This is a genomic window from Salinisphaera sp. SWV1 (assembly GCF_052044155.1).
GTDB lineage: Bacteria > Pseudomonadota > Gammaproteobacteria > Nevskiales > Salinisphaeraceae > Salinisphaera.
The window spans coordinates 114,498-159,084 of the sequence record NZ_JBQDYE010000004.1; the positions used below are offsets into that span (position 1 = coordinate 114,498).

Sequence of the window (44,587 nt, forward strand, 5' to 3'; positions counted from 1 at the left end):
ACCGGCAGCGATCTGGTCGATGTCGGGCTCGACGCGTTCGCCGGCCGCGCCAGGATCTTCAATATCTTCCCGAGCCTGGACACGCCCACCTGTGCGCTGTCGGTCAAGCGGTTCAATGCCCGCGTCGAGGCCATGACCGGTGTGGTGCTGTTGCAGGTCTCGGCCGATCTGCCGTTCGCGCACAAGCGCTTCTGTGCCGCCGAAGGGTTGGAAAACGGCGTCACGCTGTCGATGATGCGCGACAAGACCTTCGCCGCCGACTACGGCGTGCTGATCGAGGACGGCGGCATGGCCGGGCTGTGCGCCCGCGCCGTGATCGTGGCCGATGCCGACGATCGCGTCGTCTACAGCGAACTCGTGCCCGAGATTTCCCAGGAACCGGACTACGACGCGGCCATCGCCGCGCTCGAATCGGCCTAACGTTATCGATTGCCATGACTGAACGACTGATCTTCGAACACAGCCGCCCCGGCCGCCGGGCCACCGCCCAGGCGCCGGCAAGCGCGCCCGCGGTGGACGATCTGCCGGCGAACCTCCGGCGCCGCAGCGCGCTTGGCCTGCCGGAAGTCTCCGAACTGGACGTGGTGCGGCACTACACCCGTCTGTCGCAGCTCAACTTCTCCATCGATACGCACTTCTACCCGCTGGGTTCGTGCACGATGAAGTACAACCCACGCGCCTGTAACACGCTGGCCTCGCTGCCCGGTTTTCTGAATCGGCATCCGCTGGCGCCGGCCAGCCACAGCCAGGGCATGATGGCCTGCTTTTTCGACCTGCAGGAAATGCTCAAGACGGTCACGGGCATGGCCGCGGTCTCGCTCACGCCGATGGCTGGCGCGCAGGGCGAATTCACCGGCGTGGCGATGATCAAGGCCTACCATGAGGCCCGCGGCGATACCGAGCGCGACGAAATCATCGTGCCGAGCGCCGCCCACGGCACCAATCCGGCCACGGCCGTGATGTGCGGCTGCACCGTGGTCGAGATTCCGACCGACGCCGATGGTGACGTCGATCTGGAGGCGCTGCGCTCGAAAGTGGGCCCGAAGACCGCCGGCATCATGCTGACCAACCCGTCCACACTGGGCGTGTTCGAACAGGACATCCTCGAGATCTCGAAGATGATCCACGAGGCCGGGGGCCTGCTGTATTACGACGGCGCCAACCTCAATGCCATTCTCGGCAAGGTGCGCCCGGGCGACATGGGCTTCGATGTCATCCACATGAACCTGCACAAGACCTTCTCCACGCCGCACGGCGGCGGCGGGCCGGGCTCCGGCGCGGTCGGTGTGTCGAAACGTCTGCGCGATTTCATGCCGATCCCCGCGGTCGGCCGCGAAGGCGAGGGCACAAACGTCAGCTATCGCTGGCTGACCGAAAAGGATGTGCCGCACACGATCGGCCGCCTTTCGACCTTCATGGGCAACGCCGGCGTGCTGCTGCGGGCCTATGTCTATGCGCGCCTGCTGGGGCGCGAAGGCATGACACGGGTCTCCGAATTCGCGACGCTCAACTCGAACTACCTGATGACGCGGCTCAAGCAGGCCGGCTTCGAGGTGGCGTTCCCGGACCGACGCGCCAGCCACGAGTTCATCGTCACGCTCAAGCGCCAGAAGCAGCAGTTGGACGTCACCGCGACCGACTTCGCCAAGCGGCTGCTCGACTACGGCTATCATGCGCCGACCATCTATTTCCCGCTGCTCGTGCCGGAGTGCTTTCTGATCGAGCCCACCGAGACCGAATCGCGCGAAACGCTCGACGGCTTCGTCGACGCCATGGTCGCGATCTGGAACGAAGCCAGAAACGATGCAACCACGTTAAAGAACGCCCCGGTGAGCCTGCCGGTGCGCCGGCTGGACGAAGTCGCGGCGGCCAAGTCGCTCGATTTGAAATACGAGCCCGAAACCGGCGGCGAGCGTTCGGCGGCCTGATGCAATGCTTACAGAGTGCGCCGGCGGATTGATACCGGCGGCGCCTCGGCGGGCGATGAAAGCGCGCCACCCGTTCACTTGACGAAAGGACAATCTATGTCTGCGCTGATCTGCGGTTCCTTTGCTTTCGATACCATCATGGTCTACTCCGGGCAGTTCAAGAACGAGATTCTGCCCGACCAGGTGCACATGCTGAACGTCTCCTTTCTGGTGCCGGAAATGCGTCGGGAGTTCGGTGGCTGTGCCGGTAACATTGCCTATTCGCTGGCGCTGCTGGGCGGCGAGGGCAAGGCCATGGGGACGGTCGGCAAGGATTTCGACGACTATGCCGACTGGATGGATCAGCACGGCATCAGCCGTGATCACATCTTGCGTATCGATGATGCCTACACCGCGCAGGCGTACATCACCACCGACATGGACGACAACCAGATCACGGCCTTCCATCCGGGCGCGATGAACCATGCCCACGAGCAGGCGGTGCCGGATAATGCCGGTATCACGCTGGGCATGGTGTCGCCGGATGGCAAGGACGGCATGGTTGCCCATGCGCAGCAGTTCGCCGATGCCGGGATCGATTTCATCTTCGATCCGGGGCAGGGCCTGCCGATGTTCAACGGCGCGGAGCTGAACACGATCATCGACCAGGCGGCGTATCTCGCGGTCAACGACTACGAGTCCAAGCTGGTGCGCGATCGTACGGGCATGAGCGAGGCCGAGATTGCATCCCGGCTCAAGGCGCTGATCGTGACCAAGGGCGCCAAGGGGTCGGTGATCTATGCCGACGGCAAGACCTACGAGATACCCACCGGCAGCCCCTCGGCATTGAGCGACCCGACAGGTTGCGGCGACGCGTTCCGGGCCGGGCTGATCTACGGCCTGCAGCAGGGTTACGACTGGGCCACCACAGGTCGCATCGCCTCGCTGATGGGCACGATCAAGATCGAGCGGCCCGGCACCCAGAACCACGCCTTCACGATGGACGAGTTCAAGGCGCGCTACGCCAAGGAATTCGGCCACGCGCTGGGCTGAAAATAGCCTGCGCGGCCTGAGGGGAGATCGCGTTCGATGATGACCGTCATGCCGCGCAGCGTCGATACCCGGCGGTTGCATCTGCGGCCGCCGGAGCCTACCGATGCCGGGGCCATCTTCGCCTACGCCAGCGATCCGGTGGCCACGCGTTACATGATCTGGCCGACCGCGGCGGACATCGATGACACCCACGACTTTCTCGACGATGTCGCGGCCGGCTGGGCTGCGGGCGACGATTTCTGCTACGCCGTGACCGACCGCGCCACCGGCGTGCTGCACGGAGCGGCCTCGTGCCAGTTCGATCAGCACGGCGCGGAGATCGGTTATATCCTCGCGCCCTCGGTCTGGGGGCGGGGGCTGGCCACGGAGGCGGCCGCGGCCATTGTCGAGGCCGCCTGGGGCAACGACGATCTGTATCGTGTCTGGGCGACCTGTGATGTCGAGAACACCGCCTCCGCGCGCGTGCTGGAAAAACTCGGCATGCGATACGAAGGGCGGCTCGCGCGCTGGGCGCCGTGCCCTAATCTCGGCCATGCGGCGGCGCCGCGCGATGCGCTGTGCTATGCGCTGACGCGCTGACCCCGCGGGCCAGGCGACACGCGCGATGTGTCCACCGACGGCCGGATGCGGTTTCAAGAATTCGTCATTGGTTTGATCGCCACGACAGGGCGGCGTGCTGCTAAACTCCGCGCCCATGTTCGTACGTCCCGATTTCGACCCGATCGCGTTTTCGATCGGCCCGTTGGCCGTGCACTGGTACGGCCTGATGTATTTGTTGTCCTTCCTCATCGGCTGGGGCATGGGCATTGTGCGCACGCGCCAGCCGCATGTGCACTGGCACAAGGAGGAAGTCGGCGACTTCCTGTTCTATGTCGTGCTCGGCGTGGTGTTCGGCGGACGGCTGGGCTATGTGCTGCTGTACCAGCCCGATCTGTTCTATCACCATCCGTTGCAGATCTTCGCGGTCTGGGACGGCGGCATGTCGTTCCACGGCGGTCTGATCGGTGTGTTGATCGCATCGATGTGGTTCGCGCGCAAGACACACCGCACCTTCTTCCAGATTACCGACTTCGTGGCGCCGATCGTGCCGATCGGGCTGTTCTTCGGGCGTATCGGGAATTTCATCAACGGCGAACTGGTGGGCCGGGTCACGGATGTGCCCTGGGCCATGATCTATCCGCATGTCGGCCCGCAGCCGCGGCATCCCTCGGAACTGTACGAGGCCTCGCTGGAAGGACTCGCCCTGTTCGCGATTCTCTGGATCTATGCGGCCAAGCCGCGCCCGCGCGCGGCGGTATCCGGTGTATTCCTGGTCGGCTATGGCTGCTTTCGTTTTTTCTGCGAGTTCTTCCGCCAGCCGGATCCGTTCGCCGGCTTCGTCGCCTTCGGCTGGATGACGCTGGGCCAGATCTATTCGGCGCCCATGATCGTCGGCGGCATCGCGCTTTTGATCTGGGCATATACCCGACGCGATCCGAATGAGGGCGGCGCCAGGTGAGTGCGGCGATCGAGCAACCCTATCTCGACCTGATGCGCGAGGTGCGCGATCACGGCGTGACCAAGGCCGATCGTACCGGCGTGGGCACGAAGTCGGTGTTCGGCCGCCAGATGCGGTTCGATCTGGCCCGCGGTTTCCCAGCCCTGACCACCAAGAAACTGCACCTGCGCTCGATCATCCACGAGCTGCTGTGGTTCATCGCCGGCGATACCAATATCGCCTACCTGCGCGAGCACAAAGTCCGGATCTGGGACGATTGGGCCGACGAGAACGGCGATCTCGGTCCGGTCTACGGCTACCAGTGGCGCAGCTGGCCGGCGCCGAACGGCGAGTCGATCGATCAGCTGGCACGCGTGATCGAGGGTATCCGGCGTAATCCCGATTCACGCCGGCATATCGTGACCGCGTGGAATCCGGCCCAGGTCGACGATATGGCGTTGCCGCCGTGTCATGCGATGTTTCAGTTTTATGTCGCCGGCGGGCGTTTGTCCTGCCAGCTCTATCAGCGCAGTGCCGATATTTTTCTGGGCGTGCCGTTCAATATTGCCTCTTATGCGATATTAACGCACATGATTGCCCAGGTATGCGATCTGGCCGTGGGCGACTTTGTGCATACGCTCGGCGACGCGCATATTTACTTGAATCACCTCGACCAAGTGGCCGCCCAGCTTGCGCGCGAGCCGCTCGCGCCACCGCGCCTGCATCTGAATCCGGCCATCGACGATATCTTCGATTTTCGTTTCGATGACATTGAATTGCTTGATTATAAAAGCCATCCGACCATCAAGGCCCCGATCGCGGTCTGAATGTCCGAGGCGGCTCGCGCCCGGCCAGTATTTTCAGCGCGCGGTCGGTGAGTTGAAGTAGAATGTCGATCATGACATTTGAATAAGAAAACTCACATTGGATCAGGGAACGGGCCCGATTCGGGTTCTCGTCGTTGAGGATAGCGAAGAGGATCGCGAACATCTGGCCAGTCTGTTGTCGGCGGCGCACGGCATGGGGTATGCCCTGACGTTCGCATCGGACCACGTCGAAGCCGAACGTGAGCTGGCGCGTGCTGCGCACGATATTTGCCTGCTCGATTATCAGCTGGGCGCGCGCACCGGCCTGGAAGTGCTGCGCAGCGCGGCGGCCCGACGCTTCGCGGGGCCGATCGTCGTGCTGACCGGTAACGACAATTATGAAATCGATCTGGCGGTCATGAAGGCCGGCGCGGTCGATTTTCTGTCCAAGGATTCCCTGACGGCGGTACTGATCGAACGGGTCATTCGCTACGCGATCCAGCAGTACGCCAACCAGGCGCAGTTCACTTATCTGGCCGAGCACGATCAGATTACCGGTCTGTTCAATCGCCGGGTGGTGCAGGAACGCATCGCCCGGAAGCTGGCCGAGCCGCCGGAGCGGCGCGCCCCCTTCGTGGTGATCTATTTCGATCTCGACGGCTTCAAGAGTATCAACGATTCGCTGGGCCATAACGTGGGCGACCGCGCCCTGGCCGTGGCCGCGGAGCGCCTCCAGGCCTGCTGTAGCGCGCAGGTGCTGTTGGGGCGCGTGGGTGGCGACGAATTCGTGGCGGTGGTCGACACGGACGACACCACCGAGGTCGATGCGATGCTGCGCGCGGTGCTGGATCGGTTCCGCCAGCCGGTGGTGGTGCGCGAGCACCGGCTCCGCGTGACCATATCGATCGGCGCGGCGCGCTATCCCGAGGACGGCGCCGATGGCATGACTCTGCTCACCCACGCCGATGCTGCGATGTACGCCGCCAAGCGGGCCGGACGCGATCGATTCCGCTGGTTTGCCGACGTCGATCAGGCGACCGAGGCCGAGCCGGCGGAGCTGGGCAACGAGCTGCGCCTGGCCCTGGAGCGCGACGAGTTGTATCTGGTGTACCAGCCCCAGTTCGAGCTCGAGACCGGCCGTATCGTCGCACTGGAAGCGTTGTCGCGCTGGCATCACAGCCGCCTCGGGCCGATCTCGCCGACGCGTTTCGTCGCGCTCGCGGAGACGAGTGGTTTTATCGACCGTCTCAGTGACTGGGTGCTGTCGTCGGCCTGTCGTCAGTATCTGGCCTGGCGCGACTACGGCCTGATTGATGCCGACGTGGTGCTTGCGGTCAATGTCTCGGCCGAACTGGTCAGTAACGCCGGCCTGCTGGCCAGCGTACGACGGCTGATCGACGAGCGCGGCATGCCGCCCGGCTGTCTCGAGCTGGAATTCAGCGAAAGCGCACTCATTCTGGACAACCGGATTTTCGATGATCTGCTCGTCGCCCTCAAGAATATGGGGGTACGGGTCGTTATAGATGATGTCGGGCGCGGTCGCTCGACGCTCCAGTCTCTAACGCGGCGGCCGGTGGACGTGCTCAAGATCGATCTCAACTGTCTGCGCGGTGTCGTGGACAATCCCAGCGACCAGGCCATGGCCCGGGCGATCATCGCCCTGGGGGCCAGCCTGGGCATGCGTGTAGTGGCCGAAGGGGTCGAGAACGATGGACAGCGGCGCTTTCTGGCCGACAACCACTGCGGCTTCGCGCAGGGTTTCTATTATGCGCCCGGCCTGACGACGCCGGACGTGACCGAACTCCTGGCCGGTTTGACCGCCCCGATTCACTGATCGGGTTGCGCGGCGACGTTTTCACGAACGAGCATGGAACGGTCATGATCGATTCCACGGCCCATGTTTCACGCCGGCTCGTCGATGACGACAACGGCGGCTTTGCCGAGCGCGCGCTCGAGTTGCTGCTCGCGCGGGATTCATCGCTCGCCGTGTGCGGGTTGACGCTCGATGGTCGTGTCCGCATCTGGCACGACAGCGCCGAGCGTTTGCTCGGGCATTTTGCGGTCGACGTCATGGGGCGCCGGCTCGATCATCTCGCGCCGGCGGAGAATCGTCATCAGGGATTGGTCACCCGAACGCTGTTCGGCGCCTCTGCAGCGGGGCAAGCGCAGCTCGATCTACCGCTACTGACGCGGGCCGGCGAGCGCAAGAATTGTCGACTGGAGATCCGGCCGCAGCTCGAAGCCGAGCCGGGTTTTGCGGTGCTCATCCAGGAGACCGGGCCGGCATACGATCTGCCGAGCCGGCGCCGGTCGCGGGGCGACTCGCGCGCCGCCCACCGCGCCAATCTCGCGCTGATCGCGGGCGAGCCCGGCTGGATCGGGCTGGGGCTCGAGGCCGAGATCAAATACGTCAGTCCGCAGGCCGCAGAGTGTCTGGAGGTTGTCGATCACACGTGGGTCGGGCGTCCGGTGATCGATGTGTTCCGGCCGGCGGACGAACAGGACTGGTACGTGCTGTTGCATCGCACGGTGGAGACCGGACGGCCGCAGCAGGCCGTGGTGGTCGGCACGGACGACGGGCCCGACGATGTCTGCTGGCCGGTCACGGTGGTCGCGCTGCACGACGAGGCCGACAATACCCTGCTGGGCTTCACCCTGGCACTCGGGGCGCCGGAGAAATCCAGTGATCGCCGGACCGCGCCAGCGGCCGGCGGCGATCAATCGGCTGAGCGTGCCTGGTTCAATGCGGTCGTGCACGACCTGCGCGAGCCGCTGCGGCGCGTGCGCGAGTATGTCCACGCAGCACGTGACGACGACGCGGTGGCCCCCGGCGCGGGTGCTGCGGACTATCTCGCCCGCATCGATGCGGCGGTCGCGCGGCTGCAGGACAATGTGGCGGGGATTCTTCGGCTGGCACGCATCGACAACGCGCCATTCGTGCCCCAGCGGATTGATCTCCGGGCGTTGATCGCGACGGTCGTCGATGATCTGGGCACGCTCAGGCGCGAGCACGACGCCGTCGTCGACGTGGGCAGTCTCGGGGTTGTGTCCGGCGACCCGGTACAGTTGCGGTTGCTGTTCCAGAATCTGATCGACAACAGCATTCGCTATCGTCGCCCCGAGGCGCCGCCGCGCATCGCGATCGCAGCCTTGGCGACGGCGCCGGACGAGGGCACGCTGCGGCTGCGCTACAGCGACAACGCGCGTGGCTTCGACAACCCGGAGGCCATGCTGGCCGGACAAGACCGCGAGGCCGTGGCCGGAACCGGTATCGGCCTCGATCTGTGCCGGCGCATTGCCCGGCGCCATCGGGGGGATCTCGAGATTGCCGAAACCCACAGTCAGGGAACGACCTTCATCATCACGCTGACCCGGCAGTTCGAGGCCAGGGCAGACGCAAGCCAGGAGACACGATGACGCAACCGCGTATCAGCCTGATCGCGGCCATGGATGTGAACGGCCTGATCGGCGCCCGGGGCGGTATGCCATGGCACCTGCCGGAGGATCTGCGCTGGTTCAAGCACAACACGCGCGGCAAGCCCATCGTGATGGGCCGGCGCACATTTGAATCGATTGGTCGGGCGTTGCCGCACCGGCGCAATCTGGTGTTGACGCGCCAGCCCGGCTTTCGGGCCGCGGGCGTGGTCGTGGTCGATCGTCTGGATGCCGCCTTGGCACAGGCGGCCGATGCGACGGAACTCATGGTCATCGGCGGGGCGCAGATCTATGCGCTCGCATTGCCGCAGGCCGACCGTCTGCTGATCACGCGTATCGAGGCCGAATACACCGGCGATACCTGGTTTCCGGCGGTGGACTGGGCCCGCTGGCGACTCGTGGCCGAGGAGCCCCGCGCGGCCACCGGCGATACGCCGGCGTATCGATTCATGACGTATGTGCGTATTGCTGGCTAGGGCCTGTTGCCGTTTCGTGCGAGCGCCGCGTTGGAGACCGCAAATCGTGTCCGGCAAGGCGTGAGTCGCCGCGTCGTGGCGTGCCACGACCCAGACTCGCAACGCCGCAGGGCGCGATTTGCGGCCCAACCCGAAGGGACAAGCGCTGTTTTGCGGCAATCCAGCGTTGTAGCTCTCTCGCGTAGAATGACTACGCCACATTCGCTACGCCTCGTCTTGCCGCAAAACAGCGCTTGGCGCGGACTCGCACGAAACGGCAACAGGCCCTAGACTCGGCGGACCGACGCGACGAAGGCCCATCGGGCCGAGGAGAATCCATGGCGGATCTGCAAGCTGAATTCGAACAGGCGCAGAAGGATGTCGAGACGCTGTCCACGCGTCCGAGCAACGCCGATCTGCTGGCGCTGTATGCCCACTACAAACAGGCCACCGTGGGCGATGTTTCCGGCAAGCGGCCGGGCATCACCGATTTCAAGGGCCGGGCCAAGTACGACGCGTGGGCCAAACTCAAGGGGATGGCGGCCGACAAGGCGAAGCATGGTTACGTGACCAAAGTGGGGGCGCTGCTGGACGCCGAGCGCGACTGATTGGCGCCGGGCTTGTATCTTGGGCCGGCGGCGCGGTCATTGCGCGCGAGGCCGTGGTATTCGAACATGACGGGGCCTGTCCTTGCCGCTACCCGGAGGCGTCGTGACTGAAATCGATGTGTTGACGGATCCGGCGGAGACCGCCCGGACGGCGCATGTCGAGCGATTGCGCGACTTCGTGTCGTGCCATCGCCGGCTGTTCGTCCTGACCGGCGCCGGCATGAGCACCGATTCGGGCATTCCGGACTATCGCGACCGCGACGGCGGCTGGAAGGGGGCACGCCCGATTCAGCATCAGGCGTTCATCGCTCAGCTTTCGAAGCGCCGTCGCTACTGGGCACGCAGCATGGCCGGCTGGCCGCCCGTGGCGCGGGCCCGGCCCAATCCCGGCCACCGCGCCCTGGCACGGCTGGGGGCGGCCGGGCGGCTGTCGCTGCTGGTGACGCAGAATGTCGATGGCCTGCATCAGGCCGCGGGCAGCCGTAGCGTGGTCGATCTGCACGGCCGGCTCGATCGTGTGGTGTGCCTGGATTGCGGGACCCGCCTGTCGCGCCACCGGGTGCAGGATATGCTGGTCGAGGCCAACCGCGGTTGGCTGCACGATGCCGACGCCATGCGCCCCGATGGCGACATCGAGCTTGGCGACATCGACTACCAGCGCTTCAATGTGCCGGATTGCCCCCTGTGCGGCGGGATACTCAAGCCGGACGTGGTGTTTTTCGGCGGCGCCGTACCCGGGCCGCGCGTCGAGCGGGCCTGGGCCGGGCTGGCCGGGGCCGAGGCCGTGCTGGTATCCGGCTCTTCGCTGATGGTGTGGTCCGGCTTTCGCTTCGTCCGCGAAGCCGCGGTGCGCGGGCTGCCGATCATGGCGATCAATCGGGGGCGTACCCGGGCCGACGATCTGATCACGCACAAGATCGACGACGACTGCGGCGCGCTGCTGGATGCAGCGATCGACTAGAACCGGGCGCGCCGATGGTGTCTGTATCCGCGCGGCCCCGGCTCCGGTCGGCGCCCCGGCCAGACCGCTGTATGGCGCATCGCAAGTCCTGCGGCGAGCGCCTACACTGACTGGGTAATGTCGACAACTCAAGCCGATGTGTCGTGATCAACTCCTGTGTGCTCGCCGTGGCGTGTTCGGGGCCCGCCCGTGAGCCCCAGTGACCTGCGCCTGGGGATCGATCTCGGTTGCTCGCGCCTCACCGGGGCGATCGTCGACGCCGATCATCGCGTGCATGCCGAACGGCGTCTGGCGGTGCCGGTCGGGGATTATTCGGCCACGGTCGCCGCGATTGTCGAGATGGTCGGCATGCTGGAAACGGATGTCGGTATCGAGGGTCTGCCGGTCGGTGTGGCGACGCCGGGGCGCCTGAACGCGAGCCGACATCTGATATGTGGCTCGCATGCGGGCTGGTTGAACAACCGCCCGCTGCCGCGGGATCTTGCCGCGACCCTCGGGCGCAATGTGCGTACCGCGCACAAGGCCGGTTGCCTGGCCGGGGCCGAACAGAGCAGCGGGGCGACCGCGGGCGCGCGCCGGGTGTTCGCCGCCGTACTCGGCAGCGGCGTATCCGGCGCGCTGATGATTGACGGCCGGCTTGTCGGTGGCGCGAACGGGTTCGCCGGTGCCTGGGGGCACAATAGCCTGCCCTGGCCGAGTGCCGCCGAGATGCGGGGCGCCCCGACTTGTGGCTGCGGGCTGAGCGGCTGTATCGAAACGTGGTTGTCCGGACCCGGGATGAGTCGCGATCATGAGCGCCGGGGCGGCCATGCGCTCGCCGTGCCCGATATCGTGGCACGGGCCGAGGCCGGGGAGCGCCTGGCCGGGATAACCCTGCGTGATTGGCTGGCGCGCAGTGCACGGGCATTCGCGGCGGTCATCAATCTCATCGAGCCGGAAATCATCGTGGTTGGCGGCGGGCTGTCGCGTATTCGCTGGCTGTATAGCGAAGTCCCCAAGGTGTGGGCGCGCCACTGCGCCACCGACGATCTCCGAACCACCCTCGTGCCGGCTGCGCACGGCGAGGTCTCGATCGCTTGCGGGGCGGCTTTGCTGTGGCCGGTGCCCGGCGCATGAACGCGGTCGCGGCCGAGGGGGATTCGCGGCCCTGTGCTATGGTCGGGTAACGATTCGTTCCACGGAGCCGTCATGGCGGAGAAGAATCCTGATAAAGGTTATATAGCCCTTCTGGGCTGGGCGATGGGGGCCATCGAGGCCGCCGAGAAATTCGATCGGCGCTATGTGGTCGTTGCACCCGAGTGGGCGGAGGATTACTGCCAGCAGCACGATATTCCCTATGTGCCCTGGAACTTCGAGCGCCTGAACGATCGCTCGATGGAGATCGCCGAACGGCTCAAGGAAATGGGTGTCGACGCGGCGGTGCCGCTGTTCGAGGAAGTGGTCGAGTGGGCCGGGGCGATCAACGCGGTGTTGATGGACAACCCGCGCCTGCACGGTCAGGCCGTGCTGTTCCGCGACAAGGCATTGATGAAGCGTCGGGCCCAGTTGGGCGGCATCCGGGTCGGTATTTTCGAGGAAGCGCACGAAAAGGACGACGTCTATCGCTTTTTCAAGCGCGTCAACCAGACCCTGCTCAAGCTCGACGGCGACATCGACGATCCGATTCATCTCAAGGCCTTCGACAAGGCCGGTTGTCTCGGCCATCGCATGATCCGGACTGCCGAGGAGATCGAGCAGATTCCCGAGGCCGAATACCCGCTGCTGATGGAAAGCCATCTGGATGGCTGGGAATTCGCGGTCGAGGCCTGGGTCTGGAACGGCAAGATCCAGTTCCTGAACATCTCGGAATACGTCACGCTCGGCTACTCCGTGTTCGTGCCCGCCACGCCCGAGCTGGAATCCTGGCGCCACCTGATCACACAGCAGATCGAACTGTTGATCAAGACCTTCGACATCCAGTTTGGTCAGATTCATCCGGAATACTTCGTGACCTCCGACGGCACCATGTACTTCGGCGAGGTGGCCTATCGCCCGCCGGGCTTCAAGGCGTTCGAACTGATCGAGCGGGCTTATGACTTCAATGCGTATCAGGCGTCCATGCTGGTGTTCGATCCGAAGACCACGGCGCAAGAGGTCGAGGATTTCTTCCCCGAGCCGGTGACCGACGCCAAGGGCTATGCCGGCTGTTTCGGCGTGTATCCGCGCAAGCGCGTGGTCTCCAAGCTGGAGATCCCCGACGAAGTATCCGAACACGAATATTTCGATTACCACGAGCTGACCGCGCCGATGCAGGAAACCGTGACCAAGCGCAACGCCTTCGGCACGCACTGGGGCCTGATCTTCTATTTCGGTGACGATCCGCATCGCATGCGGGACTGGCTGAAACACAACGAAGAGCTGGATTTCTACGTCTAGCAGGGGGCACGCCGGCTCGGGCCGGCCTTGACGACGCCGCGGATCGATTACATCGGCCCGCGGCGTTTTTCATTCGAGCCAGGTGAAGCGCGCGCCCCAGCCGGCGGCGACGCGCGCCCGGATGGCGGCCACCTCGGTTTCGGGTACCGCCGCCGGATCGCCGATGGCATGCCCACGGTAATGAAAGACATACAGGCGCGACGCGAACTGCCCGAACGGCAGTGAAGACTCTCCAGCGAGTTCGCCGGTACCGGCCGTCGAGGTCTCGATCCCTTGCCCCCAGTTCTGCCCCTTGTCGCGATTCGGATTGAAGAAATAGACCCGCCAGGTACCGTCCGGATCGCGCGCCACGCGCTGGATCGATATGGCATGCCAGCCGATGTAGGTGCCGGCGGCGTCGGTGGCCGCAATGCCGCAGGGTTGGGCATATTCCACCTCGCGCTCGCCGTTGAACGCGGGGTGATAACTGGCGTGGAACAGGCGAACGAAGGCGTCGAAATCGGCGATGCCGCCAGCGGCCAGATCGATCAGTTCGGCGAAATCCGGCGCGACCCAGGCGCCGTGCATCTCGCGGTTGACCCAGCGATGACCGTCGCCGCAGCGATGCGCGGTGCGTCGGCCCATCTCCACATAGATGCGATCCAGATGCGGCGTGAGCACGAGCGAGACGGGATCGAGCTCGGTATGTAACGTCCTGGCCATACCGAGCCCGGTTTCGCTGGCCCGGATCGGGTGGTTCTCGAAGTCCAGCACCAGGTCGTTCGTTTCGCTGGCCTCGATCAGCAGTGCCAGCAAATGGGCCGGATCGTTGCAGCTCCACAGGCAGATCGCGCGGGCCGCCTGGCAGGTGGGGTTGAACCCCTGATCGATACCGCGGGGCTGGCCGAGTACCGCGATGGCGCCGGCGACCAGGCGTGGCATCGCCGGGACGTCCGGGGCGGTTTCGGTCAGGACTTGCGCGACGCGCGGATGAAGCGCGAGCCGGGTCAGGCGGTCCAGCCCCGGCAGCACGGTATCCAGCCGCGCCATGCCGTCGTTCAACAGCCGCGCCAGCCCGTAAATCGCCGGCGCGGTGGCGCGTATCACGCTGGCCTGAATCAGCGTTTCGATTGCGTCGGAATGCCGGGCCCAGGCGGCCTGCCCGGTGGCGTCGAGATCCAGTGCGATCGGCAGCAGCGCCGGTGCGGCCCGGCACAGATGCCGTACCAGATCGGCGTGCGCCGGGCAGACCAGACCGTGGCGCGTCATTGAGTGCCCGAAAGCGGCGGCTTCGGCCGCCAGCGCGCGGTCGTCGAGTTCGGCCAGCGCTGCTGGACAGTCGTCGCGGCGCATGCGGGTGGCGAGTTCGGTCGGTGCACGCAACGCCCGGAGCCACGGCGTGGCACGGGCGGCGGCGGCGTCATCGACATCACCCGTGGCAAGCGCCCGCTCGGCAGCGCCGAGCAGCGATTCCACCCGCCCCAGGGCAATCGGGCGCTGCGCCATGACGCGTTCGACCTCGGCGACGAGGGCGTCGAGGATCGCGCCGGCGCCAACGCGGGCGAACAAAAAGCCGAACAGCGTTTGCGCGCGGTCGAGCGTTGCGTTGTGGGCGTCGCGCGTAGCTTCGGTGGCCACGGGGAACAGCAAATCGAGATTCGCGGCGAGGATCTCGCACAGAAGCGCTCGGGCAGCGTCGGCGGTGAGCCGGTCGGTGGGCGCGATCTGTTCGGCGACCGCGAGCAATCGCAGCTCGCTCAGGCTCTCCAGGGTGGCATCGGCGCCGCCGGCGCGTAGCGTCGGCCCGGCCAGGGCCGGCTCGAGTTGCCCCGGCTCCAGCCAGTCGCCGCCCAGAAAAACCCCGGCCGCGTCGAACCGCGGGGCGAACGAGTACAGGGCTTCGACCCCCTCGGGGTCGCGCAGCAACTTCTGAGCGCGGCCCAGCAACCGGATTTGATGCGTGAATTTGGAAAACGAAGGCGCCGTAGACAGCCGCTCAAGCGTCTGCTCGAAATCATCGACGTAGCGGGCCTGAAGATGTCGTGGACTGGCCGTCGATTGCGACAAGCAAAACCTCCCGGCGTAAGACGACCGGGCATCGCCGAAACCTATCGGCCGGCCCGGGATCGGCTGCTTCGAGTGTTATCACGACGGTACCATAGCCGTCGCCCGGTGCTCGGGCTGGCTGCAGTCGCGGTCAAAAGGCCACTGTGGCCGATGCCTCGGGCGGGTGCTTGCACGCCCGCCCGGTTGGTCTGCCGATCCAGTCGTTGGGTGCGGCTCAGGGGCAGCGGCCCGGCCGGGATGCCGCCCGAGCGGACGGCCGGTTCAGCCATCGGTGCCGGTGCGCCCGGTGGTGGGCAGATCCTTGACCGGGCACTGATCGGTGCCGACCGCCGGGCGCGTCAGCGCTTCGACGCGCTGTTGCGTGGCGTTCGGATCGTTGATCCAGTCGCGATAGAAGGTGAAGGGGCATTCCGCCACGCCGTGGTCGCCGTCGCCGGAATCATGAATACCGGTATAGCCGCGGTGCAGCAGTTTGAATAAATGGTTCTGGGACTGGTCGTTCGCGCGGGCGTCGCGAATCGCCGACACCGACAGCTGGGCATACTGAATGCCGTTTTCCTCGGTACCGCATTCGCCGAGGGTGCGGCCGTCGAAGCCGATGATCGCGGAATGGCCGAAGTAGGAGTACACGCCGTCGAAGCCGGCGGCATTGGCCACGGCCACATAGGAATTGTTGGCCCACGCCATGCACTTGGACATCATGATCTGCTGTTCCTTGGCCGGGTACATATAGCCCTGGCAACGAATGATCAGCTCCGCGCCCTTCATGGCACAGTCGCGCCAGATTTCCGGGTAGTTGCCGTCATCGCAGATGATCAGGCTGATCCTGAGGCCCTTCGGCCCCTCGCAGACATAGGTGTCGTCGCCCGGATACCAACCCTCGATCGGACACCAGGGAATGCATTTCCGATACTTCTGGACGATCGCGCCTTTGTTGTCGATCAGAATCAGCGTGTTGTAGGGCGATTTGTCGGGATGGGCCTCGTGGCGTTCGCCGGTGATCGAGAACACGCCCCAGGTGTCGGCCGCGCGGCAGGCCGCGGCGAAGATCTCGGTTTCGTCGCCCGGAATCGGCGCGGCGGTGGCCATCATTTCGTCGCGGTCGTACATGATCCCCTGGGTCGAGTATTCGGGGAAGATGACCAGATCCATGCCCGGCAGGCCGGTTTTCATGCCCTGAATCATTTCGGCGATGTGGCGCGCGTTGGCCGCGACCTGGTCGCGGGTATGCAAGCGCGGCATTTTGTAGTTGACCACTGCGACGCCGACGGTGTCGGCGCTGCTGGAAATATCTCCGTGTCTCATGTTTATTCTCCGTCAGAGCGCGTAGCGAGTCGCGCATGGCTGGGGTGTTGATGGCCCGATCAGTGGCTGATCATCCACGGGCGATGACCGGTTCGGGTCCGGGTGGGCGGCGTCGACCCGGCCGGCCGGGGGGCTGGCGAGCAGCAGCCGCAGCCAGCCGGATGGCCACCGCCGTAGGTGGCTGATGTATGCGGTGAATGCGCACTGCGCGCGTTGGTTTCGTGCGCCACGCGGGTGGCCTTGGATACGCGTGAGACGGCTGGCGCTGAGAGAATCACCCGGCGCGACGCGCTGCCGCAGTGCGGGCAGTCGCCGGGTGCCTGCGACTCGGCCATGGGCCGCATCGCCGAAAAACCGCCGCAGTCGGGACAGTCGAATTCGTAGATCGGCATGGCCGGCCTATTCGTCGTATGCGATCGGCATGTCCACCGATCCGTCCAGGTGTCTTGTCGGTCCATCGGCGCCGGGGCTGATATCGAACTCGAAGATCTCCTGCGGCAGCCAGAGCGTGGCGCAGGCATTGGGAATATCGACCACGCCGCTGATATGGCCCTGAACGGGGGCGACGCCCAGAATCGAATGCGCCTGGGCGCGCGAATAGCCGAACCGGGTCATATACTCGATCGCGTTCAGACAGGCCTGGCGGTAGGCGACGTTGACGTCCAGATAGTGCTGCTGCCCGGTTTCGTCGACCGAGATGCCCTCGAAGATCAGGTAGTCCTGGTAGTTCGGGGTGATCGGGCTGGGCTTGAAGATCGGCGACTTGATGCCGTACTTGGCCATGCCGTTCTTGATCAGCTCGACCTTCATGTGCACCCAGCCGCCGGCCATTTCGATCGCGCCGCAGAAGGTGATTTCGCCGTCGCCCTGGCTGAAGTGCAGATCGCCCACCGACAGGCCGCCGCCGTCGACATAGACCGGGAAATAGATCTTCGAGCCGCGCGACAGATCCTTGATGTCGACGTTGCCGCCGTGTTCGCGGGGCGGTACCGTGCGTGCGCCCTCGGCGGCGGCCTTCGCGCGTGCGTCACCGGTCAGGGCGCCCATATGGGCGGTGGCCGGCGCCGGCGGATTGGCCAGCGGCGGGACGCGGTCCGGATCCGTCGCGATCAGGTCGGCTTCGCGTTTGTTCCAGGTGTCGAGCAATTCCTGGCTGGGCAGGCAGCCGATCAGCCCCGGGTGGACGAGGCCGGCGAAGCGCACTCCCGGCACGTGGCGCGAGGTGGTGTACAGGCCGTGAAAATCCCAGATCGACTTCTGGGCGTAGGGGAAGTGATCGGTCAGGAATCCGCCGCCGTTCTGTTTCGAGAAAAAGCCGTTGAAGCCCCATTCGGCGCCCTTGAGCGCGCCGATGTCGAGCAGATCGACCACCAGCAGGTCGCCGGCTTCGGCGCCTTTCACACCGACCGGGCCGGACAAGTAATGCACCGTGGACAGATCGACGTCGCGCACGTCAGACGCGTCGTCGTTGTTGGCGATCGCGCCCGAGGTCCAGTCGTAGGTCTCCAGAATGAAATCGTCGCCCGGGCTCACCCAGCAGGCCATCGGGATGTCGGGATGCCAGCGGTTGTGGGTCTGCGGGTTGTGGGTGGCGTGGGTATCGAGATCGACCTTGATCAGGGTATCGGTCATGGGTCAGTTTCCTGCGATAAGAAGAATAGGGGGAGGGTCGGGCCGCCGGCGCATGCGGCCGGCGGCCCGGCCAACCTAGGCAGCCTGCGCGCGGGCGGTGGCCGCGGCCGGCTCTTCCTTGCACACGTCGTGGCAGGCGCCTTCCAGCGAGCAGCACAGCGAGCAGATCGGGCCGGTGTGGAACGGGCAATACACCATGTCCTTCTTCTCGTATTCGTACTCGCAGGAGATGCAGGCGATCATCGAGGCATGCTCATGCTCGCGCAGCTCTTTTTCGGAGGTGCGCGCCAGGTAGTACTTGCCCTGGGTGATCAGGCACACGATCGGCGAGGCGATGAACGCCAGGCCCAGCGCGATGAAGCAGGAGTAGGACTGGGCATAGGCGCCGAAGTAGCCGAAGAAGGCAATCACCGAGATCACCGAGGCGAACATCATCGAGCCGAAGCCCACCGGGTTGAAGTTGTACAGATGCGCGCGCTTGAACTCGATATAGGACGGGCTGAGCTTCAGGATCGGCTTGTTGATGACCAGATCCGCGGTCACCGCCCCGATCCAGGCCACCGCCACGTTGGAATAAAAGCCGAGGATATGGCCCAGCACGGCGAACATGTTGGCTTCCATCAGCGCCAGCGCGATGCCGACGTTGAAGAACACATAGACCACACGGCCCGGATGGCTGTGCAGAATGCGCGAGAAGAAGTTCGACCAGGACAGTGAGCCCGAGTAGGCGTTGGTGACATTGATCTTGACCTGCGACAGCAGCACGAAGAAGGTCGCGATCGACAGGGCCACGAACGGGCTCGAGAACATATAGCTGAAGCCCGACACATACATATGGATCGGCTGGTCGGCCTGGGCCAGCGACGTACCGTTGGCCACCGACACCGAAGCGAAGAACGAGCCCATCCACTGCTTGAGCGCGCCCAGAATCACCCAGCCCGGGCCGGCGGCCAGCACCGCGAACCACCACTTGCCGCGGTTGGCGCGGGTCTTGTCCGGCATGAAGCGCAGATAATCCGCCTGCTCGCCGATCTGGGCGATCAGCGACAGCGCGATGCCGGCCGCGGTACCGAACAGCAACGGATCGAAGCCGGCGTGGCTCGGCGAGTTGCCGCCGAAGTGCACCCAGTCGGCGATCGCATGCGGCTTGCCGAACAGCACCGCGATCGGCGGGGTGAACAGCAGGATCAGCCAGATCGGCTGGGTCCACATCTGCAGCTTCGACAACAGACTCATGCCGAACACCACCAGCGGGATGATCACGATCGCCCCCAGCAGATAGCCGATCGCCAGCGGGATGCCGAAATACAGATTCAGCGCCTGGCCCATGATCGAGCCTTCGAGGGCGAAGAATATGAAGGTGAAGCTGGCGTAAATGACCGAGGTGATGGTCGAGCCGAGATAGCCGAAGCCGGCGCCGCGGGTGAGCAGGTCGACGTCGACGTTATAGCGCGCCGAGTAATAGGCGATCGGAATGCCGGTCAGAAAGATGATGATAGCGGCCGCGAAAATGCCCCAGAATGCGTTCATGAAGCCGAACTGCACCGCCAGCGAACCGCCGATGGCTTGATCGGCCATATAGGCGATGCCGCCGAGGGCTGCGGTCGCCACCGCGTATTCCGACCAGGTACGGAAGGATTTCGGCGCATAACGCAGCGAATAGTCTTCCAGCACCGGGTTGCTCACCCATTTGTTGAAGGTGCGATTGCGCCCGCCTTCGTTTACCACGCTACTCATTATCGTCTCCGTTGATGTCGACCCGAGTTGCCGGCGGCGTCGTGCCGAGCCCGCCGGTGTTGTGACGCGACCGCGGCCGGCCCGGTGCGGCTGGGCGTTGCCGGTCGCTCGCTCCGGTGTCGGCGGTTTGCGTCGTTTGTTCCGTGAACGCCGGGCGCGCTGATCGAGCACCCGGCTCGGTATCGAGACTGGCGCAAGCGACGGGGCCGGCATATACGCCGATCAACGCAGTGGCCTACGTCATTCGACGTAGTGGTTGGCGCGTTTCCTGCAGGATCGGGACGGTACGATCGAAACTCGTTCGATCGGCCGCAGCCGGGGTGGCACAACATGTCCAGGGGGCCCCAACGCGTCGTCAAGATCCGCCGGGCCTACAATCGTTGGGTGGGCGATGAGACGCTCGAGGACTACGCGCTGCGCTTCACGGCGCGCTCGTTTCGCAAATGGTCGGAATTGCGCATCGCCAATACGGCCCTGGGCGGCATCTCGTTTCTGGTGCTGGAGGCGATCGGGGCCGTGCTCATGCTGCGCTACGGGTTCGTCAACACGGCCTGGGCGATCGTCGTGGTCTGTATCGCGATTTTCGTCGTCGGCCTGCCCATCAGCTATACGGCGGCGCGCTACGGCGTGGACATCGACCTGCTGACCCGCGGCGCCGGCTTCGGCTATCTCGGCTCCACGCTCACTTCGTTGATCTACGCCAGCTTCACCTTTCTGTTCTTCGCGCTCGAAGCGACGATCATGGGTCAGGCGCTATCGCTGTATTTCGATATCACGCTGCCGCTGGCCTATCTGATCAGCGCGCTGGCGATCATTCCGCTGGTGACCTTCGGCATCACCGCGATCAACCGTTTGCAGTGGTTCACCCAGCCGCTGTGGCTGACCCTGCTGGTGCTGCCCTATGTGTTCATCGCCGTGCGTCAGCCGTCGGCCTTCTCGGCGTTTCAACGCTATATCGGGCAGCAGGCCTCGGGCTCGTTCGACTGGATCGCCTTCGGTTCGGCCTGCGGGATCGCGCTGGCGCTGATCGGGCAGATCGGCGAGCAGGTCGACTATCTGCGCTTTCTGCCCGAACGCGGCCCGGGCAACCGGATTCGCTGGTGGGCGGCGGTGATCGGTGCGGGGCCGGGTTGGGTGGTGCTCGGTGGCCTGAAGATGTTCGGCGGGGCGCTGTTGGCGTTTCTCGCCCTGCAGCAGCAGTTGCCGTATGTGCGCGCGACCGAACCGACTCATATGTACGACGTGGCTTACGGTTATGTGTTCTCGTCGCCGGGCCTCGCGATGGCGGCGACGGTGCTGTTCGTGATCGTCTCGCAGGTCAAGATCAACGTGACCAATGCCTATGCCGGTTCGCTGGCGTGGTCCAATTTCTTCGCCCGGGTGACCCGCAGCCATCCCGGACGCGTGGTGTGGCTGGTCTTCAACGTGCTCATCGCCCTTATTCTTCTGGAAATGGGCGTATTCCACGCGATCGAGCGTGTGCTCGGGCTGTATGCCAACGTGGCGGCGGCCTGGTTCGGCGCCCTGGCGGCGGACCTGATGATCAACAAGCCGCTCGGTCTGTCGCCACCGGGCATCGAGTTCAAGCGCGCCCATCTGTACGACGTGAACCCGGTCGGGATCGGGGCGTTTCTTCTGGCGAGCGCGGTCTCGCTGGCTGCCTACGGTGGTGTTTTCGGCGTGGCCGGCCGTGCCGCGGCGCCGGCGATCGCGCTTGTCGGCGCTTTCCTCACGGCACCCGTGATCGCCTGGCTCACCGGCGGCCGGTTCTATCTCGCGCGCTCGCCCGCCGCCGCGGCACAACTCGCGGATGATGGCACCCGGCATGCGCGCTGCGTGCTATGCAACAACCGCTTCGAGACCGACGATATGGCCGCTTGCCCGGCCTATGCCGGGCCCATCTGCTCGCTGTGCTGCAGTCTCGACATGCGCTGCGGCGACCGCTGCCGGCCGCGTGCGCATGCCGCTGCCCAGCTCGACGGGCTGTTGCAACGCGTGCTGCCGAGCGCCTTGATGCCGCATCTGTATACGCGGCTGGCGCGCTACGGCGTGGTGCTGGTGGCGTTGTCGGTCGTGCTCGTGGGCGCACTGGTCGCGGTCTATAGCCAGATCACACCGCTGGTGGACAGCGCCGAGCGCCATCACTTGTGGGCGATCTTCCTGCGCACTTTTTTCCTGATGCTGGTGCCGGTCGGCATCCTGGCCTGGTGGCTGGTCCTGGCGCGCGAGGCGCGCAACGTGGCGCAGCACGAGTCCTCGCGCCAGACTCGGTTACTGATGCGCGAGGTCGCGGCACACAAACGGACGGATGCCAAGCTGGCGCGGGCCAAAGCCGAGGCCGAGTCGGCCAACCGCGCCAAGAGCCGTTACGTATCCGGATTGAGCCACGAACTGCGCACCCCGCTGAACAACGTGCTGGGCTATACCCAGCTGTTGATGCGCGAGCCCGACATGGCGCCCGCGCATGCCGACAAGCTCGCCACCATCCAGCGGAGCGGCGAGCATCTGCTTGCCCTGGTGGATGGCCTGCTGGACATTGCCCGTATCGAAGCCGGACGTATATCGCTGCATGTCGGCGAGATCGATATGCCCGCATTGCTCGATCAGCTGGATGCCATGTTCGCGCCGCAGGCGCTCGCCAAGGGCCTGGATTTTTCCATCGAAACCTCGCAGCGGGTGCCGGACACGGTGCGCGGAGACCTGCAACGGCTGCGTCAGATCCTGATCAATCTGATCGGCAACGCGATTCGTTTCACGCGCACCGGGGACGTGTGTGTGCGCGTGAACTACGCCTCGGAAGTGGCGGCATTCGAGATTATCGACACGGGGCCGGGCATTGCGTCCGACAAACGCGAGCAGATATTCCTGCCGTTCGAGCGCGTGGCCCAGGGCGGCGACGGCGGCGTGGGTGCGGGGCTCGGCCTGACCATTTGCCGCTTGCTGACCCAGTTGATGGGCGGCGATCTGACGGTAAGCGCGAACGCGCCCAACGGTTCGCGCTTCGCGCTGCGTGTGTTTTTGCCCAATTGCGCGCGCCCGGCCGGCGAGCGCGCGCCCGCGCAGCCGATCGTCGGCTACGCGGGCGCGCGGCGGCACCTGCTGGTGGTCGATGACCGAGCGGATCAGCGCGGCATTTTGCGTGCCGCGCTCGAGCCGCTGGGTTTTGCACTGAATGAGTGCGCGGATGGTGCCGATGCGCTCCATTGGTTGGCCACCAAGCGCACCGATTTGATCCTCATGGACGTCGCCATGCCGGGCATGGACGGTTTCGAGACGGCCCGCATGATTCGCGAGCGGCACCTGAGCGCCGCGCCCGTGCTGGTGGTTTCGGCCAATGCCTATGCCGATAACATCGCGCGCAGTCGTATGGCCGGCTGTGACGCGTTTCTGGCCAAACCGATCAATCTCGCCGAGCTTTTCGATCGGCTGGCAGAGTTATTGCATCTGCAATGGCAGCGACGCGAGGCCGGTGCGACGCCCGATGTGCCGACACGCACGACCACTCGAACCGGCGCGATCGACGGGCTGTCGTCGAACCAGGCCCATCCGTTGCCGGCCCAACTGGCCCGGCGGCTGACGAGCGCTATCGATATCGGGCACATGGCGGGCGTCCTCGCCGAAATTACCGCGATCGAGACCGCGCACCCGCAATATGCGCCGCAGCTGGCCGATCTGCGTGACGCCGCGCGCCGGCACGAATTGATACGCCTGCGCCGCCTGGCCGACGCAAGCCGGGCGCGCGCGGCGCAGGACTGAAAGGGATGAGTACGCCATGGTCGTAGCCAATGACGTCATGTCGCACCATGAGCCGGATCCGGCGTCCGATGCCCCTCGGATACGGGGTGTGGTGCTGGTGGTCGACGATCATCCGGATACGCTGGCGCTCGTATCCGAAGTGCTCGGGCGCGACGGCTATACCGTGATCGCCGCGATCGATGGCCATTCGGCGCTGGAACGGGCCCGCCTGATCACGCCCGATATCGTGCTGCTGGACGCGCGCATGCCGGGAATGGATGGCTTCGAGGTCTGCCGGCGTATCACGAGCGATACCGCGCTGGCCGGAATGGCCGTGATCTTCATGACCGGGCTGACCGACAGCGACAGCATCGTGCGCGGTTTTCGCGCCGGCGGCATCGATTACGTCACCAAGCCGCTCAAACCCGATGAAATACGCGTTCGCATCGAGGCGCATCTCAAGCGCATCCGCTTACAACGCCAGGCCGACATGGTGGTCAACGCGGGGGGCCGCGCGGCGTTGATCACCGCCGCCGACGGCGGTATCCGCTGGCACAGTTCGCGCGCCGTGCAACTCCTGCGGCGCTATTTCGATGTCGACATCGACGGTCGACTGCCGTTCGGTCTGCTGCGCTGGCTGGAACAGGCGGAATCCGTGTCCAGGCCGTACGAGGTCACGCGCGAACTGGGTCGGCTATCGATTCGTTACGCCGGTCCGGCCGAGCAGGGCGGGGCGATTCTCACGCTGGTCGAGTTCGACGACCAGGCCGCGATCGACGATTTCGTCGCCCGTTTCGGCCTGACACGACGCCAGGCCGAGGTACTGCTCTGGATCTCGCGCGGCAAGACCAACCGCGACATCGCCGAGATCCTCGACATGAAACCGCGAACGGTAAACAAGCATCTCGAGCACATTTTTCCGAAGCTCGGGGTGGAGACGCGCGCCGCGGCGGCCGCGATCGCGCTGCAGACGATCGGCCCGTAGCTCGCCGGGTTGGGCGGCGGCGCGCCTCGGGGCGGGGGGCCAGCTCAGAACGGCATGGCGCGGCGGTCGGCGAAGGTGACCACACCGCGGATGAACCGATAGAAACACCACAGCCAGAGTACGCCGTAGCCGATGAACCCCACCACGAACGGCGCGAGCGCCAGGCAGATCAGGCTCCACAGGATCGTGAACCAGAACGTGCGCATCAGCCAGCGATGATGCGTCCAGGCCATGCCACCGCGGGCCAGCTCGCCCATCTTGATGTGATTGACGATCACGCCGGCGACGGCGGTCACGAAGAAAAAGCAGCCGAGCCCGTACAGCACGTAGGTGATCAGCAGCACGTTGCGTTCGCTGTGTTCCACCGCGTTTGATTCGGGATCGGCGATCATGTGTCGTTCCATTTCAAATCTCCGGCATGGACCGTAGACTTGCAAGGCAAATCACGTGCCCGGTCAGTTCATGCTCAAGTTGTTCACGCACCACCGCAGTGTTTCGGCTCATCGCGTGCGTATCGCGCTCAATTATAAAGGTGTGGCCTTCCAGTCCATTTTCACGGGTCTGGACGGCAGCAGCGATGAACGCCGACCGTATCTGGAAATCAACCCGCAGGGCCTGATCCCGGCGCTGTGGGTCGAGGACGATCTGATCATCTCGCAGTCGTCGGCGATTCTGGAGTATCTGGAGGAACGCTATCCGGAGCGGCCGTTGCTGCACGGCGATATCGCCCTGCGCGCGCGTATCCGGTCGTTCGCCCAGATCGCGATCGCCGATACGCATCCGCTGAATAACCTGCGCGTGCTGCGCTATCTGCGCGACGAAATGGATGTGCCCTACGATCGGCGCCGGGCCTGGTTCGAACACTGGATTCATGCCGCGTTCGGGCCGATGGAATCGTTGCTCGCCGAGCAACCGGCCGGTAATCACAGTTTTTGCTTCACCGCGCGGCCGAGTCTGGCGGATGTCTGCCTGGTACCGCAGGTGTCGATGGCCGAGCGCTATGACGTGAACCTCGGCGCCTATCCGATCATCCGTCGCATCTACCGCGCCTGCATGGCGCTCGGCGCCTTCCAGGCGGCGGCGCCCGACACCCAGGGCGACAGCACCGCCCCGGCGCGCTGACCGGCGCGCCACCGGGGTCGGCCCGGGATCGTCGGGCCCGGAAAATCGCATGCCGGCGCGGTCCCGGTGTCAGGTAGTCGACGCCCGCATGCGCAAGGCTTGTCGAGCCGGGTGTGGCGGGCGTAACGTCCTCCTCACGATCCGTGATGCCGACCCTCAATGAATAGCCAGACCGCCGCTGTGATCGCCGAAGTTCGTGCCTGTGTGGGCGAGGACTCGACGCTCGAGCGCCCCGAACTGATGATCGCCTTCGTCGAGACCTGTCTGGCGGGGGTGCCGGCGGATGCGCTGCGGGTGCGCTCGGTCGCGCATCTCTACGATGCGTTGCGGCATCACTTCGCGCTGCTGTGCCAGCCGCGCAAGCGTGGCGAGTATCGCGTGGCGCTCGAGACCATCGACGATGCCCGCAGCGACTGTGATCTGGCGCTGCTCACCGTGGTCGACGACATGGCCTTTCTGGTCGACACGGTCAGCCTGGCCGTCCGTGGTAGGGGCGCCGAGATCGACTGGATGATGCATCCGGTGGTGCGTGTCGAGCGCGATGGCGACGGTGAGCTCATCGAGGTCGGCGCCGCCGGTACGGATCTCCCCGCGGGGCCGGAGGAATCGCTGATCCGCATCGAGTTCGCGGCACCCGCCGGCCTCGACGGCGATGCGCTGATCGAACAGGTGAAGTCCAGTCTCGCCGATCTGGCCTGTGTGGTGGCGGACTGGCAGCCCATGCGGCGTCGCCTGCAGGCGGTGGTCAGCGAGCTCGACCGCGCCGCCGGCGGGGTTGACCGCGACGAACGTACCGAAACCCAGGCGTTCGTATCGTGGCTGGCGGATGATCATTTCACGCTGCTGGGTTATCGCTGCCGGGTGATCGAGACGGACGAGAACGGGGCCGACGTCATGGCCGACGTGCCCGACACCGGGCTCGGCCTGCTGCGCGAGGACCGGCCCGGTATCGACCCCGAGGGCTATGTCGCGCCGGCCGACGTGCTCGACGAATACACCCAGTCGTCGCGGCTGCTGGTGATCACCAAGGCCAACCAGCATTCCTGGATTCATCATGCCGATACGATGGACGTGGTGGCCATCAAGCGGCTGGATGCCACCGGCAACGTGATCGGCGCGCATCGGTTTCTGGGCATGTTCTCGGGCGATGCCTATCGCGCCAGCCCGCGCGACATCCCGGTGCTGCGGCACAAGATCTCGCACGTCATGGCACGCGCGGCGCTGCGCCCGCGCTCGCATGCCGCCAAGAATCTGCGCTACATCCTGGAAACCTTCCCGCGGGACGAGCTGTTCCAGACCGGCGAGAACGAGCTGTATGACACCGTCATCGGCGTGCTCAACATGCGCGAGACCGAACCGCTGCGCCTGTTCCTGCGCCGCGATCGCTACCGGCGTTTCTTTGCCGCGATCGTGTATGTCCCGCGGGAACGCTACACCGTGGCGCTGCGCAGTCAGATCCGGTCCGAGCTGGAGCGTCATCTCAACGGTGAATGCCAGGATGTCGATGCCGAGTTCCTGCGCGGGGCCGTAGTGCGCCTGCATTACCAGATTGCCACCGGGCAGGCGACCGAGCCGGTCGATGTGCGCGCGCTGGAACAGGCGTTGATCGCCGTCACGCGTGGCTGGCCCGATCGGGTCGCCGCGGCCGCGCGCGAGGCCGGGGTGTCGTTGCCGGCCTATGCGCATGCCTTCGACGCGGCTTATCGCGAGCGCTTCGATGCCGCCACGGCGGTGGCGGATGCCCAGGTGCTGGCGGCGATGGACGACAACAGCCAGCCGGTGCTGCGCGCCATGGCGCCCGAGGGCGACGTGCTCACGGTCAAACTTTACGGCCATGGCGACGACCTGCCGTTGTCACGCGTGCTGCCGGTATTCGAGCACTTCGGTCTGTCGGTGCTCACCCAGCACCCGTATCGCGTGGCGCGCATCGGCCAGAGTGTGCAATGGATCCACGAGTTCGAGGCCCGGCATGGCCACGGCGAGGCACTGTCCGATCCCACCTGCCGCGACAATCTGGCCGAAGCGTTTCACCAGATCATGGCCGGCACCGCCGAGGACGACGGGCTCAACGGCCTGATCATCGATGCCGGGTTCACCCCGCGTCAGGTGGTGCTGGTCCGCGCCATCACACGCTATCTGCTGCAGACCGAACTGCCGTTCTCGCCGGTCTATATCGGCGACCGGCTGGCCGAGCATGCGGCCCTGGTCCGCGCCTTGATCGATCTTTTCGAAGCCCGCTTCGATCCGGATCGAAGCCGTGTGATCAGCGGCGAGGACGAGGCCCGGGCCACTATCGAGGCCGAACTGGATGAAATCGCCAGCCTCGACGCCGACCGCGTGCTGCGGGCCTTCTACGGCGTGGTTATCGCCACGCTGCGCACGAATTATTTCCAGCGCGATGCGGCCGGTGCGCCCAAGGCGCATGTCTCGATCAAGCTCGATCCCAGCGAACTGGTGGAGTTGCCGCAGCCGCGGCCCTGGGTGGAGACGTTCGTCTATGCCCCGAGCGTCGAGGGCGTCCATTTGCGTGGCGGCCCGGTGGCGCGCGGCGGACTGCGCTGGTCGGACCGGCGCGAGGACTTCCGCACCGAAGTGCTCGGGCTGATGAAGGCACAGATGGTCAAGAACGCGGTGATCGTACCGGTCGGGGCCAAGGGCGGGTTCGTGGCCAAGTACGGGGTCGCGGACGAATCGCGCGAGGCGCGCCAGGCGCGCGGCATCTCCGCCTACAAGATATTCATCCGCGGTCTGCTCGACATCACCGACAATCGCGTCGGCGACGGCGTGGTGAAGCCGGAACGCGTGATCGCGCGCGACGGCGACGATCCGTATCTGGTGGTGGCGGCCGACAAGGGCACGGCCACGTTCTCCGACATCGCGAATTCGCTGTCGGCGGAGTACGGTTTCTGGCTCGACGACGCCTTCGCCTCCGGCGGCTCCGCCGGCTACGACCACAAGGTGATGGGAATTACCGCTCGTGGCGCCTGGGAAGGCGTCAAGCGCCATTTCCGCGAAATGGGACGCGATATCCAGAGCGAGCCGTTTTCGGTGGTGGCGATCGGCGACATGGGCGGCGATGTATTCGGCAACGGCATGCTGGCCTCCGAACAGACCCGCCTGATCGCTGCGTTCAACCATCTGCATATCTTCATCGACCCGGACCCGGACATCGCGGCGGCCTATGCGGAGCGCAAGCGCCTGTTCGCCGGTCCGGCGTCGGGCTGGCGCGATTACGATGAACGCCTGATCTCGCGCGGCGGCGGCGTTTTCGACCGTTCGGCGAAGACGATCGATCTGTCGGACGAAGCCCGGGTCGCACTCGCCATCGAATCGCGGCGAATGGCGCCGGACGATCTGATCAACGCCATCCTCAAGGCGCCGGTCGACCTCCTGTGGAATGGCGGTATCGGTACCTACGTCAAGGCCAGTACCCAGTCGCATACCGAGGTCGGCGATCGCGCCAACGACACGCTGCGCGTCGATGGCCGCGAACTGCGGGCGCGTGTGGTCGGCGAGGGCGGCAACCTGGGGCTGACCCAGGCAGGGCGTATCGAATACGCGCTGAACGGCGGCAAGCTCAACACCGATGCCATCGACAATTCCGGCGGCGTGGACTCCTCCGATATGGAGGTCAACATCAAGATCGCGCTGGGCACGGTGGAAGCGGCCGGCCGCATCGACCGCGAGGCGCGCAACGCGCTGCTGGCGGAAATGACGCCTTCGGTGATCGCTCTCGTGCTACGCACCAATTATCTGCAGACCCAGCAGATCAGTCTGATGGAAACCCAGAGCGTGGCGCGTTTCGACGAGCAGATCAGCTTCATGCGTGCACTGGAGCGCGATGGCCGGCTGGATCGACGCCTGGAAGGCCTGCCCGACGACGAGACCATCGAGGCCCGGCGGCGCGAACGCGCCGGCCTGACCCGTCCCGAGCTGTCGGTGCTTATTTCCTACAACAAGCTCACGCTGTCGGCGGCCGCCATCGAGGGCGGGCTTGCCGATGACCCCTGGATGGAGAGTTGGCTGACCGACGGCTTCCCGCCGCGGCTGGTCGAGCGCTTTCCGGAAGCGGTCACCGAGCATCGCCTCAAGCGCGAGTTGATTGCCACCCTGGTCACGAACCAGATGGTCGACCGGCTCGGTATCGCCACCGCGCAACGCCTGCCGGCGGGCTTTGGTGCACGCATGGAAGCCGCGGTCCGCGGTTACGTGCTGGCCGAAGGCTGGCTCGAGGGGGAAACGCTGTTCAACGCCATCGAGGCGCTGGACAACGTCATTCCGGCGGCCGAGCAGTACCGGGCGCACCGTATCGTCATCGGCCTGCTCAAGCATGCGATGAACTGGTGGCTCACGAGTACCGACACCGGCTACAACATCTCCGATCTGATCACCCGTTATCAATCCGGCGCCCGGCATTTGCTGGCCGGGCTCGCGGACCGGCTCGTGGGCAGCTACGCCCAGCGTTGGGAAAGCACCCTGGCGGACTGGCAGGCGATCGGCGTGGACGAGGAACTGGCGCGCCGTATCGCGTCGGCCGATGTCGGCGGCGGCATCATGGATATCGTCTCGCTGGCCGAGCGCCGCGCGCGGGCCGTGGCCGAAGTCGCGGATATCTACTATCGCCTGGGCGACGCCCTCGGCGTGCCGTGGCTGCAGGAAGCGATCCACCAGTTGCCTGCCAACGGCCGCTGGCAGGATCTGGCCCGGACCAGCCTGCGCAGCGACAGCTATCTGATCCACCAGCGCCTGGTCGACCAGGTGCTGGCGACGGAGGGCGACGATCCGCTGGCCGAGTGGTGTGCGGCGCGCGAACACACCATGGCTTTCGTCAGCGCACGCCTGGCCGAACTGCAGGCGATCGAACAGCCGGCGCAGGAGCATCTCACCGTCGCCGTGCGCGATCTCGCGCGGCTAGGCCAGCCGGGGCCCTCGAGTCTCGGCGGAGCGGGATAGCAGCGTCCGCCCGGCAAATCAAACATAGTCCCGGGGCGGCGCGCCTGAGCTGATCCGGAAGATAAGTCTGTCCGCAGATCGACGCAGACCATTTGAAATGGTGGATTTATTCACTTTCCGGTCTTTATGTATTCGGCGGTCGGGAAGGCAGGTCTATCCACAGATGACGCCGATTGCGCCGATTGAAAGAGGTTCTCCGGTCGAGCGCCCAGAGTCCGTCTGGCTCGGCACTCGGTCACTTGCAAGCCGGTCTTACGATCAGCATGGATCAGCGCATGAGGCGGACATGGCGCCTGGCGCCTGAAAATATTTATCCGCAGATCGACGCAGATCAGCGCAGATCTTTTAAATAGTGGATATATTTGCTTTTCGGGTTTGCGTATTCGATTGTATCTCCGGAGGAAAGGTTCAGCCACGAGGTGCAGCCCGGAAGACGGGTTTATCCACAGATGACGCCGATTGCACAGAGTGAAAGAGGTGGCCCGGTGAGCGCCCAGTGTGCGGTTGGCTTTCCGCCATGTCACATACAAGCCGGTCTTATGATCTGCGTGAATCTGCGTCGATCTGCGGAAAAAACGCCCCGGCGGCGGCGCGGAAACCGCTATTGCCACCGAAAACACCCGTACTGATGTCCGTTTTCAAAAATCTGCGTAATCTGTGCAATCTGTGGATCAAAAGTTCAGTTCCCGGGGGTCGGTCCGGAAGACAGGTCTATCCACAGATTACGCCGATTGCGCAGATTAAAAGACACGGCTCGGTGAGCTGTGAGTGCCCGTTTAGCTCGGCACTCGATCACTGACAGATCGGTGTTCTGATCTGCGTGGATCTGTGTCGATCTGCGGAAAATATATGCCCAGATAGCGGCACGGAAACGGCTATTGCCACCGGCGCCCGTGTGCATGGCGTGCTGGCGGGTGACACGGGGGCGGTTTCTGAAAACATTTATCCGCAGATCGACGCCGATCGACGCAGATATTTGAAACGGCGGATGTATTTGCTTTCCGGGTTGTTTGTATTCTGCGGTCCGGAAGACAGGTCTACCCACAGAGTACGCAGATTGAAAGAGGTCGTACGGTGAGCGCCGAGTGTGCGGTTGGCTTCCCGACCTGTCGCATGCAAGCCCGTCTTCTGATCTGTGTCGATCCGGGTCGATCTGCGGAAAAAATATGCCCAGGTAGCGGCGTGCAAACGACTATTTCCACTGAAAACAACAGTCCTGGCGTCTGCTTTAAAAAATCTGCGTACTCTGTGTAATCTGCGGATAGAAGTTCAGGTTTCAGGGGCTGTCCGGCAGACAGGTCTATCCACAGATTACGCCGATTGCACAGATTGAAAGACAGGGCTCGGTGAGCTGTGAGTGCCCGTTTAGCTCGGCACTCGATCACTGACAGGTCGGTCTTCTGATCTGCGTGGATCTGTGTCGATCTGCGGAAAACATGCCCCGGCACCGGCACGGAACGCAGCTATCGCTACCGATAAAAAGCCGACCGCGAGTCCACTTTAAAAAATCTGCGTAATCTGCGTAATCTGCGTAATCTGCGTAATCTGCGGATAGAAGTTCAGGTTTCAGGGGCTGTCCGGAAGACAGGCCTATCCACAGATTACGCCGATTGAAACAGGTCGTCCGGTGAGCGCCGCATGTGACGTTGGCTTCGCACCCGATCACTGACGGATCTGTCTTCTGATCTGCGTCGATCCGCGTTGATCTGCGGAAAAAAAACGTGCCCCGGCAGGGGCACGGAACGCAGCTATCGCTACCGATAAAAAGCCGCCCCCGAGTCCACTTTAAAAAATCTGCGCAATCTGTGTAATCTGCGGATAAAAGTTCAGTTTTCTGGGGCTGTCCGGAAGGCAGGTCTATCCACAGATTATGCAGATTGCACAGATTAAAAGACACCGCTCGGCGAGCTGTGAGCACCTGTTTAGCTCTGGACTCGATCACTGACAGATCGGTCTTCCGATCTGCGTGGATCTGTGTCGATCTGCGGAAAAAATGCCCCGGCGGTGGCACGGAAAACGGCTATTGCCACCAAAAAATCGGTCCTGGCGTGCGCTTTTGAAAATCTGCGTAATCTGTGAAATCTGTGGATAAAAAAGTCCAGTTTACGGGCGTCGCAACCAGGCCAGTGCACGCCGCGTGCCCGCGATGGCCAGTAGTATGATCAGCGGGTTGATGGCAAAGCGAAAGCGCTGGTTTTCGTCGATTTCGAACATGTTGCCGATGACGCTGACATACATGACGTTGAGCCAGATGAAGATCAGCGTGGCGTCCAGATTCGACACGCGGCGCCGCCAGGCGCAGCGGAGCAGCACGCCCAGGCCGAACAGCACGGCCGCGATGTAGACGATGGCGATGAAGACGCCGATGGTTGCCGGTTTGAGTTCGAACCGGGGGTTATCCGGATACACGGGCTGGCCGCCGATCACCTTGCCATACAGCCATGCCCAGGGCTGGATCGCCTCGCGATTGGCCTTGAGGAACGGGTAGTCGCTGGCCGGGCGCCAGAACATCAGCCAGGCCACGCCGATCGAGTGCAGATAGACGCCGGGATGGGTCCGGATCGCGACCAGCGCGTCGTGGCGCGCCATGCTGGATATGCGGGCGTACGGCAGATAATTGAAATTCACGTGCCCGGTCGTTTTGAGCCGGTGGTCGAGCACGGCGATGCCGGTATGCGGTCGCTTGACCACCGTGTCCTCGTAGGCCTGCGGAATATCGAAGGCCTTGTCGTCGAGCGCCAGCGGGGTCATGCGGCCGCTGGCCACGAGCCGTTCGCGTTCGCTGTGGTTCAGCTCCAGCGTGGTCAGCTTGGCCAGGCTCATGCCCAGCCAGTCCGAGGTCGAGAACTCGCCGATCACCGCCACGTTCTTGGCATAGAGCGCCAGGATAAGCACGAACGGCAGGGCGGCGGCGACCAGCACCGCGCGGCGATGGCCGGGCAACACCAGCGCGCTGTAACCGACCAGTACCGCGAACCATTCGATCTGGAACAGCGCGCGGGTATAGATCAGCACCGCCATGGCGCTGAACAGTGCGAACGCGTATCGGGGGCGGAAATCGCGCCGGCAGGCATCGAAAAGCCAGACGATGGCCACCAGCAGCAACAGCACGATCACCGTGTAGTAGGGCAGGCTCTCGTAGAGCATCAGTGCCGGCGAGCACATGAACAGGCCGGCGACCACGGCGGCACCGACCGGGCGCGTGCCGATCCGCCGAAGCAGTGCATACGTCAGCAGCACCGAGGCGCATGCCATGAGCGCGAAAATCACCCGGAACAGCGCGGCGGTGAGGAAGTCGCCGCCGCCCAGCGCGGCCGACAGCTTGAGCACCCCGCCGAGCAGCAGGTTGTACAGCGGCGGCTGCCCGGGCATGTAGCGCAGGCTGGTCAGCAGGTCGTGGCGCAGCAGCACCGGATCGAGAATCTGCCAGGAGGTCGCCAGCGGCGACAGATCGAAGCGTACGCCGGCGAGATAAGCCGCAATGCGTGAGACCAGATACAGCGCGACCAGCCCGCCCACGGCCCAGCGGTCGGCCGTGGCCCCGCGTGAACCGTGGTGCGTGTTCATAGCTGCGTGCGATGAAAGACGGCGCGCGGCACGATCTTGATGATCGTCATGATCAAACGCCAGAAACCCGGCGTATAGACCACCGCGCGTCGGTGGTCGATGGCCTTGACGATATCGCCGCCGACCTTGTCGGCGCTGGCGAACAGCGGGCCTTTCTCGAGGTCTGCCGTCATCGGGGTGTCGACCAGGCCGGGCCGGATCGTGAGCACGTCCACGCCGCGGCCGTGCAACCGATGGCGCAGGCCATCGAGGAATGCGTTCACGCCGGCCTTGGCGCTGCCGTAGACATAATTGCTGGCACGCCCGCGATCGCCGGCGACCGACGAAATCACCGCGATCAGGCCCGAGCCCTGTTGTTCGAGCCGATTGGCGACATCGGTGACCAGCGCGACCACGCTTACGGCGTTGGTATGCCAGGCGGCGACCGCGGCCGCCGGATCGGCGGCACAGGCGGCCTGGTCGGGCAGGGTGCCGTAGGCGATGAAGACGGTGTCGAGCCCGCCGAGATCGGCGACCGCGGCGTCCAGCATGGCCCCGTGCGCGTTCAGGTCGTCGGCGTCCATGGCGTGGACAGTGGCGCGCGCGGCGCCGCGCACCGACAGATCGCGTGCGACCGGAGCGAGCTTGTCGCGGTTGCGGGCGACCAGGAACAGCGCATCGCCGCGTTCGGCGAAGCGGCGGGCGGCGGCTTCGGCGATTGCCGATGTCGCGCCCACGATGAGAATACGGTTCATGCGGTGTCTCCCGTCACACGAAGCCAGAAATCCGAGGAAAACTGCGGATCGACATAGCCGGCGAACTCGCGCCAGCGGGGGAAGTAGTGCTGGAAGGCCGTGGCCGACATGCGTGCATCCTTGGCCGGATAGACCGCGCCGCCGGCGGCCATCACGACATCGTCGAGCGAATCCAGCAGACGGCGCGTCGATTCGCCCCGGTTGGGGAAATCCAGCGCCAGCGTGGTACCGGGCCGGGGGAACGACAGCATCCCGGGCGAGGGCACGTCGCCGAAGACCTTGAGCACCGAGAGAAACGAGCCCTGGCCGGAGGCGCCGATGCGCGCCAGCAGTTCGCCGATCGAGGCCTCGGCATCGCCCGGCGGTACCACACACTGATATTGATAGAAACCGGCCGGCCCGTAGGCCCGGTTCCAGTTGCGGATGCCGTCCAGCGGGTAGAAATAGGGCTGGTAGTGCTGCGCGGCGCGAAAGCGCCGTTTTCGCTTGCGATGGAAATACAGCGTATTCAGCGGTGTGAGCGTGGCCCGGTTCATCAACGAAAACGGCGGTGTCAGCGCGAAGTTCGGCCCGGGTTTCGGCCCGGCGGCATTGGGCTGGCCCATCGCCGGTCGATGATTGGCGCGCATGAACCAGCCGCGCCCGAGCTTGGCGCCGGTCGCGCTGCAATCGACCCAGGCGACCGTGTATTCGTAGTCGTCTTCCGATGCCGCGGAGAGCTCGAAGAAGGCGCGCAGGTTGTCGAAGCGATGGGTGTCGACGTCCATGAAGGCGCCGCCGACACGCCTGAGCTGCACACGCACGCGGGTGATCAGCCCGGTCAGGCCCAGCCCGCCGATGGTCGCCGCGAACCGGTCGGTGTTGTCGCTTCGGCTGCAGGTGCGGGGGGTGCCGTCACTGGCGGTGAGGTCGAAATCCAGCACATGCCGGCCGAATGTGCCGGCCACATGATGATTCTTGCCGTGCACGTCATTGGCGATGGCCCCGGCGACCGTGACGTACTGGGTGCCGGGGGTGACCGGCACGAACCAGCCCTGCGGCAGGGCCAGGCGCAGGATGTCGGTCAGCAGCACGCCGGGCTCGCATTCCAGCACCCCGGTTTCGGCATCGAAGGCGATGAAATGATCCAGGCTTCGCGTATCGATCAGCGTGCCGTCGTTGTTGACCACCACGTCGCCGTAGCTGCGGCCGTTGCCGTAGGCCAGCAGCGGGCGGTCGTCGGCTGCCGGCAGCGGCGAACGACCGGCCACCGGACGCACGACGCGCGCCGGCGTACTGGCCGGGATATGCCCCCAGGATGGATGCGACCCCGCCCGGCTCATAGCGCGGCGGCGATCGCGATGGCCGCACCCAGCACGATGCAGATGCGACTGCCGGTATCACGGGCGGCGAACACGATCGGGTCGTCGGTCATTTCCCGGCGCAGGGTCTTGAGCCAGATCCGACTGATCCAGTAAAGCACCACCGGGCACAACAGCCAGATCAATACCGGGTGCCGGTAGTGGCTGGTGACATCCGGGCTGTTGATATACAGCGCCAGCACCACGACGCTGGCATAGCCGGCGGCGGTACCGAGGCTGCGCAGGGCGTCAATGTCGGAGGCCGCATAGCCGCGCCCGCCGCCGCTGGTCTGGCCGGCCTGGACCAGGATCAGTTCGGCGCAGCGCTTGGCCATGGCCAGGCTGAGGAACAACGACATCGACAGCGCCAGCAGCCAGAATGACAGCGGAATGCCGGTGGCCGCGCCGCCGGCGATCACCCGCAATGTGTACAGCGCTGCCAGCGTCAGCACGTCGACCAGGGCCATGCGTTTCAGGCCCATGGAATAGGCCAGGGTCAGAATGTAATACAGCGCCAGCACGGCACCGAAGATCGGCGGCAGGAATGCCGCGGTCACGGCCGCGATCAACAACAGCACGGGAATCGCCATCACGCCTTGGGCGACCGGCAGCGTGCCGCTGGCGAACGGGCGATGCCGTTTGTTGGGGTGCCGGCGATCGTCGCCCAGGTCGACCAGGTCGTTGAGCAGGTAGACGCTGGAGGCCAGGGCGCCGTAGGCAATGAAGGCGAGCACGGCGGCAAACAGCGTGTTGCCGTCGAGCAGCTCATGGCTGGCGAGCAACGGCACGAAGATCAGCATGTTCTTCGACCACTGGTACAGGCGCATCGCCTTGATCCAGGTGCGAACCCCGCTCGGCTCGCGCTCGATGCGCCGGCTGACGCGGGTCTCGCGCGTGGCCCAGCGGTCGGTGGACGGCTTGGCACCGACCAGAATCGTCTCGCGCGCGGCCGCCCAGATCGCACGATCGTCGTCGTGGTCGGCGGCGTAGTCGAAGGGTGCGTCGCCCAGCAGTTCGCGGATCGCCGCCAGCTTGTCCTCGCCCGAGAGGTTGGTATGGGCATCGCTGGCGAGTACGTCGTCGAACAGCTCGAGATGGGCGGCGACCTGATGGGCATAACGCTGATTTGCCGCGGTCGCCAGCACGATGCGCCGCCCGTGCTGTTTCTCGGCGGTGAGGAAATCCACCAGCTCACGGTTGTAGGGCAGGTGGGCGACATCGAGGGCCACGCGGGTGGCGATCTCATGCTTGAGCGTAGCCTTGCCGCGCCTGAGCCATCCGGGCAGGCAGAGCAGCTTGTGCGGGCGCTCGCGGGCCAGCATGAATGCCGATTCGATCAACAGATCGGTGTGGACCAGCGTGCCGTCGAGATCGACGACCAGAGCGGCGGCGCGGGCCTGGCTCATGACGTTTCTTCCTGTCCGGTGGATACGGGATGACGGCGATGATCGAACTCGAGCAGCGCCAGGCAGAGCAGCCCCAGGACCACCGCGAACCAGAGGGTGGCGATGCGCGCGATCAGGGTCACGCTGAGCGCGGTACCGGCTGCCACGCCCGAGAGTTTCAGCAACAGCGCCATGGCGGCTTCGGTGCTGCCGAGCCCGCCCGGGATGAACGACAGTGCACCGATCAGCATGCTGATGGCATAAATACCGATCGCCAGGGGGAGGGCGACCGCCAGCCCGAGCCTGCCGGCGATCAGATATACCGAAACCCCTTCGGCCGCCCAGGCCAGGCAGCCGAGTAGCAGGCCGCCGAGCAGCGGTTTCCAGGACAGCAACACGAAGGCGCGCTCCCAGGCGTGCACGAATACATGCAGCACATGGCCCACGAATGTCTGCGGATCGGCGACGCGGTGTTGGGCGGCCTTGAGCAGGGGCCGGCGATGCATGGTCCAGAGCACGATGGCGATCACCGCCAGCGGTGCGAGCACCCAGTAGACATAGCCGGTGAACGACACGATCGCCAACAGCGACAGCAGCAGAATCGACAACAGATCGAGCAGCCGTTCGGCGAACATGGCGGCGACGGTATGCGCATAGGGCACCCGCCGGCGTGCCAGATACACCGCCCGCACGCCCTCGCCGGCCTTGCCGGGCGTGGTCGTGAGCGCGAAGCCCGAGATATAGATCAGCAGGTGGCGGCCGATCGGCAGCGCATGGCCGAGCCAGCGCAGGTAGCCGTGCCAACGGGCGAAGCGCAGGCTGTAATTGAACAGCGACAGGCACAGAATGCTGATCCAGCCCAGCCAGTCGAGCCGCTGCATGGCTGCCCACGTCCGCTGGCCGTCGATCCCGGCGATAAGGGTGAAGTAGAGCAGCGCCGCGATCAGCAGCGAGACGAGAACCGTGGTCAGGCGCGGCAAGACATCACTCTCGGTGGAAATGAATAGTCGCCGGGCGGCCCTGGACGCACCCTGCGCGCTCGGCGTATCGCAATCGAAGAGGCCGCGCGCCCGGCGAATTTCTCGTTCATCGGTTGCGCAGCGGCAAGCAATGCAACACGACCTCTAGATTGAGCGCGCGTGCCTGTCTGGCAAGTGAATACACCCGGCCGGGCGGGTGGTCCGGCCCCGGTGTGTCAGCCGGGCTTGTCGTGACCGAGCTGAGCGCGCAGGTCGCGTTTGCTGAACTTGCCGGTGGCCGTGCGCGGGATGGCATCCACGATCACGAAATCCTCCGGCACCATCCATTTCGGCATGCGCTCCAGCAGAAAGTCCCGCAGCGCCTCGGGCGCGAGATCGGCGCCTTGCCGCGGCACCACGGCCGCCAGCGGTCGCTCGCCCCAGCGTTCGTCGGCACGGGCGATCACGGCCGCCTCGGCGACATCCGGGTGGCCCATGATTTCGTTTTCCAGATGTACCGATGAAATCCACTCGCCGCCGGACTTGATCACATCCTTGGTGCGATCGGTGATGTCGATATAGCCGTGGGCGTCGATGGTGGCGATATCGCCGGTCCGCAGCCAGCCGTCGGCGGTGAATTTCTCCTCGCTGTTGTCGAGCCGGTAGTAGCCGCCCGCGATCCAGGGGCCGCGGATCTGCAGCTCGCCCATCGATTCGCCGTCGCGCGGCGCGACATGCCCGTCGGCATCCACGATCCGGATATTGATCAGCGGTACCGTGGTGCCGACCGTGGCGCGCTTGGCGTACTGCGTGTCTTCGTCCATGGCCCGGATCGCCGGTTTGACCCGGCCGGTCGTGCCGAGCGGCGAGGTTTCGGTCATGCCCCAGGCCTGGATCACGGTCAGGCCATGGTCGTCGAAGCGCCGCAACATGGACTCGGGCGCCGCCGAGCCGCCGACGATCATCTCCAGGTCCGCGCGCAGCGGCCAGCGCTCGGGCTCTGCGTCCAGTGCGTTGAGGATCGTCATCCAGATGGTCGGCACGCCCGCCGAGACATTCACGTCCTCGGCGACGTACAGATCGAGCAGGCTCTGGGCATCCAGATGCGGCCCGGGAAAGACCTGTTTCGCGCCCACCATGGTCGCGATGTAGGGCAGCCCCCAGGCGTTGACATGAAACATCGGCACCACCGGCAGAACGCTGTCGTTGTACGACAGGTCGAGATTGTCGGGCAGCGCACCGGTCAGCGCGTGCAGCACGGTCGAGCGATGGGAATAGGTCACGCCCTTCGGCCGCCCCGTGGTGCCGGAGGTGTAGCACATGCCGCAGGCGTCGTATTCGCTTTTCTCGGGGTAGACGAAGTCGTCCGGGGCCTGGGCGAGGAAAGTTTCGTAGTCGACCAGCGCGTCGGGGACCGGATCGCCGGTCAGCGGCACCACGATCACCTGTTCGACGTCGATGTCATCGGCGAACTGGCGGTACAGCGGCAGCAGCACATCGTCGACGATCAAAATCCGGTCTTCGGCATGGTTGATGATCCACGCGATATCGTCCGGCGCGAGCCGGATGTTCACCATATGGCAGACGCCGCCCATGGCCGGGATGCCGAAATAGGCCTCGAGGTGGCCATAGTGGTTCCACGACAGCGTGGCCACGCGATCGCCGGCTTCGATGCCGGCCTGCACCAGCGCCGCGGCCAGGCGCTTGGCACGGGCGACCATGTCGGCATAGGTGTAACGGTGCAGCGTCTTGTCGGGGCGCTGGCTGACGATCTCCACATCGCCGAATTCGGTCGCGGCGCGTTCCAGCAGATCGTCCAGTAGCAGCGGGCGGTCCATCATGGTCGACAACACGGGCAGGGCTCCTGGGTACGAACAAAACGATGGCAGCCAGCGTGGCGCGCGCCGCGGCCGGGCGTCTACGCGTCTTTCGGCGCATGTCGATGCGTTCGTGGCATGCTCGGCGGGCCGGTATTCGTTGTGAGGGAGAGATGCGCTACTGGGAGGATCTGGCGGTGGGCGAGACGCATCGCTACGGCCGGTACACGTTGACGGGCGAAGAGATCGCCCAGTTCACGGCGCGATTCGCCCCGCCAGCCGTGGTGGGCGCGAATGCCGATGCGGCCCCGGGCTACCTGCTGTGCTGTATCGGCATGCGCTTGCTGGTGGATCATTCACTCGTGGGGATGGCCTCGCTCGGCTCGCCCGGCGTGGATCGGATCGACTGGCCGAACCCGGCCTATGCGGGCGACGTGCTTTCGCTGTCTACCGAGTTGTTGTCCGCGCGGGTGCTCAACAGCCGGCCGGAGATGGGGCTGATCATGCAATTCATGGCCGTCGAGAACCCGCATGGCGTGCCCGTCGCGCGCATGTGGACAAACGCACTGGTCGCTCGTCGCGGCGCACCGTCATGATCGGCTTCGACGATCTCGAGCCCGGCCGCACCTTCACGCTCGGCCCGACCGGCGCGAGCCGCGACGACGTGCTCGCGTTCGCGCGGGCTTATGACCCGCAACCCTTTCATCTGAGCGACGAGGCCGCCAGCCGGACCTACTTCAAGCGGCTGTCGGCCTCGGGCTGGCATACCGGCGCGCTCATGCTGGCGCTGGTCACGGCCAACCCGGACTGGCCGCTGGCGTGTCGCGGCTGCCAGGAGATCCGCGATCTGCGCTGGCGGGCGCCGGTCTATCCCGACGATCGGCTGTCGGCCGCGGTCACCGTCGTCGATCGCACGCTACCCGAAAGCGGCGGCCCGGGAGCGGTCACGCTGGAGCTGCAGCTGAGCAATCAGCACGCCGTCACCGTGGCCGGGATGACGGTCGTGCTCGCCCTGGCGCGCGGTATCGGCTAACGCGACTAACTGCGATGGGCCGCGCCGATGTATTCGGCGGTGCTCATTTCATGCAGACGGCTGGCGGTGCGTTCGAACTCGAAGGTGAGCTCCGAGCCGGCGTAGAGCGCATCGGGGCCGGCCTCGGCGGTGACGAAGACATTCACGCGCCGGTCGTAGAATTCATCGATGGCGTTGATGAAGCGGCGCGCCGCGTTGTCGTCGGCATCGCCGAATACGGGTACACCGGAGATCATGATCACGCTGAATTCGCGGGCCAGTTCGATGTAGTCATTGGCCGAACGCGGGGTGCGGCAGAGGGTGTCGAAGTCGAACCAGGCGATGGCATCGGCGCGGCGCCGCGTCGCCAGCTTGCGCCCCAGAATCTTGACGTTGCCGCCCTCGCGCACCGGGCCGGTGGCCAGGCGTTCGAAGTAATGCGCCAGCACCGCGTCGGCCTCGTCGCCGGGCGGGATCTGGTAGGTCGCCGATTCCTCGATATGATCGAGGCGGAAATCGGTGCCGTCGGCCAGATGCATGATCCGGCAGTTGTCCTTGAGTCGTTCGATGGCCGGCAGGAAGCGGTCGCGCTTGAGCCCACCCTTGTAGAGATCGTCGGGGGCGACGTTGGAGGTGGCCACCAGGGTGACATTGCGGGCGAACAGCTCCTCGGTGAGCCGCGACAGGATCATGGCGTCGGCGATATCGGAGACGAAGAACTCGTCGAAGCACAGCACGCGATCCGCTGCCCAGTCGGCGGCGATCTTCTTCAACGGGTCGCTCTGGTGGGCGTAGCGCTTGCGCGCGTCGTGCACCTTCTGCATGAAGCGATGGAAGTGCAGGCGGGTCTTCTGCTCGAACGGCAGGGCATCGAAGAAGCAATCCATGAGATAGGTCTTGCCGCGGCCCACGCCGCCCCACAGATAAAGCCCGTCGACCTGCGGGCGCTCCTTCTTGCGGCCGAACAGGCCGCGGCTGACGGTCGGGTTTTCCCGCAGTCGTTCGTAGATCGACTGCAGTGCATCAACGGCTTTCTCCTGGGCGGGATCGCGAACGAATTCGGGGTCCTGCAGATCGGTTTCGTAGCGCTGGCGAGGGCTGGGTGCGCGTACGGTATCGTCCATCGGGCAACGGGGCTGGCTAAATCAATCGCCGGATTATACGCTCGCGCCATGGCTGCCATCGACGCCGTGGACGCGACAACCGCCGATATCATCGAACGTTTTCTCGACGGCCTGTGGGCCGAACGCGGCCTGGCCGACGCCACGCTTGCCGCCTATCGCAACGATCTCGCCCACTTCGGTCAATGGCAGGCCGGCCGCGGCGGACTGCTGGCCGCTGGCGCGAACGATATCCGGGCCTATCTCGCCGCGCGCAATACGCCGGATTCGAGTCCGCGCAGCGCGGCGCGTCTGTTGTCCAGCCTGCGCCAGTTCTATCGCTACCAGCTGCGGGCCGGGGCGATCCAGCGCGACCCGACCGCGTTGATCGACATGCCGGTTCAGGGCCGGCGCCTGCCGAAGACGCTCACCGAGCGCGATGTCGAGGCCCTGATCCGTGCGCCCGACACCGATACCGACCTGGGCCTGCGCGACCGGGCCATGCTGGAACTGATGTACGCGGCCGGCCTGCGCGTATCCGAGCTGGTCTCGGCCACGCGCGCCCAGGTCAACACGCGCCAGGGCGTGATCCGTGTCACCGGCAAGGGCGGGCGCGAGCGCCTCGTGCCGCTGGGCGGCGCCGCGGTGGACTGGATCGAGCGTTATCTGGCGCGTGCGCGCGCGGCGCTTCTGGGCGCGGCCGTCTCCGATGCGCTGTTCGTGACCGCGCGTGGCGGCGGCATGACACGACAGAACGTCTGGCATCGCATCCGCGCGCATGCGGGTGCCGCCGGTATTGCGGCGCAGGTCTCGCCGCACGGTCTGCGCCATGCCTTCGCCACCCATCTGCTCAACCACGGCGCGGACCTGCGCGCGGTGCAGATGCTGCTCGGCCACGCCGATCTGTCGACCACGCAGATCTATACCCACGTCGCGCGGGCACGACTCAAGGCACTGCACGCCGATCATCATCCACGCGGCTGACGGCGATATGGCGAGAAACATCGAAATCAAGGCCGTATGCCGCGACCGCGCCGTCATGCGGCAACGCATCGAGGCGCTGGCGGGCGCACCGGCGGCCGAGCTGGATCAGGACGACAGCTTCTTCACCTGCGCGACCGGCCGGCTCAAGCTGCGCGATTTCGGCAACGGTCAGGCGGAGTTGATCGCCTACGAGCGTCCGGATAGCGCCGGGCCGAGCCTGTCTTCATACACCCGCACGGAAACAGACGATCCCGACGGGTTGCGTGCCACGCTCACACACGCGCTCGGCTGCTGGGCGCGCGTGATCAAGACACGGCAACTCTATATGACCGGGCGCACGCGTATTCATCTCGACCGGGTCGAAGGGCTCGGCGATTTCGTGGAGTTTGAAGTCGTGCTGGCAGCGCAGGAACAGCCCGCCGACGGCCGGCGCGAGGCCGAGCGGCTGATGGCCGAGCTCGGCATCGAAGCCGCCGATCTGTGTGCGATCGCCTACGCGGACATGCTGACGACACCGAACTGAGCGCGCCGGTCCGCGCGGCTCAACGCTCGAGCAGTTCCCGCTTGTTCGGCTTGTCGGCCCATTCGTCGGCGTCTTCCGGCGGTTTCTTGACCTCGGTGATCACCGGCCATTCGGCCGCGAGCTCGGCGTTGAGTTGCAGGAAGTCGGCCTGGTCCTCGGGCAGATCGTCCTCGGAGACGATTGCCTCGACCGGGCACTCCGGCTCGCAGAGCGTGCAGTCGATGCACTCCTCGGGGTCGATGGCCAGGAAATTCGGGCCTTCATGAAAACAATCGACCGGGCAGACTTCCACGCAGTCGGTGTATTTGCACTTGATGCAGTTTTCGGTGACAACGAAGGTCATGGTCAGCCTCGTCGCTTGTAGCTGTCGGAAAGAGCGGGAAGGCGCGGAGTTTACCAGTTGCCCGCACCGCGGGAATCATTTTCGGGCCGCAACCCGGCGCGTCGGCGGCCGTTTTTCATCGGCCCGCATGGTAACGGGCCCGTGGCGCGGGCCGCCGCGCGGCGCGTTGGCGCCGGCCCCGCGACCGCGTC

At 65.2% G+C, this 44,587-nt stretch carries 35 protein-coding genes (1 of these 35 running past the window's edge); 21 read left to right on the top strand and 14 right to left on the bottom strand.

Annotated features, from left to right (window positions below):
- From tpx to ACS8YF_RS03345, 13 genes are all read left to right on the top strand, one after another.
- Positions 1-420: the 3' portion of a thiol peroxidase gene (gene tpx, locus ACS8YF_RS03285; protein ID WP_440848790.1), read on the top strand. 90 nt of this gene lie to the left of the window's left edge; only the last 420 of its 510 coding nucleotides appear in the window; its start codon lies off the left edge, out of view; it ends in the stop codon at positions 418-420.
- A gap of 8 nt (positions 421-428) precedes the next feature.
- Entirely contained in the window at positions 429-1,928 is a 1,500-nt protein-coding gene (gene gcvPB / locus ACS8YF_RS03290) for an aminomethyl-transferring glycine dehydrogenase subunit GcvPB (protein ID WP_440848826.1), read from the top strand.
- 96 nt (positions 1,929-2,024) lie between these two features.
- The gene (locus tag ACS8YF_RS03295) at positions 2,025-2,960 is read left to right on the top strand and encodes a carbohydrate kinase family protein (RefSeq protein WP_440848791.1); all 936 of its coding nucleotides are present in this window, start codon (positions 2,025-2,027) and stop codon (positions 2,958-2,960) included.
- 36 nt (positions 2,961-2,996) lie between these two features.
- Positions 2,997-3,539, top strand: coding sequence for a GNAT family N-acetyltransferase (locus ACS8YF_RS03300; protein ID WP_440848792.1), 543 nt, complete (start codon positions 2,997-2,999; stop codon positions 3,537-3,539).
- Between the two features lie 115 nt (positions 3,540-3,654).
- Entirely contained in the window at positions 3,655-4,458 is an 804-nt protein-coding gene (lgt, locus tag ACS8YF_RS03305) for a prolipoprotein diacylglyceryl transferase (RefSeq protein ID WP_440848793.1), read from the top strand.
- Complete coding sequence (locus ACS8YF_RS03310; protein ID WP_440848794.1) at positions 4,455-5,264, top strand: thymidylate synthase; 810 nt, start codon at positions 4,455-4,457, stop codon at positions 5,262-5,264. Before lgt ends, ACS8YF_RS03310 begins: the two co-directional genes overlap by 4 nt.
- A gap of 97 nt (positions 5,265-5,361) precedes the next feature.
- The gene (locus ACS8YF_RS03315; RefSeq protein ID WP_440848795.1) at positions 5,362-7,077 is read left to right on the top strand and encodes a putative bifunctional diguanylate cyclase/phosphodiesterase; all 1,716 of its coding nucleotides are present in this window, start codon (positions 5,362-5,364) and stop codon (positions 7,075-7,077) included.
- 44 nt (positions 7,078-7,121) lie between these two features.
- Complete coding sequence (locus ACS8YF_RS03320) at positions 7,122-8,660, top strand: sensor histidine kinase (RefSeq protein ID WP_440848796.1); 1,539 nt, start codon at positions 7,122-7,124, stop codon at positions 8,658-8,660.
- A complete protein-coding gene (locus ACS8YF_RS03325) occupies positions 8,657-9,154 on the top strand; it encodes a dihydrofolate reductase (protein WP_440848797.1) in 498 nt (165 codons plus the stop codon). The genes ACS8YF_RS03320 and ACS8YF_RS03325 overlap by 4 nt, the downstream gene beginning before the upstream one ends.
- Before the next feature lie 317 nt (positions 9,155-9,471).
- Positions 9,472-9,741 carry an acyl-CoA-binding protein gene (locus ACS8YF_RS03330; RefSeq protein WP_440848798.1) on the top strand — a complete coding sequence of 90 codons (270 nt, stop codon included), beginning with the start codon at positions 9,472-9,474 and terminating at the stop codon, positions 9,739-9,741.
- Positions 9,742-9,844: 103 nt separating this feature from the next.
- Positions 9,845-10,702 (top strand): NAD-dependent protein deacetylase, encoded by an 858-nt coding sequence (locus ACS8YF_RS03335; RefSeq protein ID WP_440848799.1) that lies wholly within the window; start codon positions 9,845-9,847, stop codon positions 10,700-10,702.
- 189 nt (positions 10,703-10,891) lie between these two features.
- The gene (locus ACS8YF_RS03340) at positions 10,892-11,818 is read left to right on the top strand and encodes an ROK family protein (protein WP_440848800.1); all 927 of its coding nucleotides are present in this window, start codon (positions 10,892-10,894) and stop codon (positions 11,816-11,818) included.
- 72 nt (positions 11,819-11,890) lie between these two features.
- Positions 11,891-13,117 carry an ATP-grasp domain-containing protein gene (locus tag ACS8YF_RS03345; protein ID WP_440848801.1) on the top strand — a complete coding sequence of 409 codons (1,227 nt, stop codon included), beginning with the start codon at positions 11,891-11,893 and terminating at the stop codon, positions 13,115-13,117.
- Positions 13,118-13,186: 69 nt separating this feature from the next.
- Here the strand turns inward: ACS8YF_RS03345 and ACS8YF_RS03350 are convergent, their stop codons facing one another.
- The 5 genes from ACS8YF_RS03350 to ACS8YF_RS03370 all read right to left on the bottom strand — a co-directional run bounded on the left by ACS8YF_RS03350 (position 13,187) and on the right by ACS8YF_RS03370 (position 19,837).
- The gene (locus ACS8YF_RS03350) at positions 13,187-15,163 is read right to left on the bottom strand and encodes a hypothetical protein (RefSeq protein ID WP_440848802.1); all 1,977 of its coding nucleotides are present in this window, start codon (positions 15,161-15,163) and stop codon (positions 13,187-13,189) included.
- 261 nt (positions 15,164-15,424) lie between these two features.
- Positions 15,425-16,468 (bottom strand): aliphatic amidase, encoded by a 1,044-nt coding sequence (locus tag ACS8YF_RS03355; RefSeq protein ID WP_440848803.1) that lies wholly within the window; start codon positions 16,466-16,468, stop codon positions 15,425-15,427.
- Positions 16,469-16,527: 59 nt separating this feature from the next.
- Positions 16,528-16,926 carry an FmdB family zinc ribbon protein gene (locus tag ACS8YF_RS03360; RefSeq protein ID WP_440848804.1) on the bottom strand — a complete coding sequence of 133 codons (399 nt, stop codon included), beginning with the start codon at positions 16,924-16,926 and terminating at the stop codon, positions 16,528-16,530.
- Complete coding sequence (fmdA, locus tag ACS8YF_RS03365) at positions 16,868-18,100, bottom strand: formamidase (protein WP_440848805.1); 1,233 nt, start codon at positions 18,098-18,100, stop codon at positions 16,868-16,870. Before fmdA ends, ACS8YF_RS03360 begins: the two co-directional genes overlap by 59 nt.
- 75 nt (positions 18,101-18,175) lie before the next feature.
- The gene (locus tag ACS8YF_RS03370; RefSeq protein ID WP_440848806.1) at positions 18,176-19,837 is read right to left on the bottom strand and encodes a purine-cytosine permease family protein; all 1,662 of its coding nucleotides are present in this window, start codon (positions 19,835-19,837) and stop codon (positions 18,176-18,178) included.
- Between the two features lie 330 nt (positions 19,838-20,167).
- Here ACS8YF_RS03370 and ACS8YF_RS03375 point away from each other — a divergent pair, with 330 nt between their 5' ends.
- Both ACS8YF_RS03375 and ACS8YF_RS03380 read left to right on the top strand, forming a co-directional pair.
- Positions 20,168-23,593 carry a response regulator gene (locus ACS8YF_RS03375; RefSeq protein WP_440848807.1) on the top strand — a complete coding sequence of 1,142 codons (3,426 nt, stop codon included), beginning with the start codon at positions 20,168-20,170 and terminating at the stop codon, positions 23,591-23,593.
- Positions 23,594-23,609: 16 nt separating this feature from the next.
- Positions 23,610-24,557: a response regulator gene (locus tag ACS8YF_RS03380; protein ID WP_440848808.1), complete on the top strand. Its 948-nt coding sequence runs from the start codon at positions 23,610-23,612 to the stop codon at positions 24,555-24,557.
- Positions 24,558-24,601: 44 nt separating this feature from the next.
- On the opposite strand, the gene ACS8YF_RS03385 is transcribed toward ACS8YF_RS03380, so the two are convergent.
- The gene (locus ACS8YF_RS03385) at positions 24,602-24,961 is read right to left on the bottom strand and encodes a DUF4870 family protein (RefSeq protein ID WP_440848809.1); all 360 of its coding nucleotides are present in this window, start codon (positions 24,959-24,961) and stop codon (positions 24,602-24,604) included.
- Between the two features lie 43 nt (positions 24,962-25,004).
- On the opposite strand from ACS8YF_RS03385, the gene maiA reads away from it, so the two are divergent.
- Complete coding sequence (gene maiA / locus ACS8YF_RS03390) at positions 25,005-25,679, top strand: maleylacetoacetate isomerase (protein WP_440848810.1); 675 nt, start codon at positions 25,005-25,007, stop codon at positions 25,677-25,679.
- A gap of 159 nt (positions 25,680-25,838) precedes the next feature.
- Positions 25,839-30,632 (top strand): NAD-glutamate dehydrogenase, encoded by a 4,794-nt coding sequence (locus ACS8YF_RS03395; protein ID WP_440848811.1) that lies wholly within the window; start codon positions 25,839-25,841, stop codon positions 30,630-30,632.
- 2,103 nt (positions 30,633-32,735) lie between these two features.
- Here ACS8YF_RS03395 and ACS8YF_RS03400 read toward each other — a convergent pair.
- The 6 genes from ACS8YF_RS03400 to ACS8YF_RS03425 all read right to left on the bottom strand — a co-directional run bounded on the left by ACS8YF_RS03400 (position 32,736) and on the right by ACS8YF_RS03425 (position 40,470).
- Complete coding sequence (locus ACS8YF_RS03400; protein ID WP_440848812.1) at positions 32,736-34,199, bottom strand: hypothetical protein; 1,464 nt, start codon at positions 34,197-34,199, stop codon at positions 32,736-32,738.
- Positions 34,196-34,933: an SDR family oxidoreductase gene (locus ACS8YF_RS03405; protein WP_440848813.1), complete on the bottom strand. Its 738-nt coding sequence runs from the start codon at positions 34,931-34,933 to the stop codon at positions 34,196-34,198. Before ACS8YF_RS03405 ends, ACS8YF_RS03400 begins: the two co-directional genes overlap by 4 nt.
- Positions 34,930-36,255, bottom strand: coding sequence for an FAD-binding oxidoreductase (locus tag ACS8YF_RS03410; RefSeq protein WP_440848814.1), 1,326 nt, complete (start codon positions 36,253-36,255; stop codon positions 34,930-34,932). Before ACS8YF_RS03410 ends, ACS8YF_RS03405 begins: the two co-directional genes overlap by 4 nt.
- Positions 36,252-37,679, bottom strand: coding sequence for a UbiA family prenyltransferase (locus tag ACS8YF_RS03415; protein WP_440848815.1), 1,428 nt, complete (start codon positions 37,677-37,679; stop codon positions 36,252-36,254). Before ACS8YF_RS03415 ends, ACS8YF_RS03410 begins: the two co-directional genes overlap by 4 nt.
- Positions 37,676-38,638, bottom strand: coding sequence for a lysylphosphatidylglycerol synthase transmembrane domain-containing protein (locus ACS8YF_RS03420; protein ID WP_440848816.1), 963 nt, complete (start codon positions 38,636-38,638; stop codon positions 37,676-37,678). The genes ACS8YF_RS03415 and ACS8YF_RS03420 overlap by 4 nt, the downstream gene beginning before the upstream one ends.
- Before the next feature lie 215 nt (positions 38,639-38,853).
- Positions 38,854-40,470, bottom strand: coding sequence for a long-chain fatty acid--CoA ligase (locus ACS8YF_RS03425; protein ID WP_440848817.1), 1,617 nt, complete (start codon positions 40,468-40,470; stop codon positions 38,854-38,856).
- Between the two features lie 29 nt (positions 40,471-40,499).
- On the opposite strand from ACS8YF_RS03425, the gene ACS8YF_RS03430 reads away from it, so the two are divergent.
- Positions 40,500-41,030, top strand: coding sequence for a dehydratase (locus ACS8YF_RS03430; RefSeq protein WP_440848818.1), 531 nt, complete (start codon positions 40,500-40,502; stop codon positions 41,028-41,030).
- Positions 41,027-41,467 (top strand): MaoC/PaaZ C-terminal domain-containing protein, encoded by a 441-nt coding sequence (locus tag ACS8YF_RS03435; protein WP_440848819.1) that lies wholly within the window; start codon positions 41,027-41,029, stop codon positions 41,465-41,467. Before ACS8YF_RS03430 ends, ACS8YF_RS03435 begins: the two co-directional genes overlap by 4 nt.
- A 5-nt stretch (positions 41,468-41,472) precedes the next feature.
- On the opposite strand, the gene zapE is transcribed toward ACS8YF_RS03435, so the two are convergent.
- The gene (gene zapE / locus ACS8YF_RS03440; RefSeq protein ID WP_440848820.1) at positions 41,473-42,570 is read right to left on the bottom strand and encodes a cell division protein ZapE; all 1,098 of its coding nucleotides are present in this window, start codon (positions 42,568-42,570) and stop codon (positions 41,473-41,475) included.
- Positions 42,571-42,618: 48 nt separating this feature from the next.
- Here zapE and xerD point away from each other — a divergent pair, with 48 nt between their 5' ends.
- Positions 42,619-43,530 (top strand): site-specific tyrosine recombinase XerD, encoded by a 912-nt coding sequence (gene xerD / locus ACS8YF_RS03445; RefSeq protein ID WP_440848821.1) that lies wholly within the window; start codon positions 42,619-42,621, stop codon positions 43,528-43,530.
- Positions 43,531-43,537: 7 nt separating this feature from the next.
- Positions 43,538-44,053, top strand: a complete 516-nt coding sequence (locus ACS8YF_RS03450) for a class IV adenylate cyclase (RefSeq protein WP_440848822.1) — start codon at positions 43,538-43,540, stop codon at positions 44,051-44,053.
- 19 nt (positions 44,054-44,072) lie between these two features.
- On the opposite strand, the gene fdxA is transcribed toward ACS8YF_RS03450, so the two are convergent.
- The gene (fdxA, locus tag ACS8YF_RS03455; protein WP_037337034.1) at positions 44,073-44,396 is read right to left on the bottom strand and encodes a ferredoxin FdxA; all 324 of its coding nucleotides are present in this window, start codon (positions 44,394-44,396) and stop codon (positions 44,073-44,075) included.
- Between the last annotated feature and the right edge of the window lie 191 nt (positions 44,397-44,587).

What these genes read in the sequence shown, in the direction of transcription:
- ACS8YF_RS03295 (WP_440848791.1), top strand. Translation starts at nt 2,025, where the DNA reads ATGTCTGCGCTGATCTGCGGTTCCTTTGCTTTCGATACCATCATGGTC.
- ACS8YF_RS03300 (WP_440848792.1), top strand. Translation starts at nt 2,997, where the DNA reads ATGATGACCGTCATGCCGCGCAGCGTCGATACCCGGCGGTTGCATCTG.
- lgt (WP_440848793.1), top strand. Translation starts at nt 3,655, where the DNA reads ATGTTCGTACGTCCCGATTTCGACCCGATCGCGTTTTCGATCGGCCCG.
- ACS8YF_RS03320 (WP_440848796.1), top strand. Translation starts at nt 7,122, where the DNA reads ATGATCGATTCCACGGCCCATGTTTCACGCCGGCTCGTCGATGACGAC.
- ACS8YF_RS03325 (WP_440848797.1), top strand. Translation starts at nt 8,657, where the DNA reads ATGACGCAACCGCGTATCAGCCTGATCGCGGCCATGGATGTGAACGGC.
- ACS8YF_RS03330 (WP_440848798.1), top strand. Translation starts at nt 9,472, where the DNA reads ATGGCGGATCTGCAAGCTGAATTCGAACAGGCGCAGAAGGATGTCGAG.
- ACS8YF_RS03345 (WP_440848801.1), top strand. Translation starts at nt 11,891, where the DNA reads ATGGCGGAGAAGAATCCTGATAAAGGTTATATAGCCCTTCTGGGCTGG.
- ACS8YF_RS03355 (WP_440848803.1), bottom strand. Translation starts at nt 16,468, where the DNA reads ATGAGACACGGAGATATTTCCAGCAGCGCCGACACCGTCGGCGTCGCA.
- ACS8YF_RS03360 (WP_440848804.1), bottom strand. Translation starts at nt 16,926, where the DNA reads ATGGACCGACAAGACACCTGGACGGATCGGTGGACATGCCGATCGCAT.
- fmdA (WP_440848805.1), bottom strand. Translation starts at nt 18,100, where the DNA reads ATGACCGATACCCTGATCAAGGTCGATCTCGATACCCACGCCACCCAC.
- ACS8YF_RS03370 (WP_440848806.1), bottom strand. Translation starts at nt 19,837, where the DNA reads ATGAGTAGCGTGGTAAACGAAGGCGGGCGCAATCGCACCTTCAACAAA.
- ACS8YF_RS03375 (WP_440848807.1), top strand. Translation starts at nt 20,168, where the DNA reads ATGTCCAGGGGGCCCCAACGCGTCGTCAAGATCCGCCGGGCCTACAAT.
- ACS8YF_RS03380 (WP_440848808.1), top strand. Translation starts at nt 23,610, where the DNA reads ATGGTCGTAGCCAATGACGTCATGTCGCACCATGAGCCGGATCCGGCG.
- ACS8YF_RS03385 (WP_440848809.1), bottom strand. Translation starts at nt 24,961, where the DNA reads ATGGAACGACACATGATCGCCGATCCCGAATCAAACGCGGTGGAACAC.
- ACS8YF_RS03395 (WP_440848811.1), top strand. Translation starts at nt 25,839, where the DNA reads ATGAATAGCCAGACCGCCGCTGTGATCGCCGAAGTTCGTGCCTGTGTG.
- ACS8YF_RS03400 (WP_440848812.1), bottom strand. Translation starts at nt 34,199, where the DNA reads ATGAACACGCACCACGGTTCACGCGGGGCCACGGCCGACCGCTGGGCC.
- ACS8YF_RS03405 (WP_440848813.1), bottom strand. Translation starts at nt 34,933, where the DNA reads ATGAACCGTATTCTCATCGTGGGCGCGACATCGGCAATCGCCGAAGCC.
- ACS8YF_RS03410 (WP_440848814.1), bottom strand. Translation starts at nt 36,255, where the DNA reads ATGAGCCGGGCGGGGTCGCATCCATCCTGGGGGCATATCCCGGCCAGT.
- ACS8YF_RS03415 (WP_440848815.1), bottom strand. Translation starts at nt 37,679, where the DNA reads ATGAGCCAGGCCCGCGCCGCCGCTCTGGTCGTCGATCTCGACGGCACG.
- ACS8YF_RS03430 (WP_440848818.1), top strand. Translation starts at nt 40,500, where the DNA reads ATGGCAGCCAGCGTGGCGCGCGCCGCGGCCGGGCGTCTACGCGTCTTT.
- ACS8YF_RS03435 (WP_440848819.1), top strand. Translation starts at nt 41,027, where the DNA reads ATGATCGGCTTCGACGATCTCGAGCCCGGCCGCACCTTCACGCTCGGC.
- zapE (WP_440848820.1), bottom strand. Translation starts at nt 42,570, where the DNA reads ATGGACGATACCGTACGCGCACCCAGCCCTCGCCAGCGCTACGAAACC.
- xerD (WP_440848821.1), top strand. Translation starts at nt 42,619, where the DNA reads ATGGCTGCCATCGACGCCGTGGACGCGACAACCGCCGATATCATCGAA.
- ACS8YF_RS03450 (WP_440848822.1), top strand. Translation starts at nt 43,538, where the DNA reads ATGGCGAGAAACATCGAAATCAAGGCCGTATGCCGCGACCGCGCCGTC.
- fdxA (WP_037337034.1), bottom strand. Translation starts at nt 44,396, where the DNA reads ATGACCTTCGTTGTCACCGAAAACTGCATCAAGTGCAAATACACCGAC.